Here is a 57,671-nt window from a genome sequence, read left to right as displayed (position 1 = left end):
AATCAACTTTTCGTAGATATCTGGACCAATCAACTTGATAGCTTGTTCTTCCAAGTTTTTAGGCTCAACATCTTTCATATCAGCCGTTTGCTCAGCTATCTTGTCCTTAACTTCTTGCGGAGTCTTAGTGCCCCACATAGCATAAAATGTATTCATGTTAAATGGAAGGTTGTAAAGACTACCCTTGTAGTTAGCAATTGGTGAGTTGATATAGTTATTAAACTCAGCAAATTGGTTGACATAATCCCAAACTTTTTTATTTGAGGTATGGAAAATGTGAGCACCATACTTGTGAACGTTGATACCTTCAACATCTTCACAGTAAATATTGCCACCGATGTGATCACGCTTGTCAATCACTTTTACTTTTTTGCCACGTTTTGTAGCTTCATGTGCGAAGATTGCTCCAGACAAACCAGCACCAACGATAAGATAATCGTACATTATAAACTCCTTTTTATAATTTAACTATTCGATTGATATAAGGGATTTTCATTAATATCATACTTATTAGAAAACTAATCACTAATGTGAAAACAGGGAAAAATAAGTGTGCACCTTCTATGTTAAACCCTATCAACTTTTGCCATATTTGCATAACATAGGTATGTATAATAAATACCCCCATCGTTTGGACTGATAACAAGTAGATCATTCTATGTTTAGAAGCATCAATGGTTAGCGTCAATAAGGTAAGAAATAGTCCTAAACTAATTACTTTTACCAAAAGATTGTCATAAAAATATTCAGCAAAAAGATTATGATAAGTAGTTTTTGCTATGAAAAATAATATTATCGGTGAAATCAATAACAAAAGTATGCTAACTATTTTCATCCATACCTTAAAGATTGATTTTAAATTATCTATATTGAATTGTGCTACAAAACCACCTAAAATGTAGTAAAAGAACCAAGTCCATAATCTAAACGTCTGTATAACATAAATTTGCACTGGCATTTGAAACAAAAAATTTATCAATTCAAAAATCAAACCAATAATTGTTAATACAGATAGAAAGTATAAATAACTTCTTTTTGAATGTAAATACTTCTTCAATATCGGCAAGCATAAATAAATAAGTATTAGTGAGCCAAAAAACCAAAATTGGAAGAAATAACCCTTTTGTATCAAAGAAGCCAAAATTTTTTTAATTGGATTAATTGTGAAGTCTCTTTTAAGAAACCAAATGATAACGGTCCATGAAGACACTGTTATTAGAACCCATTTTATTTTATGTAGTATATAGGGATATGTTATCTTGCTCTTACCCAATAATAAATAACCATTTACCATAAAAAACAAGGGAATTGAATAAGTACCTAGATAATATAAATAAGATGAGTAATTCCATCGCCCTGTTTCCTTAAACCCTGGCATCGTAGTATGAAGCAAAACAACTCCTATACAAGCAATTACTTTTATCAAGTCTAAGTTTATATTCCGTGTTTTCTTCATTTCTAATTTTTCCCTATTATTTGTTTTAATTCTTTAACATCTACCACTTTCAAAACTAGAATAGCAAGAAGGTAAATGAGGCCACCAAGCACTGCATACACAAGAACATTTAAAGTAGGTGGAAAATGCAAGAATGGTTTTGCACTTAGCAACAAGCCATACATCATAGCAGATGCGCATACAATTTTTGCCATAGACTCAAGAATCGGTACTTCTTTGAGGTAAGGAAGGCTGAAGTACAATTGAATGAACCATACCAAAGCCTCTGTTAAAACTGATACAATTGAGGCACCAACAAAGCCAAATGGAGGAATTAACAAGAGATTAAGTCCAACACTGACAACAGCCGGAATAGTCGTAGAGAGCATAAACTCACGATGTTTATTGTGTGGAATCAAAATCTGGATTCCCATAATATTTGTCCAACCAATAAAGAACATCCTAAAGACCATGATGGCAATGGCAATATTAGCTGCTTGGAAGTCCTTTCCTAGGAAAAAACTAACAAAGTCTTTATTGACAACCAAGAGACCAGCAATAATTGGGAAAATGACGAGATTATAAATCAAGAAAGAGAATTCATGCATCTTGTTAACAGCCTTATAGTCTCCACTAGACAAAAGACCAGATACCCTTGGAAGCATTACACTTCCCAATGAAGTCACCAACGTCAACAAAATATTAATTATTTTCAAAGCCTGATCATAAATCCCTACATCATTTGTCGATGACAAGGCACCCAACATGGTACGATCCAAAGTCACGTATAGTGAAATGGCAACCTGAGGGAGAAACAGCAAAATAACAGGTTTAAGATGTTTCTTAGCATAGGATAAATCAAATTGTGGTTCTCCAATGTAAGGTCTTGCTGGTAACCACATACTCAATTGCCCAAGCAATTCGAAGAAGGTCAATAGGAAAACATAGAGATATAAATCACCAGGTGTTTTCACAAATAGGAAGATGGAAACAACTCCTAAAACCTTCACCGTTGTATTCCTTGCGGTAATACGACGAAAATCCTCCAAACCCTGGAATAACCAAGAAATGTCCATCCCTTTCGATATCAAGCTTAATCCTAAGATATAAGCCACCATATTTTGCATACCAGGAAAGAACAAACATAATGATGTATACAAGACAAGAGACAAAATAGTCGCAATCAATTGGAGGGTATAAATACCCCAGAAATTTTTGCGAATATCCTTCCGATGCCCTGAAATCTCTTTAGTACCATAATTGGCAACACCTAAAGTCGCCAAAAGAATAAAGTAGGTCACAATAGAGTTAAAGTAACCATAAGTACCTAAATCCTTTGAACTAAAAATCCTAGTAACATAAGGTGTCGTAATGATTGGTAAAACTATGACCAGTAATTGATAGGAAAGATTGTAGGCGTAATTTTTTAAAACTTTCATATGTATATGACTCTGTTTAGACTTTCTAAATGATATACCTCTGTTTCACTTACAAAAAATCTTTATCAGTCTTCATCACAAAGAGTCGACTAATCAATAAGATAAGAGGTGAATAACGAAGAACAAGCATTTGCGGATCAAACATGCCATGAATAATCATAACACCTAAGCAAGCAAGGACAATATCTTTTCGATTAGTCACAAAATAATTCATGACACGTGTTAAAGCAAATAACATAAATGCACTAACAGCCAATCCATCAATTACGAGTAACTGCACAAACGAGCTATCAATAAAGTTATAGTTGCTTGAAAAATTACCGAAGATGTCCATGGTTGTAAATGAAATTGGTCGACCTAATAAGGAAACTCCGAAGTTTCGGAATCCTTGAACACTCAGTCTTAGACGATTATGTGTAAATTGGTCAACAAGATGGAATAAATCACCAGTTGAATAGAAACAGAAATAAAGAGTAATGAGCAATGCAATAATAAAACCATATTTAGAAATATTTGCCGTAATAACATTACTGTCTATAAAATCAAATTTAAAGACCTTAAGACTAAATAACGCATAAGTCAAAATCAAGAGACTAAGATAAAGTGGACTTGAGGTTGAAGTCTGTTGGTACATATAAAATGTAGCAAACAGTAGAGCTAACAACTCTAGATAAGAAACTTTCTTTCCTCTGAACATTAAGTAACTACATAGGGCAAAGAACATACGTTGAGAGGCAAAGGACACATAGTTGAATCCTAAACTATAACGATAACCACTATCTGCACTCATTAACATATTTGAGATAATGCCCATCTTACTAGCTAGAATTGTTACAAACAGCACTAAAAATGTGGCGAAGGAGAAAGTCCCTAATAACTTCTTGAACTCTATATCCCTAGCTGAAAAAACTAACAGCAAAACGTTAATATCAGGAAGACCATCTCGATTTTTTGACACAATTAACATGGTCAAGGTAAATAATAGGAAAATTATTAATTCCTTCAAGTGGTATCTGAAATAATTAATGGTATTAGGAAGATTAATGAGTTCCTTTATCGTAATCATACCTATTGTAAAATAGAGCAAGATACGATAGAGTGACAAAAAACCATCCACCCTTACAAAATAAGTTGTAGTTACCAGAGATACAAATAATACCCAAATAAAAAGAGTAAATAAATAGATTTTCTCTGAGATAAAGCGACTGCTATTCACAAGTACTTTCCATACCTTTCAATTATTCTTATAAATGTTGTAATACCATCTGTATTTTTTTAAGATAAATCAGAACAACATACATTCGACATTTCAACAACAGTTTTATGAGTGGATTCAATGCAGAAGAATCATTCTTTATAAAATCCTCTATCTCTTGTCTTTCACATGTATCTTTAACAAGCTTAACTTTTCTATTTACAGATAAATTCTGTTTCGTTATATTGTAGATGTTACTCATCAGTATTCTTGATTTTACAGTATTAACGAAGTTTGAACTATCCAAATTCCAGTCAGAAAGTAGACTATCAACCATCTTCAATTCTTGAAGCTGATATTGAAGACGTTTAGGGTTATAGCCCGACATGGCGGAACCTTTTCTACCAATGACATAAACGTAGTAGGAATCTTGAGAAAGATAAATCTTGTTGACTTTACGATAAACATCAAGATTAAAGCGAACATCTTCACCTAACTCATACTGCTCAAAAGAAAGGTTATTTTCAAGAAGAAATTCTCTGCGATATATCTTATTCCAAATTGTGTAAAGCATATCCGATAAGAATAAGTCATTAAATATCTTGATAAAACCATCCTTGTCGTAACTCCCTTTAAACGGAAGTGACTTTTCAGTACGCTGCTTCTCAGTTAAATCTTCCTCAAAAGAATTGTAATAACTAAAAACAGCCAAATCCAAATCTGAGACTAGCTTATCTGCAAAATCAGCAAAGAGATTACCAACAAGATAATCGTCACTATCAACGAAGTAGATAAACTCTCCCCTGGCTTTGGACAAGCCAAAATTACGTGCCGCACCAACACCATGGTTTTCAATATGATAGACCGAAATATTTGAGTACTCACTAGCATAAGTATCGCAAATACTACCACTACTATCAGTAGATCCATTGTCTATCACTATAATTTCCAAGTCATCATAATTTTGAGAAATAATACTTTTCAAACAACGATCAATGTATTTCTCAACATTATAAACTGGAATAATAACAGAGTATTTCAAATTTGACTCCTAAAATAATTTCAAAAAACATTTTGTATACTGAAGGCTAGTTTTAACAATTTTAGTCTAAACAGTACATATTTTAACTTATTTGGTTGGTCTTTCATTTGAGAAAGAGAAACACTATTCTTAAGCAATTCTTGTTTCACTTGATTAGTAATGTCTATATATTTTTTATCTAATTTAGATTTATACAAACTTGCTAGTATATGAACCAAGCCGTTTACATAATAAAGTTGCGAAATTTGTAATTCTTCTTTATTTAATTGTGAACGGACAGATTCAGAATAGAAAACTTCTTTGTAGAATCCAAACATATCACTAAATTTCTTCTCGTTCCATGACTGAGTAATAGAATCGGGGTTATCGATTAGATAGTGATAATACTTTTGATTGGTCGCATAGACCTTTTTAGCTGATAGAAAGAGTTTGTAATTGGTACCAAGATCCTCATAGTATTTACCAATAGGAAACTGAATGTCATTATCAGTAAATAAAGACTTTCTATAAATTTTGTCATTAGCAAAACCAGTAATATAACTATGCTTAAGCATCTGTACAAAAGCATCTTTACCCTCAAAAACTTGAGTCACTAATGAATCTGAAACTATAGCATCTTCTTCACCTTTCACAAACTCACGATTAAAAGAGATAATATCAAACTTCTGGGATTCCACCACTTCTGCTAACACCATAAAGGTGTCTGGTTCAATCCAATCATCTGAATCAGGGAAATAGACATATTCTCCCTCAGCATGAGAAATACCAGTGTTACGAGCTGCAGATAGTCCACCATTCTTCTTATGAATAACTGAGATAAAGTCATACGCTTTAGCATAGTCATCACAAATTTGAGGAGAATTATCAGTACTTCCATCATCTACAAGTAAGATGTCATAGTGCTTCCACTCTTGAATAAGGATACTCTCAATACAACGTTTTAAATATTTTTCGACATTATAAACTGGAATGACGACAGTTAAAAGTGGTTTCATAGATTATTTACCTAATTTTTTATGTTAAGTCTTCCCCACCCTTATTCAACCAAGTAACGGCATTAAAATAACGGTGGTAAGTTTTCAAATCGATACCAACATGCCCTTGCTTTTCAGCTGATTTAAAGTGGACCAATGAAGGTAAATCACTATAATTCTTTGAAGAGAAGATGACCTTACTCTTGTACGGAAGCTCTTCAAACTCTTTCATCAACTCATACGTGCAGGCATCATTATCATTGAACTTAAAATACAAATTATCCCAATGCATTCTCTTCAAACGGCGTTCCCATTTTTGAGTAGCTTCTTCTTCATCTGCATAATGCAAAAAATGAAGTTCAATATCATCAAGAAGTGCAAGTGGATAAGCATTATCAAAGTCTTTGATATATTTTGATTCCTTAACGAATTTCAAAGGGATGTTTCCACTCAAATAGTGTTTTAAATTCTTAAGCATCTTGATGTAATCAGGCGAAAAGACAAACATCCCTACAAATGGTGTTTGATAAGGCAAGCCCAACTCCTGATAAACTTTCCCAGCCCAACAATTATCACAAATAATCGTGAAATTTTTATTCTTGAGTCTTCGTCTAGGAATAAAATTAATAATTGGATAAACGATAGGTTTTAATTTATTTTTTAGTGTTTCGCTGTTCATATTAGTACTTCTTAGTACTTCTTAGTACTTCTTAGTACTTCTTAGTACTTCTTAGTACTTCTTAGTACTTCTTAGTACTTCTTTTTATTTCTTATATAGTTCTGAGAAATTACGAATATAACTTTGTAATGAGAAGAGTTCTTTTTGGCGTTTAACAGAGGCCTTGCCAAATTGCTCTCTCTTCTCGGTGTTATCAGCCAATTCTTGAATAACTTTAGACAATTCTGCAGGCTGATTTGGTGTGGCAAGAAGACCGTTTTCACCTTCCTTAACCATTTCACAGACACCACCATGACGGTAGCCGACTACAGGTTTGCCACAAGCCATTGATTCGAGAACTACGGTTGGTAGGGGATCTGGATTGGTACTTGGCAAAACAAAGATATCAAACATATTATAGAGCTCTGTTGTCTTACTATAATAATCGATACGCTTGATTTGTCCAGCTACTGGTGAGTCTGATATTGCCTTTTCCAACTCATCAACACGCCACTCTTCACCTTCAAAAGCACTCCCTGCCAGAAAAGCTACTGCTTTTGGATTAGCCTTTAAGATTGGAGTCACTGCTTCCAAGAAATCGCCTTGACCTTTCCAAGCATTCACTCGACCAACCATTCCAATAACCAAGGCATCCTGTGCGATACCAAACTGGTCACGAACTGCGCTGGCATCCATTTCATGATAGACGGCATTGTCAACACCATTATAGATGACCTGAACTTGGTCATTTTTTACAAAGCGAGACTGCTTCACGTGGTTGGCCACAGCATTTGAAACTGTCACAATCGTATCAGCATAACGCCCCATCAAAAAGTTGATGAAATCAGAGATTGCTTTTGGTTTGACGATAATCTCGTGAACATGCCAAATCAAAGGAAGTTTCAACTTACGTTTGAGATAAATTCCCTCAAGTACCGCAGTCGTATTATTGTGAATAAGAGTAATGCCATTTTCCTTAGCATATTTAGCAATTTGCTTTGAAAAACGATTATAAGAGCCAAAATACTCAAGAATCCCCTTAGGATTAAAATACTTCCTGCGCAAGATTGGATAATCGATAACTTTTACCTTAGCACCAACCTTTTCCAATGCCCCCACTAAGACGCCATCGTTGGGCAAGATGACATGAGCCTCAAAGGCTTCTTTATCCAAACCTTTAATAAGTTCCAACAAAACCTTATCAGCACCATACATTTCGGCACCAGCGTGAAGATATAAAATTTTCTGCATTTCTATCCTTTAAATACTTTCTCGTAGTCTGTAACAATTTTTTCCCAAGTAAAGGCTTCTTCGATACGTTTACTTGATTTTTGATTGAGGTCTGCGATAGCTTGTTCATCCAATTGTTCAGCTTGATTAATCACACTTGCCAATTGGTCTTTTTTCCAATAGAGAGCACCATCTTCACCGACTTCACGGTTAAAGCCAACATCCAACAAGAGATTGAGCTTAGTTGACTCAAGTGCCTCAAGAAGTGATGGATTGGTTCCACCTACCTCATGACCATGGAAATAAGCAAAGGCATTCTCACGAATGTACTTGAGCAATTCTTGGTCATAAACAGTTCCGACAAACTTCACACGAGGATCCTTGTCAAAACCAGTTTCCTGGCGCAACTTGTCGTAAAATTTGTTTTCTTCAACATTGGTAATGAGAACAAAGTCCTTGTCAGAGTTAGACGCCATAAAACCACGAATCATAGCTTCATAGTTATTTTCAGGCACAAAACGTCCTACAACAAGATAATAATTGTTTTCAATAACACCCTTTTCGAAGTACCATGTGCGTACCTTATCATCAACCTTAGTCAATCGAGATTTAGTTGTATCAGTTCCATAGGCAATATAGGTTGTTTGAGGACGATACTTCGCATAATCATTTTGAATATAAGATTCAATGTTTATACTATCACAAATCAAGAGATCTGCATGTTTAACCATAAGTTTCTCTGAAATTTTCCAATACTTACGAACCGGAAGACTCCACTTTGCACGAAGCCATTCATGACCATCCGGGTTAACCATAAGGGTACCACCGATAGCCTTGATTTTCTTTTTAATACCTGAGATAAATGGACCAATTCGGCAGGCCAAAACATAGAAGATTGGTGCTTGATCATTATTTTCCTTAGCAATCTCAATGGCCTTATTAAGAGCTGCGATGTCATAAGCGATGGCACGTGCAGGCCCGATATTTGGGACATCAATATTGTAGCATTTAGCACCGTTATGTTCGAAAGTATCTGCTGTAATTCCTGATTTAGCAGAATTTTCACGCATACAAGCTACATAATATTGGATATCTTTGTCTTGTTGGAACTCTGTCAACTTCTCAACAAAGGTCTCAAATCCACCATATTTTGCTGGAATTCCCTTAGAACCAACGATATAAACTGTTTTTGTCATTTAATCACCATTAAAAGAAATGGAGAAAGCCATCACTTTGCTCCATCCTTCATTACTACTACTTTAATTGTTTTCAATAAGATTTTGATATCGCGCCAGATTGTCCATCCGTCCATATAAGCAACGTCTAGTTTTACAACTTCATCAAAATCGGTAATTTCACTTCGACCGCTTACTTGCCAAAGACCAGTAATACCTGGTTTAAAGCTGAGGCGACGTTTTTGTTCCGGTGTATAAGATTCGTACTCATCCAATGTTGGTGGACGTGTTCCTACCAAGCTCATATCACCTTTTAGAACATTCCAAAATTGTGGAAGTTCATCAAGACTCGTTTTACGAATGAAATGTCCAATTTTGGTAATACGTGGATCATTGTCCATCTTAAACATACCACCAGACATTTGATTCTGTGCCATCAAATTCTTCTTGATTTCTTCCGCATCAACACGCATAGAACGGAATTTATAAAACTTGAAGATACGTCCATTTTCTCCCACACGATCTTGAGCAAAAATAGCTGGTCCTCCATCTTTACGAATAAGAGGATAAAGGAAGATTCCAACAATACCACAAAGCAGCAAACCAACTAGAGCTCCACAGATATCGAGGAAGCGTTTCGCCAAGATATCTCCATAGCTATAAAAATGAGTAGAAAATGTAACAACTTTGAAAGGACCCAATTGTTGGATACGTTTTTCACCCTGACTCATAAATTCAAGGGCATTCAAATTAATGGATACTGGGATTCCCATAAGTTCAAATGGTGACGCATAATCCCAAATCTTGTACTGCTCACTTGGCAGATTAATCAAAACTTGGTCTACTACTGAATGTGTCGCATATTCAATCAAATTTTCAGGTTTAACACTCTTGATAAATGGATCAGTGAAATAAGGATTATCCAAGATACAAACTGCTGTAATCCTACCATCCATATTGTCCTTCATACGAGATAAAACATTATCAAGACGTGCCTGATCAGAAATCAAGAGAATATTCTTGTTACTTTTACGACGTGTATAAATAGATGAGCGGAAATACTTAAGAACTGTATTTGTAATGTATAAGAGAACACCTGAAATTAGGGTGACATAAAGAAGTCCGCGACGTGAGATTGAAAAACTTCCATCTGCAAAAAACGAGAGGAATGTTGCAATTAGAGCAAATATGAAACAATATTTGACAGTTGCAATGAGTTCATCCAAGTAGCCTCTATACTTAAGATTTTCATAATAACTACTGATATAGTAAGACACTACATGTACGACACCTAAAAGGACAATGCTTCCTTGGGTAATCTCTGTATATGGTATTTTACTAGCTACCATGGCCGCGAAAACAACCACAACCAACTGTATAATACTAATTTCAATGCGACGAATTTCTTGTTTTTCTTTCACTCTAAACCCCTTTTTAATCTGTTAAGGTATAAGGAGCCGCATCATCCCCATTAATGCTATCCTTTTCTACGACGATGTGCTCTTGAATGACCTTCTTTTTGGTCAGATTTTTTTCCATACTCGCCATATGATCCGTAAGAACCATATGAACCATACTTATCAACTGTCATATCAACTTTATTAAGGACGACACCTAAGAACTGAGAACCACTTTGTTCCAATTGTTCGACCGCCTTAGTTACGAAACGACGTTTAATTTTTCCAGCTGCTGTAACCAAAAGACTGGCATCAGCCTGATGGGCAATAATAACAGCATCAATGACCAAACCAATTGGTGGCGTATCAATGATGACATAATCATAACGACTACGAGCAACTTCCATCAAATGTCTAAAATTGTCATTTTGCAAAAGACTTGTTGGATTAGGTGGTACAGGACCAGATGCAATGACATCCAAACCTGAAATATCAGTTTGACAAATCGTTTCATTTAAATCAGCATTACCAGAAAGGAAATTAGAAAGGCCTTTATAAGGCTCATTTGATTTAAATGTACCTGACAAAACAGAGTTACGAGTATCCGCATCAATGAGAAGTGTTCGGAGTCCAACACTAGCAAATGAAATCGCCAAGTTAACAGATGTCGTTGATTTTCCTTCACCAGCTTCAACAGAGCTAACCGCAATCACTTTCATCTGAGCACCAGAAAATTGAATATTTGTGCGAATGGCATTGTAATACTCTTCTGTTTGTTTGGCAAAGTTTTCTTTAGATTTTACTAACTTTAATAGAGGCATTTCTTCTCCTTAAATTTTATCTGTATCAGGGACAATTCCAAGAAGTGTCATTCCAAGGGCATCTTCCACATCTTCTGGACGGCGAATACGATCATCTAGGATTTCACGTACCAACACACCAACCACTGCAAGGAATCCTCCAAGCACTGCTCCAAGAAGCACATTACGTTTGATATTTGGTGAAGATGGTGACTCTGGCAATTTAGCTTCTTCAAGTGTTGTGACATCTTCAACTTTTGTTACGTTCTTGATTTTTTCTGAAGCAACTTCACGAACCTTATTGGCAAGTGTTTGCGCATCTTGACCAGTTTTAGCATTAACAGAAATTGAAATAAGACGAGTATCAGTAGGAATATTAACTGAAATCATTTTAGCAAGTTCTGCTTCTGTCATATTCAATTTTTCATCTTTGATAACTTCTGACAAGACATCGTTTGATGTAATAATTTCTTTGTAGTCTTTTGTCAAAAATGTACCGGCCTGCAAATCTTGAGCAGAAAGGTTTTTGCCATCATTAGCTTGATTAACCACATAAATACGTGTAGACGATGTATATGTTGGCTGAATGAGGAAGTAAGTTCCTAAGAAGGCAAAGACAGCGACATAAAAGGCTGTAAATAAAATAAATACTTTTTTAGTCCAAAGTTTTTGCAATAGTGCAAGTACATCGATTTCAACACGCTTCGTGTTTTCCTGAGTCATAGTTTCTCCTATATATATTGATTTTCAAGTAGTGTTTGTGGATTTTCGATAAAAAGATTACGAGCACGTCTCGTTCCGTAAGTCTTTTCGATAATAGCGTAAGCATCTTTCATAAATGGTGGTCTTGGACCAAGATTATGCATGTCACTAGCAACCATATGAACCAAATTTTTCTCCAAGAAATAACGAACACGTTTTTTTCTTACTTTATCTTTATCTCCAAAGAGCTTTGGTTTTAAAACATGAGAGCTATTAACTTGAGTATAGCACCCCATGTTGATGATTTCTCGAACACGGTCAGCATTTTCTTCGAGGGCATCATAGCGCTCAATATGAGCAACAATAGGCGTTACCCCCGCTCGCAAAACATTACTAAGCCCACTATGAATTTCTTTCCAAGATGTGCGAGCACTAAACTCAATCAAAGCAAATTGAGTGTTGTGCATACGCGGAATAAGATTCTTTTCAAGTTTCTCCACAATGTCTGAGGTGTAATAAAGTTCACCACCATAATAAATAGTTAAGTCTGGATAAAGTGCTTCTGCTTCTGCTTTTACCTTCGAAAAGTTGGCAAAAATTTTATCCTCTGGAGTCTCAAACATCCCCTTACGACGGTGAGATGTTGAAACAATCTTACGTACCCCTTGGGCATAGCTTTCACCAATAAGGTCTAAACTTTCTTCTAAAGTTTTAGGACCATCATCAACATCAAAAACAATATGTGAGTGAACGTCAATCACTTATTTTTCCTCCATCAGATTTTTGATAGCTTGAGAGGCACTTGCCACACTCGAATCATCTAGTTTCATCATATAAAGACTAGAATTTGGCATAGCATAAGAGGTCAATTGACCAGTAGAACCAGTACCAGTTACTGCTTGAGACGTTACTGTAAATTTAGAGCCTGAATCAAGTTGTGTATTAGCCAAAGCATTAATGGTATCCAAAGACATATTTGTCTGAACAGAGTCTTGGAGATTATTAACGATTGAAGTAAAGTTTGATACAGATTTTAGAGAAGCCAACTTGTTTACAATCGCAGAAATAACTTTCTCCTGGTTTTTACCACGGTCATTATCTCCGCCATCTAAACTATAGCGTTCACGAACAAATCCAAGTGCTTGCTCTGAATTCATTTGGATATCACCAACTGGGAAATCAAACTTCCCATGAAGACTTGTGAAAGCTTGATCATTATGGACTGTCACACCACCAAGTTGGTCAATCAACTTAAGGAAAGATGTGAAGTTAATTCGTGCATAGTAATCAATCTTAATACCATAAAGATTTTCCAGAGTTTGTTCAGATGTTTCAACGCCATAAATACCTGCGTGGGTTAATTTATCATACTGGTCTGCCCCACCACCAGGAATCTTAACGTATGCATCACGTGGAGTAGTCGTCAAGAGAATCTTATGTGTATTCATGTTTACTGTCATAATGATATTGACATCTGAACGTGACACTGTTGAAATCGAACCGTAGGTATCAATACCACTAATATAAATATTGAAGACTTTTGAATCTACTTGTTTTGCAGAGTTGCTATTCTTCTTTTTAATTTTATAAGTATAAATTGTTTTTAGATTTGAAGCATAATTACTATCGACAGACTCTAATAGGCTAGCATAAGAGCCACTCAAGACCATAGCTTTAGATTTGCCAGACTTAAGATTATCATAAGCTTCTTGATATGAGGCAACATCTTCAACTTTAACATCAACTTTTTTATCTTTTTTGAGAGCTGACATCAAGGTCTCGATATTGTTCTTATCAACCTTAGTAGGTGCCTGTACGCTAGTAAGCTGGCTCACATCTTTGATGTCACTTTCCTTAGGAACCACGATGCTCATTTCTACTTCAGAAAATGCTGCCGTCTGATTCATACGGTTAGTGATGTCAATCATTTGTTTAAAACCAAAAATACCAACCAGAGAAACTAGTGAGAAGATAACAAGTACAACCGTTGTCACTAGTGGTGATTTCTTAGACTTCTGAAGGAAGATGCTAATAGCAAGAACTACCAACAAACCAATGGTGATAATGATGTTCAAAAACCTAAAGGATAGGAAATTATAATTGAACATGGTGAATAATAAGACCAATGCTAAAATAGCATACAGAATGGTCAACCCAACGTTGACCATCCCCCACGATCTATTACTCGTACGTTTTTGCTTACGATTCGTACGCGAACTCATATAAATTGCTCCTATAAATTAAAATTAGACATTTCCCATTATCATTATAACATTACTATAACTTCATTTCAATTGTCATTCTTTTTAAAAAAGAAGAAACCGTTTTTCATTATGATATCAAGCATTTAATTTCTATCATTTTTCATTGTTTTGTAAGTTGTTTTTCACATTTTTAGCGGTTGTTTTTTAAATTGTCGGATATTTACTTATTCCTTAAAAGCATCTTTCTTACGAATATTTTTATTTTTTTATAGTAGTTTGAAAAATTTTAACCTATTGTCACTCCGAACAGATATTAGCTACAACACAAAAGGACGACCAAATGGCGTCCTTTTACAAACTAGTCTGCAATTAGTGTTTCAAGACCAACTTTCATCATGTCAGTGAAAGTATTTTGACGTTCCTCAGCTGTTGTGTCCTCATCTGGATTAACCAGACTATCAGAAATAGTCATAATGGCAAGAGCATCTACTTGGTGTTGAGCTGCAAGGTAGTAAAGTGCTGCTGCTTCCATTTCTACAGCTTTCACACCCCATTTACCAAGCTCGATGTTCTTTTCACCATAGTTCGAATAGAAGACGTCAGAAGACAAGACATTACCAACATGTGTAGTCATACCAAGCTCTTTAGCAATGTGGTAAGCCTTATCTAAGAGATTGAAACTTGCAATTTGTGGGAAATCGTATTGTGGCCAATCGTTACGAATAATGTTAGAGTTTGTCGCTGCCGCTTGCGCTAGAACTAACTCACGAACGTGAACATCCTCATTCAATGAACCAGCAGTTCCCACACGGATCAATTTTTTAACCCCGTAGTCAACAATAAGCTCACGAGCATAGATAGAGATAGATGGCATCCCCATTCCAGTTCCCATTACTGAGACACGTTCACCTTTGTATGTTCCTGTGTAACCAAACATATTACGAACTTCATTGAAACATACAGCGTCTTCGAGGAAATTCTCGGCAATGAATTTCGCACGTAAAGGATCTCCAGGTAGGAGAATTTTATCAGCAATTTCACCTTGCTTAGCAGCAATATGGATAGACATAATATAAGATACCAAGGGCGTTAAAGAGGCAAAGTAAAAATAGGAAATCCGACAAAGATGCTTCGCATCTAGGAGGATTTATCTTTTTTACACAGCCTCTAGCCCGGGTTCAGTTTCAAACCCGAACTACCCTTCCTTTCATTTTTTATATACAGGATAGGCGACAGAGAACAAAGTAATAATAGGAAACTGACGACGCAATATAAATGCTAGACAGTTTATCTTTTTACTTCGTTCTCCGCCCGTATTCAATTTAGTGAATACAGTTAACCCGTCCTTTCTATTTTTTGATGGTAAAAGAGCAACCTGAACACACTATCTACCATTCTTAAGTTTTATTTTTAAATAATTTTTCTACTATATATATAGTCGTTAAATAATTACTTTTTTAAAAGTGGATTAATCTTGAGTCAATGAATCAAGAAAATCATATAACTTCTTGTTCATTTCTGAATAATCGTTGGTACGCAATTGTTCAGGTGTTTGAACAAAAGGTAACTCCTTATTTTGCTTACGCAAGTGTTCTTCGTCATCCGCAGCTATGAGCAAATCAATGGCTTGGGAATCAAACTCTAGGTGTGCTTGGAAGGCATAGTGTTTAGGACTAAAGCGAATAATTTGACGTGGACAACCTTGACTAGTAGCAAGAACAACAGCATTATCAGTCACTCCAGGCATATCACCATGCCAGTGGCCGGTATTGAGAGTTGTGCCAAAACCTTTGACATGCTCATCAGCTAATCCATCATCCGTAAGTGTTATTGGAAACACACCAATTTCGCGTTCTGGACTATGCTCATACTTACCACCATAGGCTACAGACAGAAGCTGAGCTCCCAAACATACACCAACAATATAGATATCAGCAGTAATTGCTTTTTGCATAAATGCAATCTCAGCGTTTGGGTCATAATAAGGAAAGGTCTGACGATCCTCATCAGGTGACTGAGGACCACCCATCACAATTAGAAAATCAATACCTTCAACGGTTTCAGGAAGGACCTCTTCCTCATATACCTTGGTTGATGTGATATTATGCCCACGGTCTTGAGCCCATTTTAAATAGGCTCCTGGAACTTCAAACGTTTCGTGTAAGATAAAATGAATATTCATTGTTTTTTCTTCCATCTATTATTAATTATCCTTGATAGTAGACCCGCTAAGATTAGAGGAATTGCTACTAGCCCTCCTTGACCGGTAAAACCTAGAACTAAGGCTATTCCCGTCAGAGGAGCATCCAAAGTTGTTACTAAAAATATGGTTGCACCAAGTAACATTCCTAGATTAGGATTTAGGGATAAACCAAAAGTCTCAAGACACCTTGTTAATAAGAAACCAAATCCGACACCTAAAGTAAACGAAGGCGTCAGTGTCCCTCCATAAGTACCTGACCATAGCAACAAGCACACAATAAGCCCTTTGATTACTAGCAAAATCGGAAGGTATTCCGAAGTTCCTCCAGAGAACATCCATTGTGCTAGAACCTGACCATTTCCCATGATTATAGGATAGAAAGCTACAATACCACCTAATATTATAAAAGAGACGGGCATGGTCCAGAGAATATGTTTATCTGTTATACGACTTTTACTCGCCTTTTTAGCTAAAACTTTAAATATAAGAGCAAGCGGAGTTACAAACAGCGCCAAAACAAGAATCTGTATCAAACTAGTAGGATGTAAGCTTACTTTATCAACTAAATATATAGCTTTCCCACCAACAATTGGACGAGCACAATAAGCTGACAAATAGGTTGTCACAAGAATGATACCAATGTTTTTCAGTTTCCAAGCAACTCCCAAAGTTTCCAAAACAAACAGTGTACTGGCAAAGGGAACTTGGTAAACCGCAGCTAAACCTGCTCCTGCACCACATGCAATCATGAGTTGTCTTTCAGGAATTTCTAAACCCAGTTTTTTTGATAAACTGCCAGCACACAAGGCACCTAATTCTCGTGGAGCTGCTTCCTTGCCTACCGAAGCACCTGCTCCAACGATTGCTACCTGCACCAAAGCATGTAGACTTTGGCCAAGAAAATTTGGACTCTTCTTGCCAACGAGTTGCTTAGCCTTTCTAATGGAAAGAAGGGACACTCGACGCTGAAGGAAATACCAAAAGATACTAGCTAAGACACCAGCTACCACTATAACTACGAAGCGTCGATAAGCACTTACAGAATTAAATTGTAACAAGAGATCTGTCGTATCATTGCCAAAAGTAAGAAGCTTTATAAAATCTAAAAGATAGTGGCAAAGAATACCAATCAGACCAGAAGCTATTCCGGTTGTCAAAACAGCCAAACTTAACCTAATCGACTTGGGGAGCCAAGTCAAACTCTTTTTCTCTTGATTACCCATATATTAGAGTATGGCTAAAATTGCTTTAACCAACTTTTCCTACTGTCTTTAGAGTAGGGTCAATCCCTTCTTTGTTTTTATTTCATAGTAAAGCAATCTCGTGCTGAATTAGAAAAACTAAAACTAGCTTTCATTCTTTGACCTTTTTAACTATATTCTAGTCTTAATGATTTTGTTCTATGTTATAAGTAGTTTATCTCTGAATGACCTAAAGTTGTTCTTAACAAAGCAAGTGGCAAACTGTAAATTGTTTTATTATATTGCGAAACCATTTCATTGTAGTATAATTTTTGATTAGCAACAAGTACTTCTGACTCTTTAATCTCAGCAATCAAATCCTTTATACTTTGATCAGCTGTAATATTTGTATCTCTTTCGATTTCCTCTATAATTTTATTCTTCGTTTCCTCTAGTTTAGTAGAGTATTCATGTTTAGAAAAATTGCCAGACTCACCGTAAGACTTCCGCTTAGATTCTGAATGATTAGCTTTGTTTTCATCGTTAGTCAAATTGTTGACAGACTTTTTTTCCTCTAACAATTCTGAAACATTTTTTCTAACAAACATTTTTAACTCATGGTCTACAATCTTATCAGTCAGTTCTCGCAGTTGTACAATCAATTTTTCCACATACTGCTCTTTAATTTCAATTGCACTGTATGATGATTTAATTGACTCTTTTAAGTTAACAACTTTATGGTATTGAAATAGAAACACTATTATGATATAGCTTAAAACTGCAAATACGATAGATGCTCCTTGAAATGGTTCATAATCTATCTCACTACCACTTGTATCTATAGCAGAAAATATAACCAACCAAACCATGGTTAGGAAAGCAATTATAAAAACTCCACGAATGATACGAAATAATGGATTATTCATTAAGTTTGACATCAATTATTCCTTTTTAAAGTTCAGCCAAAATAGCTTTCAGCAAGCCTTTGAAATCCCCTTTAACACGTTCTGTCACTTCCACAACTTCTTCGTGATTGAGTTCTTCTTGGAAACCAGCCGCAAAGTTGGTAATACATGAAATACCAAGAACTTTCAAACCAGAATGTGCTGCAACAATGACTTCAGGGACAGTTGACATCCCAACAGCATCTGCACCAAGAGTCTTATAAGCACGAATTTCAGCTGGAGTTTCGTAAGTTGGACCAGTCACACCGATATAAACACCATCATCTAATTTAATGCCCAATTTGTCAGCAACTCGATGTGCAGTCTCACGGTATTCTGGAGTATACGATTTAGACATATCAGGGAAACGAGGACCAAAATCATCCAAGTTTTCTCCAATCAATGGGTTTTGACCAGTCATGTTGATGTGGTCAGTGAGGGCCATCAAAGTACCTGGACCAAAGCCGATACCACCTGCTGCATTGGTTACAACAACTCCTTCGCATCCAAGAGCTTTCATAACACGTACAGGGAAAGTAACTACTTCAAGCGGATTTCCTTCATAAAAATGGAAACGTCCTTGAAGAGCTAAAACCTTACGTCCAGACAAAGTTCCATAAACAAGTTTTCCAGCATGACCGACAACCGTTGATTGTCCCCAGTTTGGAATATCCGCATAGTCAATGACAACTGCGTCTTCAACTTCTTCAGCCAACTCACCAAGTCCAGAACCCAAAATTAAACCAAACTCAGGTTTTTCAATTCCTTTACTTTCCAAAAATGCTTGAGTAACTCTAATTTTTTCAAGTAGCGACATGTTAATTCTCCCTTAATTTTATTTCATTCTTAAAAACTGACCAATTTTTGAAAAAGTTCTTGCATTTCGAATGGTTATAGAAGGATAAAAAGATGCTTTCAATAGCTTCTTATGATAAGCCGTTTGGTTATAGCTTGATTTATCAAATTTACCCCAGTAGATGCCAAGTTGACCAAGATGAATAATTTCATCTCCCAACTCTAAAGACTCAATAACATTCCTCATTTCGTTCTTATCAAGTCTTTCAGTATATAAGAGGACATCTTTTCTATAGAAATCATCTTCCCACCACTTAGGTAAAGATGCCACTTCATTTTGGTAATCATCTAGAGTAAAAAGAGAAAACACCTTAATAAATGGATAAGTCTTATTAAGAAATCTCTCTAAAACTAAGAGGAGTTCCACTTTCATCAAGGATGAATCGAAGAAAAAATTTCCACTGTTTATATAGGAAGAAACATTTGACATCCCAAGTTCTTTTAACTCATGACAAAATTCTTCCATGACTACCTTGTGACGACCACCAACGTTTATCCCACGAACCAAAAATGCATAGCGCTTCATTTTAGACAAGTTTATCCAAGAAGCTTTCACCAATCATGGCTTTATCTACACCAAAGTTTTCAGCGACAGTTGCTGAGATGTCAGAGAAATGACCTACTGGAATAAGTCCATTTCCTTTGAATGATGGGCTATAAGCCAAGAAAGGAATATATTCACGAGTATGGTCTGTACCTGCATAAGTTGGATCATTTCCGTGGTCTGCTGTAATCATCAAGAGATCATCTTCACGCATGGCAGCAATGATTTCAGGCAAACGTTGGTCAAATTCGTGCAAACAATCACGATATCCATGTGGATCACGACGGTGTCCATAAAGGGCGTCGAAGTCTACCAAGTTTGTGAATGAGAAGCCATGTTTGAAATCTTCAGAAGTCATAGCTTTAATCAAGTTATCAATACCATGGCTATTTGATTTGTTGTGGCCCATATCGTGGTTAATACCAGCTCCGTTGAAAATATCATTGATTTTACCAACGGCATAAGTATCAATACCAGCTTCATTCAATTTATCCAAAACAGTTGGTGCAAATGGTGAAACAGCCAAATCTCGACGATTAGATGTACGAGTGAAGTTTCCAGGCTCACCAACGTAAGGACGAGCAATGATACGCCCTAGAAGAGCTGGACGCTCAAGGGTAATTGAACGCGCATATTCACAAATACGATACAACTCATCCAATGGAATAATGTCTTCGTGTGCAGCAATTTGAAGAACTGGGTCGGCTGAAGTGTAAATAATCAATTCACCAGTTTCCATTTGACGAGGTCCAAAGTCTTCAATAACAGCTGTACCTGAGTATGGTTTATTAGCTTCACGAATGACTTTACGACCTGAGAATTCCTCAATTTTAGTGAGAATTTCTTCTGGGAATCCGTTCCAGAAGGTATCAAAAGGTTCAGTAATATTGAGACCCATGATTTCCCAGTGACCAGTCATCGTATCCTTACCAAGAGAAACTTCCTGCAATTTTGTTGCATAACCAGTTGGGTTACTTTCTGCTGGTACTGTTTTCAAAGGTGTTTCACGAGGAATATTTCCTAGACCAAGCTTAGCCATATTTGGCACATTCAATCCTACTGATTTAGAGATATGACCAAGGGTATCTGAAGCACCATCTGGCACACCTGCATTGACAAAGTCATTGGCATCTGGAGCAGCACCAATTCCTACTGAATCAAGAACGACTAAATGCATTCGGTTAAATTTGGACATAATAACACCACAAAGAGATAAAATCTTTTCGAAATTACCTCTTGCCTTTCTATATTATTTAATAGTTTGACAAAAATTAATTAGTCTTCCTCATTAAAAGTGAGGGGAAATCAAAATTGGACTAGGCCTTGACTTCAACGACCTTAACACCGTCTTTTCCTGCAACGATGACTTTGTTAACCATACCATTGAACAATCCATGATCGACAACACCTGTCATAGCTTTTAGTTCTTCACCAAGAGCTACTGGATTTTCAATCTTACCTAAATCAAGATCGATGATATAGTTCTTCATATCTGTAACAAAGCGATTACCTTCCTCCGTAAGTCGGAATGATGGCTTATAGCCCTTCGACTCAAAGACACGATAGAGACGATCAGCACCATATTGAACCACTTCAACTGGTAATTTGAAAGCACCTAATTGATTAACCATTTTTGACTCATCCACCACCCAGATATATTCTTTCGTAGGTGTAGCGACGATTTTTTCCATCAGAAGGGCACCACCGCCACCTTTAATCCCATTGAGTTGAGGGTCTACTTCGTCGGCGCCATCAACAGTAACATCAATACTGTCAATATCATCCACTGCCTTCAAAGGAATACCTAAACCTTCAGCTTGTTTAGTGGTTTGACTGGATGTCGTTACTCCAACAACACTAAGGCCTTCTTCCTTAATACGACGGCCAATTTCCTCCACGAAGAAATAAGCTGTTGACCCTGTACCGAGTCCAACAACCATTCCATCTTCAACGTATTTGGCAGCGGTTACGCCAGCGATTTTCTTAAGTTCTTCCATGCTCGTCTCCTTGCATCTTTCTATAATAGTCGTTCAAAATAATTATAACATGTTTCAACAGTAAATAGAAATGATACGAGGGAGTAAAACCTAGCAAAAATAAAAACTAGATTCTAAATAGAATCTAGTTTTGATGGGGAACTAATTTAATAGCACCACTTAATCTTCTTTACGACGTTTGAAGAATCCTACAAAGGCTGCAAAAATCATTGAAAGAAGTCCAATAAATCCAGCATTGCTAGTGTGCTCACCAGTTTGTGGCAACTCAGCTTGAGGCACTACAGGAACTTCAGTATCTGGAGTTGGTGTAGTTGGCGGTGTCACTGGAGTTGGAGGAGTAACAGGTGTTGGTGGTGTTTGTGGAGTCGGTGGTGTTGGTGGTACCACGTGAGACTCTCTCTCAACGACATAGTTCTTGTGCCATACAACACTTGGTTTTTCAGGAGTTTTAGGTTCTACTGGTTTAGCAGGAACTTCAACTACTTTCGGTGTTGGTGGCGTTGGTGCCGTTGGACCTGTTGGTGGTGTTGGTTCAACCGGTTTTTCTGGAACTTCAACCACTTTTGGTGTTGGTGGCGTTGGTGCCGTTGGACCTGTTGGTGGTGTTGGTTCTTGTGGTTTACCAGGTACTTCAACTACCTTTGGAGTTGGTGGCGTTGGTGCCACTGGCTCTTTTGGTGGTGTTGGTGGTGTTGGTTCTTGTGGATTGATACCAACTGTTTTAATAACTGGTTTAACCGGTGCTGTTGGTGGTGTTGGTGCCTTAGGTTCTTCAGGTTTTTCACCTGGATTCTTAGGCAAACCAAGATTAGAGTTGATTGCGAACCAATATACTGTTGGTGCACCATCAGCATTTGCACCTTCAGCAGTAAATACCAAGTGACCATTTGTCATCTTGATACCTGCACCTCCATAATAGAGGTAAGGTGAATCAGCGTTATCCCAACCTGTCAATTCAGACGTTGTCTCACCATTAAAGACTGCACCATGGTCAATGTATTGGTTATCATTGACTGATGTTACTTCTTTAGTAGCAGCATCATAAGTAACTGATGATTTTGGAATAGCGATGAATTGGTTATCACCAATATTTACATATTCTTGGTGACGTGTTGATTGGTATTTTTTCTTAGGTGTGAATGTAATCAAACCAGTTTCAGCAGAAACGCTGTACGAACCAATAACATCATCTTTATCACCAAATGTATAATCTTGGTTACCAAGAGCGTGTCCATTACCACTACCTGAAGCATTAAGAGTTGTTACATCAGATGGAATTTCACGTGAGACAACCCATTCTGAACCATTCCAGTCAGTGATAGGAACAACTACCTTAAGCGGGTTCTCATCAGAAATGTTAACAGTAGCGCCACCGAAATCAGCGTATCCAGATTTAGTAACAACTTCACCGTTTTGGATTGCCAAAGTAGAGCCATCTGCGTAAGGATTATATGTACCGCGGACAGTATTACCATTAACGTCTTTCGCTTCTACTGTAAGTGGACGTGGGCGTTCAGATGTTTCAACATAAGCTGCACCATTCCAGTGGTTTAGTGAGTTAAGTGCTACGATAGCATTACGCTCACTAAGGTTGAACATTTTACCATCTTTATCGTAAAACTCAACATCTACTGCTACTTTAACTGGTTTATCTTGATCAGTTGATGCACCAACTGTCATAGTTACTGTTGGATCCTTACTGATTTTCGCGATACCTTTTCCGTCATTTGATGGAAGGCTAACAATTTCGTAGCGGTAAACAACACGTTTGATTGCTGATGCTTCATTCTCAACAATCATGCTTGATTGGTTCAAACCATCATAAGTAACAACAAATTTGTCACCTTCTTTAACTTGAACCCACTCGTCTTCAGTATTTGTCCAAGGGCTATTTGAAACAATGTCAGATGCTTGTAACTTGTTAGAGTCATATTGGAAAACATTACTTGTGTTAAGACGCTCTTGTGCTTCTTTTGTCAAGTAGTTACTTACACCTTCAACTTTGTGTGTTGCATCGTTTTCACGTTGGAAGGTCAATTCTTGAACAACTTCAGCATCTTTAAGGTTACGATATACAGGATCATTCATGTATTTATCGTAAGCTGTTTTAGCTTCTTGGTATTGTTTAAGCGCTGTTTGGTAGACAGCTAATTTGTTTTGATACTCAAGGTATTCTTGGTCATATTTAGCTTTTTGCTCATTGTAGACAACCAAGGCTGCTTCGTATTTAGCTTTAGCATCTGCATTGTATTTTTCAATAGCTTGTTTTGTTTCAAGATCTGCTTCATAAGCTGTTTTCTTAGCGTTATAAAGTTCAAGATTCTTGTCATATGCTGCTTTTTCTACATCATATTTAGCTTTTGCTTCATTATATGCTGCTAGCTCAGTTTGATATTTAGCTTCAGCTTCAGCCTTACGTTTTTCAATAACAACTTTTTCAGCTACTTTATTATCATAATTAGCTTTTTCAGCATTGTATTTGGCCTTATCACTATTGTACTGTGCAAGAGCTGCTTCATAATCAGCTTTTGCTTGGTTATAAGTTGCCAATTCTGCTTGGTATTTAGCTGCAGACAAGGCATTTTCTTTATCAGCTGCTTCTTTTTCTGCTACCTTAGCATCATAAGTAACTTTCTTAGTCTTGTACTCTGAAAGGGCTGAGTCATAAGCTTGCTTAGCAATTTGGTATTGCTCTGAAGCTTTATCATAAGCTGTTTTTTCAGTATCATATTTAGCCTGAGCCTCAGCATTTGTTTTATCAGCAAGTGCTTTCTCAGCTAATTTGGCATCGTAGTTTGCTTTTGCTTTATCATAGTCAGCTTTATCTGACTTGTATTGTTCTTTAGCCGCTTTATAATCTGAAACGACTGTATTGATTTTCTCTGCTTGTGCTTTATTATCTGCAGCAGCTGCTTCAACAGTTTCTTTGGTTTGAGCAGGTTCTTCCTTAACCTCAACCCCTTCGTTAGTTGCAGCTGTTTTTGCAGCTTCTAAGCTTGTATTTGTTACTTCACTCGTTGTAACAGTTGTGTTGCCTTCTTCAGTAACGTTAACAACCTTCTTCTCAGTTGAATCTGCTACGGCAGAAGTGCTTTCTTCAACAGCATCTGTTGCTTCAACTGCTGGTGTTACTGAATCTGTAGATGTTGCCACTTCATCAGCGCTTGCATTTGAAGCTCCTACTGCAAGAACTGCAGTCCCCAAAAGAACAGAAGCTGCACCAAGGCTAGACTTTCTGAGTGAATAACGTTGTAATTCCTTTTTCCCCATTTAAATTACGTCCTTCTATATTTAGTTATGTTCATATTCTAACAAAAGAAAGAACCTTGTCAATTTGAGATATCTCATAAAAACATCCATTCCTTTAAATTCTATTAGATTCTTAAATTCAAATACTTTTTAATATCAAAGTATTTGATAGATAAAACCCTATAATAAATAGTGTTTTCGTTGTAAATAGAAGGTTTAATTTTATAATATCCAGGATGATTCACTTTAATGTTTTTTTATTGAAAAGATTATGAAAAACAATCAACTATAAGCTTTCATTTTATTTTTCATTGTGATATTTAGCTTTTGGATAGCTCTTTCACATAAATCATGTCCTCTCGTTTCCCCTATTAGTTTTAACATTCAAACTTATTTTAAAAGGCAAACATCTATCAATAAGTAACTAAAAAAGACTAGACTGTCTTGCATAACAAAACAACCTAATCTTTTATTTTATCTTATTAATGTTTACGTTTGCGAGCTGACCATAGACCTGTAAGTGCCATTGAAAGGAAACCTAAACCTGTTACAGATGCTAATTTTTGGTTAGAGTCACCTGTTTCTGGCAATACGGCGCTATTAGTTCTTTCTGTTTCTTGCTTAGCAACTACAGAAGAAGTTGGTGTAACGCTTGGTCCTGTAGGTGTTCCAGGAGTTTTTGGTTTTTGAGGAGTTGGTGGCGTCGTTGGTACTGGACGTGTTACGCGCTCAACAAGATAATTTTTATGCCATTTTACCTTAGGAGCTACAAGTTCTTTAGGTGAAACAGGTTTATTAGGAACATTAACTGTGACCATAGTTGGTGGTGTTGGAGCTGTTGGCTCTGTTGGTGGCGTTGGTTTTGTTGGCTCACCAGGTACCTCTACAACTACTGGTGTAGGTGGAGTCGGAGCCTTAGGTTCTACTGGAGCCGTAATCTTACGTGGCTCTACTGGCACTTCAACTAAAGCTGGAGTTGGTGGCGTTGGAGCTTTTGGCTCAGTTGGAGCCTTAGGTTCCTCAGCATCAACTGTAACCACAGTGTAGTTAGGTCCTGTCGGTGGTGTTGGTGCTTTAGGTTCTTCTGGTTTGCTTGGTTCCGCTGGAACTTCAACAACTGTCGGAGTTGGTGGCGTTGGAGCCTTAGGCTCTGTTGGAGCTGTTGGCTCCTCAGCATCAACTGTAACAACTGTATAGTTAGGTTCTGTTGGTGCCGAAGGGGCTGTTGGCGGAGTAGGTTCTGTTGGTACCGCTGGAAGAACTTCCAATGTAATCGTTGGTGGTGTTGGAGCCTTAGGTTCTTCAGGAGCTGTTGGCTCTTTTGGCGCTTCACCTGGATTTTTTGGAATACCAACATTTGAGTTAATCGCAAACCAATATACTGTTGGTTGACCAGCAGCATTAGCTCCATTGGCCGTAAATACCAAGTGACCATCAGCCATCTTCAAGCCTGCTCCACCATAATAGAGGTATGGAGAAGATGGATTATCCCAACCTTCAAGAGTCGTTGAAGATTCACCATTAAAGATAGACCCATGTTCAATGTATTGGTTATCTTTAAATGATGTTACCTCTTTTGTAGCAGAGTCATAAGAAACACTTGAATTTGGAATTGGAATGTATTTATTGTTTCCAATATTTACAGATTCTTGGTGCTCTACATTTTCAAATTTCTTCTTAGGAGTAAAGATGATACGTCCTGAAGTTGGATCAATTGTATAAGAACCGATAACATCATCTTTACCATCTAAAGTGAACTCATCTGTTCCAATAGAGTGACCGTTCCCAGCACCTGAAGCATTGACTGCAGTTGCATCAATCACAGTTTCTTCACTAACTGTAAATTCACTACCATTCCACGTTGCTTTTTGCGCCACAATCTTGATTGGATTTTCAGCAGAGATAGTGACATCAGCAGTACCAAAGTCAGCTGTTCCATTTTTAACAACAACCGCATTGTTTTCAATGCTCATTGATGAACCATCTGCATACGGATCCCAAGTTCCACGAACAGTCTTACCATCTTTATCCTTGGCTTCTACTGTAAGGGCACGAGGTTTATCCCCACTATCTACATAAGAAGCACCTGTCCAGTGGTTAAGAGAGTTCAAAGCAACAATCGCATTGTGTTGTGTCAAATCAAACTTATTGCCATTACCATCATAGAATTCAACATCTACAGCAACTTTAACGGGTTTATTTTGGTCTGTTGAAGCACCGACTGTTAGTGTTACAGTTGGGTCTGAGCTAACGGCTGCAATTCCTTTACCGTCATTTGATGGAAGACTCAAAATTTCATAGCGATAAATCACGCGCTTGATCGGATGCATATCCGTATTTTCACGCATGCTTGACTGATTCAAGTTATCATAAGTAACAACAAATTTGTCGCCTTCCTTAACTTGAATATACTCAGTTTCATTATTGGCCCAAGGACTAGTTGCTACAATATCTGAGGCTTCCAATTTATTGGAATCATACTGATGGACATTGCTAGTATTCAAACGAGCTTGAGCATCACGAGTGAGATAAGCGCTGATGCCATTGATGGTATGAATGGCTCCACCTTCACGTTGGAAGGTCAAATCTTGAACAGTTTCTACATCTTTTAGATCTTGGAAACCATTATCATTCATGTACTTATCATAGGCTGCTTTAGCATCTTTGTACTGTGCCAAAGCTGTTTGATATTCAGCAAGTTTTGTTTGGTAGGTAGCAAAATCTTTGCCGTATTGCTCTAAATCTACATTGTATTTGGCAAGCTCAACTTCGTACTTAGCTTTAGCAGCATCTTCTTCTGCTTTAATAGCAACAAGTTTATCATAGGCTGCTTTATCTTGGTCGTATTGCGTTTTCTTAGCTTGATATTCTTGTAAATCTTTGTCATATTGCGCTTTAGCTGTATTGTAAACAGCCATTTCCGCATCGTACTTAGCTTTTGCATCTGCATTGACCTTATCAGCAGCTGCTTTTTCTGCTACTTTGGCATCGTAGGCTGCTTTAGCTGTATTATAAGCTGCTAAATCAGTTTGATATTTTTCGTAAGCAGTATTGTAAGTAGCAAGATCTTTTTCATATTGTTTTTGAGCAGCCTTATCTGTAACTTCTGCTTGTGTTTTCTCAGCTACTTTCACATCATAGGCTGCTTTTTTTGTGTTGTATTCAGCTAGAGCTGCATCATACAGAGCCTTATTTGCCTTATATTCAGACAAAGCTGAGTTGTATGTGACCATTTCTGCATCATACTTAGATTTAGCTTTTGCATTAGCTGCATCAGCGGCTACTTTTTCTGCTACTTTAGCATCATAGGCTGCTTTAGCACTCTTGTAGGCAGCCAAATCGGTTTGATATTTTTCGTAAGCGGCATTATAAGTAGCTAAATCTTTCTCATACTGCTCTTGAGCAGCCTTGTTTTCAATTTCTGTACGAACTTTTTCAGCTACTTTAGCATCATAAGCTTCCTTCTCGGCATCATATTTTGCCTTGTCTTTGGTATACTGAGCCATAGCAGCTTCATAGTTCTTTTTAGCAGTTTCATAAACAGCCAACTGTACCTTGTAATCGGCTTCTGACTTAGCATTAGCTGCATCAGCAGCTGCTTTTTCTGCTACTTTAGAATCATAAGTCAATTTTTGAGTATTATACTCATCCAATGCTGCGTCATAGGCTTTTTTATCAGCTTGATATTTAGCTAATCCTTTTTCATAAGCAGCTTGATCAGTATCATACTGTGCTTTAGAAGCAGCGTTTGCTTTATCAGCTGCTGCTTTTTCAGCCACTTTAGCATCGTACTCAGCCTTAGCTTTTTCATACTCAGCTACATCTTTTTTGTGGTCTTCTTTTGCTTTCTGATAATCATAAACAACTGTATTAATCTCTTTTGATTGAGCTTGATTGTTAGCAATAGCCCCCTCTAGGGATGTATGCGTTTGAGGTGCAGTTTCTTCAACTTCTACCCCTTCTTTTACCGCAGAAGCTTTAGCATCCTCAAGACTATCAGTTGTTACAACACTTGTTGTTACAGTGGTATTTCCTTCTTCTTTGACATAAACAACTTGCTTCTCTGAATGGTCAACAGTTGTTGCCGGATCGGCAGTAGAATCTGTTAGCACAGAAGCACTAAGTGGTGTATCAGTAGTAGCTGAAGTTGAAACCTCATCTGCATGTACACCAGTTGCACCCATCGCAAGAATGGTTGTACCCAAAAGAACAGAAGCAGCCCCAAAGCTATACTTTCTGATTGAAAAACGTTGTGAATCTTTTCTTCCCATATCACAAATTTCCTTCTATATTTTCTTAACACCTAAAGTCTAACACTTTTAAATTTTCTGTCAATAGAATTATCTTAATTTTCTCAAAAATTTACACTCATTTTCAAGTTATAAGTATTATTTAATCGATTATTTAATTTAAAAGGATAGATAGCTTAATTTTATATGTTACTTCTTCTGAAAATTAGAATTAAGTGGCCATAGATAAGTCTAATATTGGATTTTTATTAATTATTTTTCCCGAATAATTTATTAAACCATCAAAAAAAGCCCCAAAGGGCTAAAATCTTTACAATATTTGGGTATGTTCTGATAGTTGCTTCATTGATTTGAAACAATACCAAATGACAATCCAAGTACAGATATCAGACATCATCGACTTAAGATTTTTTTGACCAAGGCCTTCAAATCTGGAACTACTTCTTCCATAAACCATGGATTTTTTGCTTGCCAAATATTATTTCGAGGAGAAGGATGAACGAGAGGGAAAAACTCTGGAAGATAATCTTTGTAATGCTTAACTGTATCTGTTAATTTTGCTGACGATTTTTGATGTAAATAGTAATGCTGTGCATAATTACCTACTAAAATCGTCAATTGGATATCAGGAGCTAAAGCAAGAACTTTCTCATGCCACTTATCTGCAAATCCTTTGCGAGGAGGTAAATCACCTGATTTACCATGACCTGGGAAATAAAAATCCACTGGTACAATAGCAAACATACCAGATTCATAGAATTCTTCACGTGAAACTCCCATCCAATCTCTGAGATTATCTCCACTGGGATCATTCCAATAAAGCCCTGACTCTTGGGCACGAATACCAGGAGCTTGTCCCACGATATTAATCCGAGCCGTTTTTGGAATGGAAAACAAGGGTTTTATACCTTGTTCCGTAAAAGTTATATTTTGTTCATCGGACATGATTGCTTGTGTTAATTCATCAAGTGTTTCCATATTTTCCTCCTCAAAAAAGAGACAAAACTGTCTTTCTTTTTTATTTGATTAACTCATAGATAGCTTCTGCATAAATGGCAGCTGCACGGTACAAGTCTTCAACCTCAGTAAACTCATTGGCTTGGTGCATAGTGTTGACATAACCTGGGAACATAGCTCCATAGGCAACTCCACGTTTTAGGAGACGTCCAAATGTCCCACCACCAATAATTTGTTCATGACCTTTAAGTCCTGTTTGTTTCTCATAGACTGAAAGAAGAGTCTCTACCATAGGATCATCAACTGGTACATAGTGTGGCACATGACCATGTTCTGAGAGACTAACTGCCTTAGGACCTTCAAGTTTTTCAAGACCAGCCTTAATAGCGTCCGTATCAACCCCTTGAGGGTAGCGGAAATTCAAAGCAATTGTATTATCTTCAGATTCCTTAGCGAAGTTAAATACACCAGCATTCATGGTCAATTCACCCATCTTAGGATCTGTATAGACAAGACCTGTCTTTTCAGCGAAGAAATCCTTATGAAGTGTTTCAGCAATTAAATCCAAATACGTTTTAGCATTACCTTGGAAATCAAATTGGCTAAGGAAGAGGGCTAAGTAGGTTGCTCCATTAATACCATTTTGAGGCATCATACCATGAGCTGATTTCCCATGAATAGTCACATGAAAAATACCTGCTTCTTCAATCACTTGACCAGTCACCTTTTGGTCAGCAACAAAGTCTTTTAATTTGGCCTCGAGTTCTTTCAAAGTGATAGGTCCAGTGAAATCTGCACTTGCAGATTCAGGAACCATATTTTCACGCAAACCACCATTAAAAGACACAAGGCTAAATTTTCCATCATTTTGACCTTCAAAATGGAGATAAGCTGTAATATTACCCTTTTCACCATTGATAATTGGAAATTCTGCATCAGGTGAAAAACCAAAATCAGGATCTTTCAACCCATTATGAGCGAAGTAATAATCCATATCGCCCCAACCAGATTCTTCATCAGTACCAACAATAAAGCGCACACTCTTAGATACTGGAAGATCGAGTTCTTTAATAATTTTCAAGGCATAGTAACAAGCCATTGTTGGGCCTTTATCATCTGATGACCCACGAGCATAAAGTTTGCCATCTTTGATTACAGGTTCATAAGGATCTGTATCCCAACCACTTCCAGCTGGAACCACATCCAAGTGTGCAAAGATACCCAATACTTCATCACCTTGACCAAATTCAAAGTCACCAGCATAATTATCAATATTACGAGTTTTATAACCATCACGTTCAGCTAAAGCAAGAAAATGTTCCAAAGCTTTTACTGGTCCAGGACCAAATGGGTGCTTATCATCAACCTTACTGTCATCACGTTCTGAGTTAATACGCAAAAGACCAAAAAGGTCCTCCATCAAGGCATCTTTGCGCTTATCAACCTCGGCACGAAAATCAATTGTCATAATTTACTCCTTACTGTCTCTAGTTAGCACTATTTTACCATTTTTAGTAAGAGTTTTCATCCCTTATAAACAAAGCCAATAAAAAATGCAATCCCTTACCGAATGTCAAAAGACTTCATACCATCTTCAATAGAATGTGAAAAATTCCTAAATCAGGAACACTCGAATCTAAAGTAATAGCATTTATATCAGCTAAGAGGTAAAACTCTTGACTATCTAGCTCTTTATACTTTAGGCCCTCCTATTAGGAGTCAGCACATTGTAGCATCTCGATAATATCATTTCAAGAATTTCCATAAACTTTAGAATATTCTCTTCATTAATGCTATAATAGGACTATCAAAACTAAGGAGATGCATTATGCCATTTGTAAAGATTGATCTCTTTGAAGGTCGTACTGAAGAACAAAAAATCGAACTTGCTCGCGAAGTTACCGAGGTTGTATCACGTGTTGCCAAAGCACCTAAAGAAGCCATTCATGTTTTCATTAATGATATGCCAGAGGGAACTTACTACCCACATGGTGAAATGAAGAAGAAAAACTAATCATCATTAAGCAGTCACATCCGTGGCTGCTTTTGATATAAAAAAAGCTGGAAAGAAACTCCAGTTTTTTTATATTATCGTTGGTAATTCATCATCGTCGTCAAAATTCTCAACGACTTCTTCACCAGGCAATGGTTTTTGTAGTTTTCCCAAGATAAAACGTGAGATTGGACCAACCACTAGAAAATTAAGTGGTAAAGCCATGATAACATTTGTCAACCAAGCACGACCATAGGATAATAGCGTCACCGACTGACTGTTGTAAACTAATCCATAGAATGACATAAACGTTACCATAAATAGCGCCATGGTTCCAGAAATCACTAAAATCTTTGCCCATCGTTTATCATGGGCTTTTACTTTATGCAAAATTGCAAATGCTATTGTTTTGGCTAGTGGTCCCACCAAAAGCATATCAAGTAAGAAAGCAACCACAAATCCAGGAAGATAACCTTGGAAAAAGTGACCCCAAGCAAAGGGAACTACTCCAGTCCAATCAAGGATGAGAAGATTCCAGAGACTCATCCCACAGACCATCATTCCACACATCAAAAACGTAAAAAGCAAAGCTTCTTTAAAATTACGAGGCATTAAAATTCTCCATTTCTAAAAGTTCTCTTTCAGCATATCAAAAATTTTTTCTCCTCGTAAGTTAAATTTCTCTCATGAAAACGTATTATTTTAGGATAGTTTCCATTTCTGTATATCTAGGTTTCATACCCAAACGTTCGTAAAAACGTAGAGCACCTGCATTATCATTCCATACGTGAAGTGTCAGATTATAACAACCTAGCTCCTTAGCATAGTCCAAGGCAAATTGGTAAAGCTTTTCTCCTAATTTTTGACCTCGAGCTTCCTTATCAACACATAAATCATCAATAAAAAGAGTCTTAACAGCCTTTTGTGGACCATCATTTTCAGTTTCTTCTTTAATCATTAAGAAAAGATGGCCCAAGATACGCCCTTCGTCATCCTCGTACACAAACACAGGTTTTTTTGAGTCATTAATTACTGCTTCTAACTCTGCATCTGTAAATTTACTGCCTTTTGACTTAAAAACATCAGGGCGCGCTTGATGATGAACAATAAGAATCTGCTCCAATAACTCCTGTAATCTTGGAATATCTTCAGATTTTGCTAAACGAATCATAATTACCTCCACAAAAAAAGATGGGTAAGACCCACCTTAATTCTTATTTACCAAGTTTTGCTTTAGCTGCATCTGCAAGAGCTGTGAAAGCTGCTGCATCGTTAACTGCCAAATCAGCAAGCATTTTACGGTTAACTTCGATTTCAGCCAATTTCAAACCGTGCATCAATTGTGAGTATGACAAACCATTCAAACGAGCTGCCGCATTGATACGTGTGATCCAAAGTTTACGGAAATCACGTTTCTTTTGACGACGGTCACGGTATGCATAGTAGTAAGAGTTCATTACTTGTTCTTTTGCAGTACGGAACAAGATGTGTTTTGCACCATAGTAACCTTTAGCAAGTTTCAATACACGTTTACGACGTTTGCGTGATACAACGCCACCTTTAACACGAGCCATTTATATATTCCTCCGAATTAATTCTAGTTTAGTTAATTTGTAATGCTTGTAGCGAATTAACGCATTTGTGAAAGCATTGATTTGATACGTTTAAAGTCACCTGAATGTACCATTGACGCTTTACGAAGGTGACGACGTTGTTTTTTAGTTTTACCGTGGAAACGGTGAGATGTGAAGGCACGGAAGCGTTTCAATCCACCTGAACCTGTACGTTTGAAACGTTTAGCTGATGCGCGGTGTGTTTTTTGTTTTGGCATTTTAAAATTCTCCTCTTAAAATAGTGTTAGTTTGACAATTATTTTTTGTCAGGAATTGGTGCAAGTTGCATGAACATTTGACGTCCATCCATCTTCGCTCTTTGCTCAATAATCGCAATATCTTGCGTTTTTTCAGCAAATTCCGCCAAGACCTTAGCTCCGATTTCTTTGTGAGTAATCATACGACCTTTAAATCGGATAGAAACTTTAACCTTGTTTCCTTTTTCAAGGAATTTACGGCCATTACGAAGTTTAGTTTCAAAGTCACCTTTATCAATAACTGGACTCAAACGAACTTCTTTAACGGTAACAACGCTTTGTTTCTTACGTTGTTCTTTTTGTTTCTTTTGATACTCAAATTTGAACTTACCGTAGTCCATAATCTTCGCAACAGGTGGCGTAGCTTGTGGTTGGATGAGAACCAAGTCAACATTTGCATCATCTGCAATAGCTTGTGCTTCTGACAATGGTTTAATTCCCAATTGTTCACCATCAAGACCAACAAGACGAACTTCGCGAACGCGAATTTCATCGTTAATGAATAGATCTTTCTTAGCTATGATCTTCACCTCTTTATTTTTTTAGAGAAAAACAAAGCGGACTTGATATACAAGCCCGCACACATAATATCCCTAGAGGGATTTGACATGTTGGGCCAGACAACCTAAGTCGCAAGGCGAGAAGTTCTCACTTCTGCTTTTCTCATTGTTAATAGTATAACAAGTGAGTCATCCTTTGTCAATAATTTTTTTTGCTTTTTCTTGAATAAATTCCACAACACCATCAATAGACACACCTGTAGTATCAAAAGTGATGGCATCTTCCGCTGGTTTAAGAGGTGACACCTTACGATGACTATCTTTATAGTCACGTTCAGCAATTTCTTTTTTTAGAGTCTCAAGGTCAGCAGGGATACCTTTTTCGATATTTTCCTTATAACGACGTTCCGCACGTTCATCAACTGAAGCAATCAAGAAAATCTTGAGTTCTGCATCAGGCAAAACCACGGTCCCGATATCACGACCATCCATGATAATAGCCCCATCTTGAGCGATACGTTGTTGTTGCTCAACGAGTTCTTGACGCACTTCAGGAATAGCTGCGACCCAAGAAACATTATTTGTAACTTGGTTATCACGAATTGGGTGTGTAATATCGACATCACCTACATAAACTTGCTGACTACCATCTGCTGCTTTTCCGAATGAAATCGGATATTGAGATAGTTGCTCCAAAATTTCTGGTACATTTTCCTCAGTTAAACCATTCTGCAAGGCCAAATAAGTTGCAGATCGGTACATGGCACCTGTGTCAAGATAAGTATAGCCAAGATCTTTTGCAATAATCTTGGCTACTGTACTTTTTCCACTTGACGCAGGACCATCAATAGCAATTCTAATATCTTTCATGATGTTCCTTTGCTTTAAAAATTATTGAACGTTAACGACGTCACCTGGGTTAGCATACCAGTAACCATTTGTCATGTGATCAGGGTTAAGACGTTCCAATTCATCTACAGAAATACCTGCACGTGCGGCGATTGAACCAGCACCTTCACCAGATTGAACAACAATTGATGAACCATCTGCTGCTGCCGTAGCGCTTGATGGTGTTGTCTCAGCTGACTCAGTTGCATCTTCTTTTACTACATGTTTAGAAGAGCTTGATGCTTTAGTTGAAGATGATTTCTCTTTTGATGATTTTTCTTTTGAAGATTTTTCTGTATTAGATTTCTCACTTTCCTCATCTTTGTTTGAGTCTTTCTCGCTAGATGAAGATTTAACAACTTTGCTAGTTGATGATGAGTAGAATCCAGATGATTCCTTAGATTCCGCAGTTTTGTTTCCACCGACATTTGAAGTATAGAAAACAAAGAACAAAATACATACAACAATAACAAAGAATAATCCAAGCAAGACTGTCAAGAATGATGAATTAATGAAGCCACCACCTTTTTCGCGTTTTTCATCAGAAGGAGTTACATCCTCTTCTTCTTCATAATCCTCAAACTCATCTTCATCATCTAGAAAATCAGCGTCAACTACTTCTTCCAACTCTTCGTCAGAAACCTTATCTTCCCATGGTTTTTTACTCATGATATTCTCCTTGTAAAAACAATAAATCTATTTTAAAATAATACTATGAAAGTATCATTAATTCCAGAAAAATGTATCGCTTGTGGTTTGTGCCAAACCTACTCTCCCGTCTTCGATTATGATGACGAAGGTATTGTTAGGTTCAGAGATAGCGACCAACTCAATCAAATTATTGAAAACACCCCTGAGACTTTGACTGCTGTCAAGTCTTGTCCCACTAAAGCCCTTATTTGCGAAGTTTAAGCTTGAGGGCTTTTTTTGATTCCTCATAAAAGGCAAAGTAATCAAAGTTAGTCATATGATCCAATAGCTCTACCTCACCTTTGAAATCAGGGTGAAGCGCTAAAGCATCTAAGAAATATTTCTTTGGCCACTTTCTCATATAAAACTGACGTTTTTTACCATTTTTAAAAATAAGGCTCAAGCCAGTTTTAATAACTTCGACTTTTTCAATATCACTAATTTTCACTTTGCGTGGTTTAAAAATATTGAAAGAAACAATACGCAGAATCCCATGATCTTCAATAATAAAGTAACGATGGAAACCTAAACCAAACAAGGCAACGAAAATAGTGAAGAGCATCAAAATATGTGAGGGCACCGAGTACAACTCGAACAGAAGGGCCGCCGCAATAAAGATTGGCGTGATGGCTAAAGACCAGTAGATGATTAGCCAAGATAATTCGGGTTGCCAATGGTAACGATACTTGCCGAAAATTTTAATCATCTCAGCACCTCCATTACTTCTAATTTTACCATAAAATCAGTATTTAGCAAGCTCAATTAAGGTTTACTGACAATTCCAAGAATAACATCTACGGCTTTTTCCATTGTCTGCAAGGAAACAAACTCATATCGACCATGCATATTTTCGCCACCAGCAAAAAGGTTTGGAGTTGGAATACCCATAAATGAAATCTTTGAACCATCTGTTCCACCACGAATGGGTTCAATAACTGGCGTAATATCCAATTCCTCCATAACTCCTTTAGCCAACTCAACAGGCGTCATATCTTTTTCAATAACCTGACGCATATTATAGTATTGATCTTTGAGTACCAAATCAACTCGTGTCTGACCATAAGTTTTATTCATTTCATCGGCAATCTTTTGGAAGGCTGCTTTACGATTTTCAAAAGACTCTGTTTCAAAATCACGGATGATATAAGATGCTTTTGCTTCTTCAACAGTACCTGTCATGATTTGAAGATGGTTGAAACCTTGATAGCCATCTGTCAACTCAGGGCGTTCATCTGCTGGTAATTGATTATGAAAATCAATTGCCAACTGCAAGGCATTAACCATTTGGTCTTTTGCTGTTCCAGGGTGAACATTACGTCCATGGAAGGTAATTTCTGCTCCCGCAGCAGAGAAGGTTTCATACTGTAATTCACCCAATGGGCCACCATCAACTGTGTAGGCAAAATCAACATCAAAATCATCGACATCAAATTTATCTGCGCCAATTCCAATTTCTTCATCAGGACCAAAGCCTACACGAATCTCACAATGTCTGATTTCAGGATGAGCCTTCAAATAAGCTAAGGCTGTCATGATTTCTGCAATGCCAGACTTATCATCAGCTCCAAGAAGAGTGGTGCCATTTGTCGTAATAAGTTTCTGACCGACATAATTCTTGAGATTTGGAAAATCTGCTGGATCTAGGTTATAACCAGAACTTCCAAGGGGTATGATACCTCCATCATAAGAGTCAATGACTTGAGGTGACACACCTTCTGCATTAAAATCAGCAGTATCCATATGTGAGATGAAACCAATCTTACGTGTTAATTGGTCATCGTTAGCCGGAAGGGTTGCCACTAGGTAACCATTACTTTCCAAATAATGGATGTTACTTAAACCTAGTTCTTCTAATTCTGGTTTTAGAACCTTCAAGGCAAAATCTACCTGGCTTTGTGTTGTTGGTGTTCTTGTCGCATTTTCGTCACTACGTGTATTGATTTTAACGTAACGTAAAAAACGCTCTAAGAGTAAATCGTAGCCCATAAGCACTCCTTTAGTTGTATTTAGTATTTACCTCAATTATAGCATAAAAACCCATCATATTGATGGGTTAACCGTATAACTTAAACTTTAGATTCTTTTTCGTAGTAAGACTTAATCCCTGCCACAATTGCGTTAGCTAAAGTCTCTTGATAAGAAGAGGTATTCAAACGGGCTGCTTCTTGAGGATTTGACAAGAAACCTAGTTCTAGAAGGACTGCCGGCGCTGTTGTTTCTCGCAAGACCGCAAAGGTGCGACGCTTAACGCCCTGATTCTGAGCTCCAGTTGCGTTAATAAGGCTAGACTGGATGGCATTGGCCAAAGTGTCACTCATGCTCAATCGCGTCGGATTAGCATGGTAGGTCGCATTAATGCGTGATGGGTATTCTGCATAAGGTTGGTAATAATAAGTTTCGATTCCCTGTGCTGCTGAACTGCCTGAAGCATTGATGTGGATACTTACGAAGATATCTGATTCAGAGGCATTAGCTGCACGAGAGCGATCCGTCAAATCAACATAGGTATCGCTGGTACGTGTGGTCACAACTTGATAACCTTCTGATTCTAGTTTAGCTTTCACACGGCTTTGGATGGCCAAAGTCAAGCTCTTTTCAGAAATACCAAAGTACGAAGCACCTGGATCATAGCCACCATGGCCAGCATCGAGATAGACAACCTTATTTAAAACATCGTAGTTTCCTCTTGATGCCGAACCGATTTTCTTAGGTGCTACCACATCAGCTGAAGTTGCGCCAAAACCAATATTCTTACCTGAAGAATCAACAATATAGCCATGAACAATATACTTGCCTGAATTCCACTTGTGATGACTGGCTGAAATAGTCACCTTGTAGGAACCATCATCCTGTTTTGTGGCATTATGCCAAACAAGATCATCCTGACCATTTTGCTCAGACCAGACTGGGATAAGGACACCTGAAATACCACTTGGATTCGTCAGATTAGTGATAAGAACGTCAAAAGTTCCACGATTTTTATCATTATTGGCAATAGTTAAGGTTCCTTGAGTCTTAGTGATATCAAGTGTCACTTGTTTGCCACCTAGGCCAATGAATTTACCATCATTGTCAACCAAATAGACATGAGAATTATATAGGCCACTATCTCCCTTATGGTTGCTTGAACGAACAGTTACCTTATAGTCTCCATTAGCTTGCTTGGCTGCCTTGTACCAGATGATATCATCTTGACCGTTCTTTTCTGACCAGGTTGGAACTAGAACTTCTTTGAAACCACGTGGCGCAATCAAGTTTGAGATAACAAGATCATAGCTACCAGTAGCATTGTTGAGACCAGTGATAGCAAGGTCAGCTTTGGGATATTGACTCTCTACTCCTTCATTTTCTACGGTAGAAATGGAATTATTACACATTGCATCCCATTCATAAAGTTTATAGGCTTCGATCAAACGGATAAGTTTTCCGGGATAACTTGGATCTGTCGCATATCCTGCATTCTTCAGTTCTTGAGCCGCAATGCGATAATCTGTTTCATTCACAACTTTTCGGTAATTGTCTTTTCGCCACTCGGTACTCGTGAAAAATTTTGCATGGTCTACTACGCTATCATTCCATGAGGCATATTTTCGAAAAGCAGCATTGACTGTGATATAGTCACCATTAAGATATTCCTGTGTAGGTACAGTTACTATTTCTCCATGCCAGTCCTCTGAATCTTTAATGCCAAAAAGATTATTGTTGGGAACCTTAGCAAGTTCAGAGCTTCCCCAACCACTTTCTAGAATAGCTTGCGCTGCCGTGATAGATGGAAGGATTCCTTCCTTGGCTCCATCCATGGCTCCTTGCTTAATGGCACTAAGAAAATGACGTTGATTCTGGTCAATTTCGCTAAGATCATCTGCCTCTTGATAAGAGCTTGTGGTCACAGAACTATTTGTTAAGACAGTTATTTTTGAAGAATCTTCCAGACTTGTTTGCTTCTCCTCTAATACCTCTTCTCTTTGTAGATTCATTTGACTCGTTGAATCATCGTGTACTCCTACTTCAGAGTAGCTTGCCGCATGATTATCCGTACTTTCTTTCAAAGATGAAGAAGTATCAGTTGGAGACAACATTTCATCTGCTTTCGCCGAATGACCAGACATTCCTAAAAATAAGATTGTCAGCATGACACCGCACAATCCATAAGCTTTACTTTTCTTAAATCCAAAATGAAATCCTAATTGCATCTTAATTTCCTTCTCTACTTACAATTTCTGCTAATTCATTTTAAAACGATGAAACTATCAGTATCATAACGTCATAATATGAACCATCACCAATTTATTCGCAAAAAAAGCTAGAAACTTATCAAAAGTTCCTAGCTTTTTTAGTAGTATTGAAATATTAATCGACATCAACGAAACCAAAACGTGATAGAGGATACAATCTGAAAGAGATAACACCTTTAATTTGATCTTTGTCAATGAGACCAAACTTACGACTATCATCTGTATTACGACGATTATCGTTCAGTACAAGGTACTGCCCCTTTTCAATCTTAGTTTGTTTATTATCTGTCAATGTTGCAATGGAAAAATCATCAGTGAAGAAATTCCCAGGTGAAACTGTCGCTAAATAAGCTGATTTACCCTTACTAATATAGGCTTCGTCAACTGACTTATCATTAACATAAAGGAAATCATCCATAGCTGTCACGCTCTTACCCTCATCAGCAATAACACGCCCAATGTATTCTTTACCATTAACTGTATAAAGAATAAAATCTTTTTTCTGAGGCTCAACATTTTTATTGAAAGTAACATAGTCACCAGCATGAATATAGTCATTAGCCTGACCTTCAGTCACACGGTGTGTTGAGAAGACAAAAGCTCTCAACAACAAAATCACTACAATGGCAAGAACTGCTATGATAATATTTCGAATTAAATCTCTCTTAACCATACTCACTCCTTATGGGTTCTAATAAAATCATAACATAAATAGAGAAATAAAAAAAGAGGGAGTGAGCAAGCTCAATGTATCTCTCCCTCTCTTAAAACCAATGATTAAAACGTTTCACAGCTTAATAGTCCTCAAAAAATGTTTGCATATTGACATCATCTGGAACTAAAGCAAGGTATTTTTCAGCCGTTGCACGCGCCTGATCCCTGTAACCAAATTCACGCAAAATATATGCATAATCATGGAGGAATTCAGGATTTTCAGATAAATCTTTAGCCAAATCTTGATAGATTTGAAAAGCTTCTTCTTCATCATCAAGTGCTTGGTAGGCCTTGGCAATGTTCCAACGAGCCAAAACAGAATCAACTTCATAATCGGCTAAAGCCACTAGATCCTCGTAACGTTCTTCTTCCAAATAGAGCGTACTTAAACGTAAGATAATCTCATCTTGGTCCTCAGCCAATGGCAAGGCTTGCTTCAAATAAGATTCAGCAGATTGAGTGTCATGCAACTCGTAGGATAACTGTGACGCTAGCAAAAGTAATTGAACATCAAAGGCATTTTTAGAAATCCCTTGTTGTGCCATTCGTAAAGCTTCTTCGGTTTTATGTTCTGCATGTAACGACAAGGCGTAAATATACTCATAACCTTCGAAGTCAGAAGACATGGTTTCTATCTGCTTAAAGTAAAAATTAGCTTTTTGATACTCTTCTTGATCATAGAGCAAAGTGGCTAACTCAAAAGCAACGGTATCATCATACTCAATTTCAATAGCTTTTTCCAAAAATTCACGAGCAGCTTCAAACTTTCCAAGACTGGCATAAGCCTTACCAATGCGTTCATAAGTAGAAACGCCAGTCATCGCAAGAAGGTCACGATTATCTAATTTAGCATAGTAATGAATTGCTTGTTCAAAATTTCCAAGTTCAAACTCCATCTCAGCCAAACCAAAAATAATCAATGAGTCATCTGATAATTGACTTGCCTCCAACAACTTATCACGTGCCACATCAGTTAAGCCCTCCATTTGGTAGAGGTCAGCCTTTACAATTAAAGCAGACAAATAGTCGTCAGAGTCTTCAGGTATGACATCCAAATAGAGAAAAGCCTCTTCAATATCACCATCTTCGGCAACAATTTGTGCTAGATTGACATTAACCTCTGGAAAATCAAAGCGAACTTTTTCATAAATTTCCTGTGCCTGTGGTAAGAAACCAATAGATTCTAAGTATTGGCCCAACTCAACAAGAACCTCTGCAGGGTCCTCTCGTAAAGCTTTTTTAAAATATTTGTCTGCGTGGTCTAAATCTTGGTTTCCAATAGAGGCAACCATTTTTTCACTATTTAACATCGTCTTTTTGTCCTTCATTTTCTAAATCATCTTGATAAAGATTACTTACAGAACGATACCAATCAAAAATCTCTCTAACAACAACCTTGACAGAGGCATAAATTGGAATCCCCAATAAGACGCCCCAAACACCGTAAAGAGAACCTGCTGTCAAGAGAATGAACATAATGGTAATCGGGTGAATACTTAGTTTATTCCCCAAAACGAGTGGAGAAACAAAACGTCCCTCAATAGTTTGTTCAATGAAGAAAATGATGAGGACCTTGATCAACATAGCGGGTCCTTGCACCAGTCCCATGATTATAACTGGTACCATAGCAAGAAAGCTTCCCAGATAAGGAACCATATTTAGAAAACCTGCCATAATACCGAAAGTCATACCATATCGAAGACCTACAATCTTAAACATAATACAGAACATGATGGCAACAACAATAGCGACTGTAACCTGGCCTTGAACATACCCTTCGAGCTGACTATTAATATCTGAAAGCATACGAACAGTTGTTTCACGAAAGCGAGTTGGTAAGGCTGAGACAAAGCTATGTTTCATCTTTTGGCTATCTCTTAAAAGGTAGAAGAGAATGAAAGGTGCCAAAATGATAGCTACTGTCACCCTTGCTACTGTGCTCGCAAAAGATCCAACCCATGTCAAAGCCGATGAAGAAAAGTTCTCAGCATAATTGACCATTCTCGCTGAGAAATCACTAAGCATGGACTCTAAATCACCATGGAAGTTGGAAAGAATAGGGAGATTAATCCAACGTTCCGTTTCACTATTGGCACGTGCAATATATGATGGTGCATTTCGTATCAAGATCAAAATTTGATTTTGTAAGCTTGGAATAGCTGTTGAAATCCCCCAAACCAAGAGCAAGCCAAGAATAGCGTAGATGACCAAGATAGACATGGTTCGACTCAATCCCGTTCTTTCTACAAGTAGTACCAAAGGTTTTATTAAATAATAAAGGAGCATGGAAATAACCAATGGCAACATAATAATGGTCATAAACTGGATGACGGGTGAAAAAATGGGACTAATCTTGGTAAAAATCAAAACCGTCAAACCAATCAAAAGTAAGATGAAAAAAGCTACGACAGCCTGATTATTCAATATCCACTTAAAAAACCATGTTTCTGAAAAATTTTCTGTTTTTTTACGCTTCATAGTTCCTCCCTATTTATCATAAAATGTTACAGTTTTATCTACCAAGTTCTGGTTACGATCGTAGCTAAATTTTGCAGAGAAGAATGGTCTATCTTCAAGGATCCACTTAAAAATCTCATAGTCACCTTCCCAAGTTGGTTTAGATAAGACCTCATCATATGGTACCCATTCAAGCGTTCCTTCACGAGACTCCTCATCTGAGATGAGTTCTCCTTCAAAACCAGTTACCTTAAAGACATAGGTGTACCAATCATGACCAGGGGTAAATTCTGGAAAGGTAATCATACCTTTAAAATCCATCTCAGTCACTGTAAAATGTGTTTCCTCGAGAATTTCACGACGAGCACATTCATCTGGTGTCTCTCCAGCTTCTAGTTTTCCCCCGACAGAAATCCACTTTCCTTCATGAACATCATTAGGCTTTTTATTACGATGTAGGAGCAAAAGCTCCTTTCCATTGTCAATATAACAAATGGTAGCTAACTTTGTCATAATGCATCTCTTTTCCAATGTTTTTTAAATATTATACCAAATATGGGATTGGATTTGGGCTTTGAGCAGACGATTTTGAGATATAGTTGAAAATCTGCTTTTCTGAATCTCTCGACAAACAAAAAGAGAACCAAAATAGTTCTCCTTTAATCTCTTAGTATTTCAAATAACGGCGCATTGCCATACGTGACCCAATCGAACCGATAATAATACCGACTGCGAAGAGGGTTCCGATAACCGCATAGACAAACCACTCTGGATCATACAACGAAATACCACCTTTGACAAAATCTGGATTCAAAGATGAGTAAACCATGTGATACAAAAGATAAATGAGCCCAGAAGGAATGATAGCACCAAGTGCTCCAATCCAAGCACCTTCCATCAAGTAGGGACGACGAATATATGAATTCTTAGCACCTACCAAACGCATGATTTGAATTTCAGTCGCACGTGACATAATGGTAATACGGATGGTATTTGAAATCAATAGAACAGCCACAATAGTTAAGAGTGCTGTGGCAATGATTCCCCAAAATTGAACACGTTTCATAGTGGACATCAGAATTTCAGTATCTGAGCCACCAAAGTTAGCATTATCAACACCCTGAATGGCTTTTGCTTCCTTGGCAACTCGACTCACATCATCTGGTGATTTCGTTTGGACGATGTAAACATCTGAAAGAGGGTTGGCATCTCCAGTAGCTGTCTCGAAACTTGAACCCATTGTTTCAATCAGTTGTTTCTTTTGTTCTTCTTTACTAGAGAAAGTAACCTTATCTACACCTTTGATGTTAGTCAAAGCATCATAAATCTTATGGTAGTCTTTATTAGCAACAATCTGTCCAGAAAGTTCCTTGACTGTTTTCGAGGCATCTGATGAATCTGGATCCAAGTAGACATTGACCTGAATATTCTTTTCAATATCTGAAGCCAATTTCTGCGTATTTAAAATAACAGAGCCAAAGACACCTAAAAGTGAAAGAACAATCATCACCGAAAATACTGCCGTAAGTGTCGACAATAGATTACGTTTGAGATTCTTAATCGATTCTCCTAAATGGCGGAAAAAGCGTCTAATCATGGTAACCGTACTCTCCTTCCTCTTCATCACGAACAATACGTCCTTCTTCAATCGCTACGACACGATGACGAAGGTTATTAACGATAGTTGAGTTATGGGTTGCCATTATAATGGTAGTCCCTTGCAAGTTAATACGTTCAAGGACTTGCATAATTTCCCATGAAATCTCTGGGTCCAAGTTCCCTGTTGGTTCATCCGCAATCAACACTTTTGGATTATTGACGATAGCACGCGCAATAGCGACACGTTGTTGCTCACCACCAGACAATTGATTTGGGAATGAACGCATCTTGTGTTTAAGACCAACCAACTCGAGAACCTCTGTCACCCGTTTCTTGATATGACGAGGTTTCTCACCAATAACTTCCATGGCATATGCAACGTTTTCAAAAGCCGTTTTCTTTGGAAGGAGTTTATAATCCTGGAAAACAACTCCAATAGAACGTCTCAAGAGTGGAACATCTTTCTTACGAAGTCGGGTTAAATCAAACTCTCCAACCTTCATAGAGCCACTCGTTAATTTTTCTTCTTGGTAGAACAAGCGAATTAAACTTGATTTACCAGCACCAGAAGGGCCGACTAAGTAAACAAACTCCCCAGAGTTAACAGACAAATCAATGTGTCTAAGGGCTGTTGTTGACTTATCATACTTCTTAGTAACATCTTTTAATTCAATAAGAGCCATAATGTCAGTGTTCAACTACTAAAATAGCTGAAGCCTTCCTTTCATTGAGATAGAGTATCTAAATACTTAAAAATAGTATATCATTACTATTCTTCCATACGCCACTTGAGGTATGCATCGATGAAGCCTTCAATATCCCCATCCATTACCTTATCAACCTGGGCAACTTCATAACCTGTACGGTGATCTTTAACCATGGTATATGGCGTGAAAACGTATGAGCGAATTTGACTTCCCCAAGTGATTTCTTTCTTATCACCTTTCAAAGCATTCACTTCTTCTGCTTTCTTCTCTTGCTCCATTTGATAGAGCTTAGCTTGAAGCATCTTCATCGCACGGTCACGGTTCCCGTATTGTGTACGATCAACCGTTGAAGCTACAACAATACCTGTTGGAATGTGGGTCAAACGCACACCTGTAGAAACCTTGTTGACGTTCTGACCACCTGCACCACCTGAGCGGAATGTATCCATCTTGATATCATCGTCACGAATCTCAACTTCAATGGTATCATCCAATTCAGGCATGACTTCCACTGATGTAAATGAGGTATGACGACGTTTGGCAGAGTCAAATGGTGAAATACGAACCAAACGGTGGACACCCATTTCTGACTTGAGGAAACCATAAGCATTAGGTCCTTCAAAAGCAAGGGTTACAGATTTGATTCCAGCTTCATCACCAGCCTGATAATCCAAAGTCTCAACCTTGAAACCTTTGGCATTTCCATAACGTTGGTACATACGGAGCAACATATCAGCCCAGTCCTGAGCTTCTGTACCACCAGAGCCTGGGTGAATTTCCAGAATGGCATTGTTATGGTCATATGGTTCAGACAAGAGAAGTGTCATCTCGTAACTTGTCATAATCTTATCAAGTTTTTCGAGCGTTTCTTCCAGCTCTTCTTGAACACTATCATCTTCTTCCAACATTTCTAAATAAAGCTCTGTCTCGTCAGAGAGTTCTTGCATATTGTTGAAAGTTTCGTATTTCATTTTGAGCTCATTTAACTCTTGTGAAGTCTTTTGAGCTGCAATATTATCATTCCAAAAATCTGGCTCAGTCATTCGGTTTTCAAGGAGCGCAATGTCCTCTTCCAAACGATCTAAGTCAAAGAGACCTCCCGAAGCTCACGAGCTTCTCTTGATTTTCAGAGATTTTTTGGCGAATTTCTGCCACTTCCATGGATAAGTTTCCTCCATTTTATAGTATTATGCTTAATTTTAGCATAAATCACTTAAATTTGCCATTTTGCACACACAAGCTCCCACTCGGCTTGGGATTCTTCATCCTTAGGTGACAGTTCCCTCATATAGTCTAACATAGCCTCATCGGGCTTCTTAACAATCTCACCGAGAGCCCAAATGGCAGTCGCCGTGTGAATGGGATTATTATTCTTATCGATAATCTCCATCAGTTTGACAATAGCATTGCGGTCATGTAAGTTGGCCAAGGCAATAATGGCATTACGTTGAAGAATATTCTTCCCTCGCCATGAACCGGCAATCATCCCAAATTTCTCCTTGAAGGATTTGTTGGTCAGCTCAAGAAATGGAAGCAATTCGGGCATGGCAAGCTCAGGATCTATGTCTGAAGCCAAAGGATTGTCGATACCTCTGTTATATGGACAGGAAATCTGACAAATGTCGCAACCATAGATAACAGTCTTTATCTTCTTTCGAAACTCCATATCCATCATCCCCTTATCTTGGGTTTGGAAGGATAGGCAACGACGGGCATTCATAGTCCCATCGCCAATGAGACAAGATGTCGGACAGGCATCCAGACAACGACGGCAATCCCCACAACCATAGTCTACTTCATGATCAGGTTCTATCTCTAGATTAGTGATAAGCTCACCGAGATACATGTAGGAGCCGTATTCTTTTGAAATCACTAGTCCATTCTTTCCGATAAAGCCTATTCCAGCTCGCTTGGCCACAGCTGTATCGACCAAGGCTCCAGTATCTACCATACCTTTATATTCGAAGTTTTCCGTCAGTTTTTCAATACCTTCTGCCAGACGTTTTAGTTTGTCCTGCAAAACATAGTGATAATCTAGGCCCCATGAATTTGGAGTGATTTTGCCCCGCTTAAATTCTGTTTTTTGGGGCTGTTGCGGCAACTTATGAGGATAAGCAACTGCAATGGAAATGATGGTTTTAGCTGATTCTAAGGTCAACTTAGGATAAATACGCTCTTCAATATTTTTATGTTCAAACCCTGTTGTCCGCCCTTCTTCGACTCCAAGTCGAAGGGATTTCTCCAGATAGGCAAAATCATCAGCGGTTGTAAAACCAATTTTTGAGATGCCAATTTCCTTGGCCATCTTTTGTATTTCTAACTTGATATCCATATTCTTATCATAATGAAAATGTAGTCCAAGGGCAAGTATTTTCCATCATCTTCATTTACAGACAAGCCTCAACCTTTTTGTTACAATGTTCCTATGACAAGACTTGCAGTAATGAGTGATTTACATATTGATTTGAATCACTTTGAAACATATGAAATCGATACTCTAATAAAGTGCCTAAAAGATCAAGAAGTTAGCCATCTCCATATTGCTGGTGATATTTCTAACCATTATTATATCGACACGAAACCTTTCCTACGAAAACTGTCTAAGGCGGTCGAGGTCACCTATAATTTAGGCAATCATGATATGCTTGATTTAGAAGATGAGCTTATTGATAATCTTGATTTTCAGGTAATTGATTTAGGAAGTAAGACATTATTGGCTTTTCATGGGTGGTATGATTATTCCTATTCTGATGAAAAATTGGAAAAGATTCTTAAACGTAAGAAACAACTCTGGTTCGACCGACGACTTAAACGATTGGGTACAGATCCCGAAATCTGTCAAACTAGTCTCCAGAAGCTAGACAATATCTTAAGTGAATTAGACACTCGTAACCTTATAGTTGTCATGCATTTTGTTCCTCATAGTCGTTTCACCATGACGCACGAACGTTTTAAACCTTTTAACGCTTATTTAGGATCTGAAGAATTTCATCAGATTTTCGTCAAACATGGTGTTAAAGATGTTGTTTTTGGTCATGCCCACCGCAGTTATGGGACGGTAACAATTGATGGTGTAAGCTATCACTCGCGTCCTCTTGGATACAGACGAGAATGGGACTTAACCATTGACTTTGTTTCCAATCATCCCGAACTCAATCCTACTGGAACATGGAACCTCTCCAAGCGTTACAACCTAGTCAAGAAACGACAAGAGTTTTTAGAATATGAAAAAAAGGAACTAGCAAATGAGTTCCTTTCCTCTATGACACTATTCGATTTGTAGAACGACTCTTATGGGAGTCGTTTTTTTAGTCGATGAAAAATCCCTGCTTTTGAAGATCCTTCAAGGTATTAGCACGATTGGCAACGGATTTATCCATGGTCTTAGCAATCTGAGTCGTAAATTCATCAACCCTATTATTGAGATCGCGGAGATCATAATACTCATGGACTTCAGCGTCGTAATCTTTTAGCTCCTCCAAGGGATTTTCTAAATCCTGATAATAATTTTCCATATGGATAACGTGACGTGGCAAACGAGGTTTAAGCTGTGGTTCCTGATCTGGCCAACCAACTGCTAGGCCTACTGCTGGATAGACATACTTTGGAAGTTTGAGAAGCTCCGAAAGCTTGGCATTATCATTCAAGATACTACCCAAATAAACTGTTCCCATGCCTAAACTCTCAGCAGCTACTACCACATTTTGAGCAGCAATCATTGCATCTGAAAAGGCCGAGATAAAGCGTTCGGGACTACCTTGCACCAAGGCTTCAGCGCCCTTTGCCTCTGCAATCAAAGTATTACGTCTTTGGTCTACAACAAATACAAAAAGATGCCCAGCATTTGGAATATAAGGCTGATTCGCAATTTCAGCAATTTCTTCCTTCAATTTTTGATCAGTAATACTGATAATCGAATAGGATTGTCTAAAATTACTAGTTGCCGTATGTCTGGCCACATCAACCAGAAGGTCAACTTCTTCCTGTGTCAAAGCTAGAGGTTTAAATTGACGGATGCTGCGGTGATTGAGTTGTGTCTTAATGGTCTCGTTCATGGCCTTCTCCTTATCTTGTGATCATTTCTCTTCAATTATAAACAAGACTCCTCCTGAATTCAAGATGTGATAAGAAAAAGCCAGAGACCATTATCTCTGACTTTATGTTTTAAATAGCGTCTTTATCCTTACCAAGGGCACGTTGAATAGCTTTGACTAATTCAACCAATACCACAATCAAGAAGGAACCTACAATAACCGCAAGCCATTGTGTCAGACTAAGGTGTGACACATGGAAAAGGTTATTAAATCCAGGAACTACGATAGTTGCCATCAAAAGAACGAAGGCTACTGGAATTGCCCAGTTGAAAGTCTTGTTTCTAAAGAGACCAACTTTAAAGACTGATTGATAAACTGATTTAACGTTAAAGGCATGGAGCAACTGGATTAATCCAAGTGTGGCAAAGGCCATTGTAAGGGCATCCGCATGAATTTCTGCTTGCGTATGGTGCTCTGGGAAGGTAAGGCCCCAACCATATACTGCAAGAACAAGGATAGTTTGGAAGACACCTTGATACATAATCGCTCCGAAGACACCACCATCAAAGAAGTTTGATTGGCGACCACGAGGTTTGTGAGTCATAATACCTGGTTCAGCTGGTTCAACACCAAGAGCAATGGCTGGAAGGGTATCAGTGACTAGGTTAATCCAGAGAAGGTGTACTGGTTGAAGCACATCCCAACCAAACAGTGTGGCAAAGAAGATAATGAAAACTTCGGCCATGTTGGCTGACAAGAGGTATTGGATTGATTTTTGAATATTTGAGAAGACCTTACGTCCTTCTTCTACGGCAACGATAATTGTCGCAAAGTTATCATCGGCAAGAACCATATCTGAAGCTCCCTTAGAAACCTCTGTACCTGTAATTCCCATACCGATACCAATATCAGCTGTTTTAAGTGATGGCGCATCATTAACCCCATCACCTGTCATAGCAACAACCTTGCCATCATTTTGCCAAGCCTTGACGATACGAACCTTGTGTTCAGGAGATACACGCGCATAGACAGAGTACTGTTTGAAGACTTTCTGGAATTCTTCATCAGAAAGCTCATTAAGCTCAGCGCCAGTAAAGACATGATCTTCCGTATCATTTGGATCGATGATACCGAGACGCTTGGCAATGGCTTCTGCCGTATCTTGGTGGTCACCTGTAATCATAATTGGACGGATACCCGCTTCTTTAGCGACACGAACAGCTTCTGCCGCCTCAGGACGTTCTGGGTCAATCATTCCGACCAAGCCTGAGAAAATCAAATCAGACTCAACAACCTCAGATTCCAAGGTAGGAATCTCATTCGTTGTCTTATAAGCCATCATCAAGACACGAAGAGCTTGTTTTGCCAAGTCCTTATTAGTCGCAAGGATAGCTTGTTTATCTTCATCCGTGATAGGACGAACCTCACCATTGATTTCAATACGAGTCACACGTTTGAGCAATTGGTCAGGCGCACCCTTGACGGCGATAAAGTATGAACCGTCTGCTTCCTTATGGATGGTAGACATGAGCTTACGGTCTGAGTCAAATGGCAACTCCGCCACACGTGGCTCTGATTTCAAGACTTCACGAACGTCAAAATTGTGGTCCAAACCAAACTGTACCAAAGCAGTCTCTGTTGGATCACCGATTAGTTTACCATCTGGGTCTACCTTAGTATCATTAGCAAAGTTCATAATACGAAGGGTTGTATTGTCAGCACCAAGTTCCGTAGAAGCGTTTTGCAATTGACCGTTTGTATAGACTTTTTCAACAGTCATTTGGTTCATGGTTAAGGTACCAGTCTTATCAGATGCGATAATTTCAGTTGAACCAAGGGTTTCAACAGCCGGCAATTTACGAACAATCGAATTGCGTTTAGCAAGGGTCGTTGTCCCAAGTGACAAGAGGATGGTTACAATAGCAGGCAAACCTTCAGGAATGGCAGCAACGGCTAGAGCAACGGCAACCATCAAGCCTTCAAGGGGCTGTTCGCCACGAATGAAGACACTAACCAAGAATGTCACTAAGGCAATAGCAATAATAAGATAAGTCAAAGTCTTAGACAATTGCTCCAAGCTTTGCTTCAACGGCGTTTGTGATTCATCCGCATTAGCTAGCATATCAGCAATCTTACCAACTTCAGTATACATACCAGTATTGGTAACCACTCCAGTACCACGACCGTAAGTAACGTTTGAGTTTTGGTAACCCATATTCACACGGTCACCAATTCCGGCTTCTGCTTCAACCGTCTCAGTAATATCCTTTTCAACTGGAACAGATTCACCTGTAAGGGCAGCTTCTTCAATCTTAAGTGAGGCAGCTTCGAGCAAACGCATATCAGCTGGAACAACATCACCAGCTTCAAGCAAGACGATATCTCCAGGAACCAACTCGCGTGAATCAATTTCAACAACATTGCCATCACGACGCACACGAGCCAGAGGGCTTGACATGTTTTTAAGAGCTTCAATAGCCGCTTCTGCTTGTCCTTCTTGATAAACACCAAAGGCTGCATTCAAAACAACAACGGCTAAAATAATGCAGGCATCGGTCAGACCATGCATACCTTCTGTAATAACAGAAAGGGCGGCTGCGACAAGCAAGATGATAATCATCAAATCTTTAAACTGATCGATGAATTTTGACAAAAGGCTGCGTTTTTCACCTTCATCCAGCTCGTTATAGCCATAGGCATCCAATCGTTCCTTGGCTTGTGCAGTAGACAAACCATCAATGGAAGTGTCCAAGCTTTTTAGGACTTCTTCCTCTCCTTGTGTATAAAACAAGGCTTTACTTTGTTCTTTCGACAAAATAATCTCCTCCTTCTCTATAGGGAAAAATGGCTAACAAGACTCTTTTTATATAAAAAATTATACAAAAAGAGACTTGTTTAATTAAAAACAAGTCTCGCTGTTTAAGAATATGCCGGAAATATAAAATTTCGTAATGACGACATAATCGCAACTGTTAATCAAATCTCATGATTACAGTCACCTGCTACTCCCTTATTTGTACTAAACATTTTATCATAAATTATTCTTTATTCAAGCAAAATGATTCTATTTTTTCAAAAATTAAAACCAAGAAACCTCTAATTCATAATCAGCAAAAACGTCTTCTGTTTCTGGATGTTTCAATTGATAATGAATATCAACTGTCTGTCCATTCGGGTCATGGGCGAATAGACTCGTATCTGTCAGAAAATGCTGGGTACCAAGGGGCGTCGGAATGTGGACCAAGGCAGGTACCTTAGCCGAAAAACGCATAATGGATTTAGGATTAGAAAAGCGTGTCATCACCAACTCTTCCTGATTCAACTTAATAACCACTTTTTCTTTCTCGGAATTATGGTGAACAAGATAAGTAAAATCTCCTTTTTCCATAACCTCACAAGTGTGGATTTCTTCGATAATCTCCGTTTGATTGCCTACTTTTATTTTGTTTTTAATTTTAATTTCCATTAAGTATTCCTTTCTGTTCTAAAACTATTTTTCTACTTAAGATAATAGCAACTCTATACTAAAAGAGAGTATCAGTATTGCGTCTACCATTTCTATTTCAAGTAAACCACCTGGGTTTGTTTGACAAAGCCGATATTTTCATACAAACGTTTGGCTCCAATATTGCTATCTTCTACTGCAATTTGAAAAGCCTTGTCATTTTGCTCAATGAGTTGATTGACGACTGATTTTGCCAGATAGCTTCCATAGCCCTGTCCACGATAAGCTTCAGCAATCGCAAGTCCATAGAGGTAGTTGCTATTCCCAGATAAATCGACCGTACACACTCCAATGACCTGAGCTTCTTTGAGGAGGATGTAAAGTAGGCCATCGGAATCCTTCAAGGCCTCTGTAATATATCTGCGACTCACATCGAGCGTTTCCTCTGGATCAGAAAAGGCTTGGTGGTGGAGTTGGGCTATTTCTTCTACATAAGCGGGGGCTGCTAAGAGCACCTTGACATCTGAACGAGAATCCAGAGCATATGGTGTCCTATCTCTCCCTAGCCAGGTTTCGGTCTCTTCATCCTCAACCACCCCCCAATGACTTTCCAAATCAGGATGACTATCTAGAAAAACACGCTCTGTCTGAAAGGTCACTGAGCGAAAAGGGTAAGGTGCCGTTTCCTTCTGAAATTTGTCAAACAAACTCCTCGCAATGCCTTTGCGGCGATAATCTGGGGCAACTAAAATCGCTACTTCCACATCATGGTCATCCGCATAAACCGTTAATAAACCAAGCAACTCTCCCTCTTGATAATAGAGGAAAAAGGCCGGCATATTGGGATCAAAATTAAGCATATTGGAGAGATAAGGTTCTCGAAAGGTTTGGTCATAGGCTTGACAGCTAGCAATCAATGCTTTTGCTGCCTTTCGTTCTTTTTCCGTCAATTGGTTGGTTGCTCGAATCACTCTTGTCTCTCCTTTATTAGTCTGACCTTATTTTACCAATTAAAAAGCATTTGGGCAATTTTTACCTAAACGACTTCTTTAAAGAGGCAATAATACTTTTCTCAGGAAGAACTATGACAAAGCGCCTAAATTTTAGTAAAATAGAAGGGAAACTAACTAAACGAAACAGGTAATTATTATGTCTATTAAACTTATTGCAGTTGATATTGATGGAACGCTTTTAAATAGCCAAAGTCAAGTTACACCGGAAGTCTTTCAAGCCATTCAAGATGCCAAGGCTGCTGGTGTAAAGGTTGTTATCGCGACTGGTCGTCCTATTCCTGGGGTGCTTCCTCTTCTTGAAGAACTTAACCTCAACCAAGACGGAGATTATGTTATCACCTTCAATGGTGGGCTTGTCCAAGAAACTTCTACTGGTAATGAATTAATTCGTGAGACACTCTCATACGAAGACTACCTTGACATTGAGGTTTTGGCTAACAAGCTTGGTGTTCATTCTCACGCTATTACTAAAGATGGTATCTACACAAGTAATCGCAACATTGGTCGCTACACGGTTCATGAGTCTACACTTGTTCATATGCCGATTTACTATCGTACACCTGAAGAGGTGGCTGACAAGGAATTCGTTAAGGCCATGTATATCGATGAACCTGAAATTCTTGATGCAGCTATTGCCAAACTTCCACAGGAATTTTATGACCGCTTTACTATTGTAAAATCAACACCATTTTACCTAGAAATTCTCAAGAAAACAGCCAACAAAGGAATTGCTGTAACCCATCTTGCTGAGAAACTCGGTCTTTCTAAAGAAGAAACAATGGCTATCGGTGATGAAGAAAATGACCGTGCTATGCTTGAAGTCGTTGGCTCTCCTGTCGTTATGGAAAATGGTAATCCAGAAATGAAGAAAATTGCGAAACACATCACAAAATCAAATGATGAATCTGGTGTCGCTTATGCTATTAGAAAGTGGGTTCTAGAATAATATGTATACCTATAAAACTGGACTCAGTACTTCTGAGCATGACCGTTTTGTTATAGATAGTCCTCAAACAAACTTATTACAAAGTAGTTCATGGGCTAAAATCAAGGATAGCTGGGGAAATGACCGCCTAGGTTTCTATCAAGATGGTAATCTCGTTGCTGTCGCTAGTGTCCTTATTCAGCCACTCCCTCTTGGATTTTCTATGATTTATATTCCTCGTGGACCTATTATGGATTATCAAGATAAAGATTTGCTCGCCTTTGTTATGGCTTCACTTAAAAAATATGCCAAAACAAAGCGTGCTCTCTTTGTGAAATTTGACCCAAGCCTTTTTGTGACAAAGAACCTGGTTTCACAAGAAGCTGAAATCCGTAAAGAGACTATGGCGATTGCCAAAGACATCCAGGCTCTTGGCGTTGAATGGACAGGCCTCACTGAAGATATGTCTGAAAATATCCAGCCTCGCTTCCAGGCTAACATCCATAAGGAAGATTTCACTGAAGAACAACTCTCTAAGAGCACTAAGCAGGCTGTTCGTACTGCTCGAAACAAGGGGATTTCAGTCCAATTTGGTGGCACTGAGCTTCTTGAACAATTCGCTTCTCTGATGAAGAAGACAGAGGCCCGTAAAAACATCCACCTTCGTGGAATCGATTATTATGAAAAGTTGTTGACTACTTACCCAGAGTCTTCTTACATTACACTCTCAACACTAGATTTACCAGCCCGTCTCAAAGACCTCAATAAGCAACTCGAAAAGAACATTGCTGATGCAGCCAAGTTTACTGAAAAAACTAAACCAGGAAAAATCGAGAACAATAAACAAGAATACAAAAGACTAAAAGAAGAAATTGACTTCCTTCAAGAAAAGGTTGATGCTGGAAATAAGACGGTCCCACTCTCAGGTACACTCGTTCTTGAATTTGGCAAGACATCTGAGAATATCTATGCAGGAATGGATGAAGACTACCGCCGTTATCAACCGGCTATCCTGACATGGTATGAGACAGCTAATCACGCTTTCGAGCGTGGTGCCGAGTGGCAAAACATGGGAGGAATTGAAAATTCGCTTGATGGTGGCTTGTACAATTTCAAGTCAAAATTTAACCCACGCATTGAACAATTTATTGGGGAATTTAACCTTCCAGTTAGCCCTCTTTACGGACTAGCCAATTTTGCCTATAAACTCCGTAAGAAATTACGTAGCAAACATTAATAATATATAAAATGAGACTCCATCTTGGAAGTCTCATTTTTTGATAATATCTTAGTCTTTATCAGGAATAACCTTAAATAAATAATAGGTGATGAAGACTGTCAAGCAAAAAAGTCCGATTTTCACCCAAAGGATAGGTGCAAAAAAGATTGAAATTCCCATCAAAACATAGATTTGGATGATAATCTTTTTCTTTCGTTCTTTGGCAATGGATTTGGTTTCTCTAAAATCGGCTACATAACTTTGATATAGCTTAGTATGATATAACCATTTCTCAAAACGTTTAGAACTTCTAGCAAAGCAAGCAATGGCTAAAAGTAGAAATGGTGTTGTAGGTAAGATTGGAAGCGGAATTCCAAGAATTCCCAAACCTAACGACAACATTCCTAGAGAGAGATAAATTACTTTCATGAATACTTTCCTTTTAAAAAGCTGCACTAAACGCATTAGTGTAGCTCTTTTGCTATGTTTTAAATATCTGTCAGTGGTGTCGCTGTGTCTGGTGAGGTATCATAAACCTTGAAGTCAGTTCCAACACCAAAGTCAGCACGTGCCAGCTGATTTTCCATCGTCATGTGGGCCAACTCCTTGATATTATTTTCTTTAGAAAGGTGACCCAAGTAGATCTTTTTAGTTTTGTTACCTATGGTACGAATCATAGCATCCGCTCCATCTTCATTACACAAGTGACCTTGATCAGAGAGGATACGTTGCTTAGTTGACCAAGGATATGAACCTGCTCTGAGGATTTCAATATCATGATTGGACTCAATCAGATAGCCATCAGCATTCTCAATAATACCTGCCATACGATCAGAAACATAACCCGTATCCGTCAGCATGACAAAACTTTTTCCATCTTTCATAAAGCGATAGAACTGTGGATCAATAGCATCGTGACTAACTCCAAAAGACTCAATATCAATGTCTCCA

At 38.0% G+C, this 57,671-nt stretch carries 55 protein-coding genes and 1 other annotated feature (2 of these 56 running past the window's edge); of the genes, 5 read left to right on the top strand and 50 right to left on the bottom strand.

Going from position 1 to position 57,671, the window contains the following annotated elements:
- The 26 genes from glf to pepV form a co-directional block, all read right to left on the bottom strand.
- On the bottom strand, nucleotides 1-444 hold the 5' portion of the coding sequence (glf, locus tag NYE32_RS04855) for a UDP-galactopyranose mutase (RefSeq protein WP_060972915.1). 657 nt of this gene lie to the left of the window's left edge; the window shows 444 of its 1,101 coding nt (coding positions 1-444); it begins with the start codon at nucleotides 442-444; its stop codon lies beyond the left edge, outside the window.
- 13 nt (nucleotides 445-457) lie between these two features.
- A complete protein-coding gene (locus NYE32_RS04850; protein ID WP_060972916.1) occupies nucleotides 458-1,456 on the bottom strand; it encodes an acyltransferase family protein in 999 nt (332 codons plus the stop codon).
- A gap of 2 nt (nucleotides 1,457-1,458) precedes the next feature.
- Nucleotides 1,459-2,874, bottom strand: a complete 1,416-nt coding sequence (locus tag NYE32_RS04845) for a flippase (protein WP_156685378.1) — start codon at nucleotides 2,872-2,874, stop codon at nucleotides 1,459-1,461.
- 49 nt (nucleotides 2,875-2,923) lie between these two features.
- Nucleotides 2,924-4,090 (bottom strand): polymerase, encoded by a 1,167-nt coding sequence (locus NYE32_RS04840; RefSeq protein WP_156685379.1) that lies wholly within the window; start codon nucleotides 4,088-4,090, stop codon nucleotides 2,924-2,926.
- Between the two features lie 28 nt (nucleotides 4,091-4,118).
- Nucleotides 4,119-5,111 carry a glycosyltransferase gene (locus tag NYE32_RS04835; protein WP_107373031.1) on the bottom strand — a complete coding sequence of 331 codons (993 nt, stop codon included), beginning with the start codon at nucleotides 5,109-5,111 and terminating at the stop codon, nucleotides 4,119-4,121.
- A 20-nt stretch (nucleotides 5,112-5,131) separates the two neighbouring features.
- Nucleotides 5,132-6,106 (bottom strand): glycosyltransferase, encoded by a 975-nt coding sequence (locus NYE32_RS04830; RefSeq protein WP_155198503.1) that lies wholly within the window; start codon nucleotides 6,104-6,106, stop codon nucleotides 5,132-5,134.
- 19 nt (nucleotides 6,107-6,125) lie between these two features.
- Entirely contained in the window at nucleotides 6,126-6,764 is a 639-nt protein-coding gene (locus NYE32_RS04825) for a DUF1919 domain-containing protein (protein ID WP_155198504.1), read from the bottom strand.
- 84 nt (nucleotides 6,765-6,848) lie between these two features.
- Entirely contained in the window at nucleotides 6,849-7,994 is a 1,146-nt protein-coding gene (locus NYE32_RS04820; protein ID WP_155198505.1) for a glycosyltransferase family 4 protein, read from the bottom strand.
- 2 nt (nucleotides 7,995-7,996) lie between these two features.
- On the bottom strand, nucleotides 7,997-9,169 hold the full coding sequence (locus NYE32_RS04815) for a glycosyltransferase family 1 protein (RefSeq protein ID WP_156685380.1): 1,173 nt from the start codon (nucleotides 9,167-9,169) through the stop codon (nucleotides 7,997-7,999).
- A 32-nt stretch (nucleotides 9,170-9,201) separates the two neighbouring features.
- Nucleotides 9,202-10,569 (bottom strand): sugar transferase, encoded by a 1,368-nt coding sequence (locus NYE32_RS04810; RefSeq protein ID WP_156685381.1) that lies wholly within the window; start codon nucleotides 10,567-10,569, stop codon nucleotides 9,202-9,204.
- Nucleotides 10,570-10,625: 56 nt separating this feature from the next.
- Nucleotides 10,626-11,366, bottom strand: coding sequence for a tyrosine-protein kinase (locus tag NYE32_RS04805; protein ID WP_002890888.1), 741 nt, complete (start codon nucleotides 11,364-11,366; stop codon nucleotides 10,626-10,628).
- A gap of 9 nt (nucleotides 11,367-11,375) precedes the next feature.
- Entirely contained in the window at nucleotides 11,376-12,068 is a 693-nt protein-coding gene (locus NYE32_RS04800) for a capsular polysaccharide biosynthesis protein (protein WP_048790943.1), read from the bottom strand.
- Nucleotides 12,069-12,076: 8 nt separating this feature from the next.
- Nucleotides 12,077-12,808 carry a capsular polysaccharide biosynthesis protein Cps4B gene (cps4B, locus tag NYE32_RS04795; RefSeq protein ID WP_048790944.1) on the bottom strand — a complete coding sequence of 244 codons (732 nt, stop codon included), beginning with the start codon at nucleotides 12,806-12,808 and terminating at the stop codon, nucleotides 12,077-12,079.
- Nucleotides 12,809-14,269 (bottom strand): LCP family protein, encoded by a 1,461-nt coding sequence (locus NYE32_RS04790; protein WP_073950429.1) that lies wholly within the window; start codon nucleotides 14,267-14,269, stop codon nucleotides 12,809-12,811.
- A 340-nt stretch (nucleotides 14,270-14,609) separates the two neighbouring features.
- Nucleotides 14,610-15,320, bottom strand: a complete 711-nt coding sequence (gene deoD / locus NYE32_RS04785) for a purine-nucleoside phosphorylase (protein ID WP_014634439.1) — start codon at nucleotides 15,318-15,320, stop codon at nucleotides 14,610-14,612.
- 399 nt (nucleotides 15,321-15,719) lie between these two features.
- Nucleotides 15,720-16,433 carry a type 1 glutamine amidotransferase gene (locus NYE32_RS04780; protein ID WP_156685382.1) on the bottom strand — a complete coding sequence of 238 codons (714 nt, stop codon included), beginning with the start codon at nucleotides 16,431-16,433 and terminating at the stop codon, nucleotides 15,720-15,722.
- A complete protein-coding gene (locus NYE32_RS04775) occupies nucleotides 16,430-17,677 on the bottom strand; it encodes a chloride channel protein (RefSeq protein WP_156685383.1) in 1,248 nt (415 codons plus the stop codon). Before NYE32_RS04775 ends, NYE32_RS04780 begins: the two co-directional genes overlap by 4 nt.
- 182 nt (nucleotides 17,678-17,859) lie before the next feature.
- On the bottom strand, nucleotides 17,860-18,573 hold the full coding sequence (locus NYE32_RS04770) for a LemA family protein (RefSeq protein WP_156685384.1): 714 nt from the start codon (nucleotides 18,571-18,573) through the stop codon (nucleotides 17,860-17,862).
- 13 nt (nucleotides 18,574-18,586) lie between these two features.
- The gene (locus tag NYE32_RS04765; RefSeq protein ID WP_156685385.1) at nucleotides 18,587-19,396 is read right to left on the bottom strand and encodes a purine-nucleoside phosphorylase; all 810 of its coding nucleotides are present in this window, start codon (nucleotides 19,394-19,396) and stop codon (nucleotides 18,587-18,589) included.
- Between the two features lie 18 nt (nucleotides 19,397-19,414).
- A complete protein-coding gene (locus NYE32_RS04760; RefSeq protein ID WP_156685386.1) occupies nucleotides 19,415-19,960 on the bottom strand; it encodes a DUF1697 domain-containing protein in 546 nt (181 codons plus the stop codon).
- A gap of 1 nt (nucleotide 19,961) precedes the next feature.
- The gene (locus tag NYE32_RS04755) at nucleotides 19,962-21,173 is read right to left on the bottom strand and encodes a phosphopentomutase (protein WP_002890878.1); all 1,212 of its coding nucleotides are present in this window, start codon (nucleotides 21,171-21,173) and stop codon (nucleotides 19,962-19,964) included.
- Between the two features lie 121 nt (nucleotides 21,174-21,294).
- On the bottom strand, nucleotides 21,295-21,975 hold the full coding sequence (gene rpiA, locus NYE32_RS04750) for a ribose-5-phosphate isomerase RpiA (protein WP_014634433.1): 681 nt from the start codon (nucleotides 21,973-21,975) through the stop codon (nucleotides 21,295-21,297).
- Between the two features lie 159 nt (nucleotides 21,976-22,134).
- Nucleotides 22,135-25,245, bottom strand: coding sequence for a GbpC/Spa domain-containing protein (locus NYE32_RS04745; protein ID WP_156685387.1), 3,111 nt, complete (start codon nucleotides 25,243-25,245; stop codon nucleotides 22,135-22,137).
- Between the two features lie 461 nt (nucleotides 25,246-25,706).
- Nucleotides 25,707-29,495 carry a GbpC/Spa domain-containing protein gene (locus tag NYE32_RS04740; protein ID WP_156685388.1) on the bottom strand — a complete coding sequence of 1,263 codons (3,789 nt, stop codon included), beginning with the start codon at nucleotides 29,493-29,495 and terminating at the stop codon, nucleotides 25,707-25,709.
- A 372-nt stretch (nucleotides 29,496-29,867) separates the two neighbouring features.
- Nucleotides 29,868-30,452: a uracil-DNA glycosylase family protein gene (locus tag NYE32_RS04735; RefSeq protein WP_129852209.1), complete on the bottom strand. Its 585-nt coding sequence runs from the start codon at nucleotides 30,450-30,452 to the stop codon at nucleotides 29,868-29,870.
- A gap of 40 nt (nucleotides 30,453-30,492) precedes the next feature.
- Nucleotides 30,493-31,899 carry a dipeptidase PepV gene (gene pepV / locus NYE32_RS04730; RefSeq protein ID WP_129852208.1) on the bottom strand — a complete coding sequence of 469 codons (1,407 nt, stop codon included), beginning with the start codon at nucleotides 31,897-31,899 and terminating at the stop codon, nucleotides 30,493-30,495.
- 360 nt (nucleotides 31,900-32,259) lie between these two features.
- Here pepV and NYE32_RS04725 point away from each other — a divergent pair, with 360 nt between their 5' ends.
- On the top strand, nucleotides 32,260-32,445 hold the full coding sequence (locus tag NYE32_RS04725) for a 4-oxalocrotonate tautomerase (RefSeq protein ID WP_002885057.1): 186 nt from the start codon (nucleotides 32,260-32,262) through the stop codon (nucleotides 32,443-32,445).
- A 69-nt stretch (nucleotides 32,446-32,514) separates the two neighbouring features.
- Here NYE32_RS04725 and NYE32_RS04720 read toward each other — a convergent pair whose 3' ends face one another.
- The 7 genes from NYE32_RS04720 to NYE32_RS04690 form a co-directional block, all read right to left on the bottom strand.
- Nucleotides 32,515-33,036 carry a hypothetical protein gene (locus NYE32_RS04720; protein WP_002890867.1) on the bottom strand — a complete coding sequence of 174 codons (522 nt, stop codon included), beginning with the start codon at nucleotides 33,034-33,036 and terminating at the stop codon, nucleotides 32,515-32,517.
- Between the two features lie 85 nt (nucleotides 33,037-33,121).
- The gene (locus NYE32_RS04715; protein WP_156685389.1) at nucleotides 33,122-33,595 is read right to left on the bottom strand and encodes a GNAT family N-acetyltransferase; all 474 of its coding nucleotides are present in this window, start codon (nucleotides 33,593-33,595) and stop codon (nucleotides 33,122-33,124) included.
- A 43-nt stretch (nucleotides 33,596-33,638) separates the two neighbouring features.
- On the bottom strand, nucleotides 33,639-33,998 hold the full coding sequence (gene rplT / locus NYE32_RS04710; protein WP_002885090.1) for a 50S ribosomal protein L20: 360 nt from the start codon (nucleotides 33,996-33,998) through the stop codon (nucleotides 33,639-33,641).
- 56 nt (nucleotides 33,999-34,054) lie between these two features.
- On the bottom strand, nucleotides 34,055-34,255 hold the full coding sequence (rpmI, locus tag NYE32_RS04705; protein ID WP_002885093.1) for a 50S ribosomal protein L35: 201 nt from the start codon (nucleotides 34,253-34,255) through the stop codon (nucleotides 34,055-34,057).
- A gap of 38 nt (nucleotides 34,256-34,293) precedes the next feature.
- Entirely contained in the window at nucleotides 34,294-34,824 is a 531-nt protein-coding gene (infC, locus tag NYE32_RS04700) for a translation initiation factor IF-3 (RefSeq protein WP_002885108.1), read from the bottom strand.
- Between the two features lie 13 nt (nucleotides 34,825-34,837).
- Nucleotides 34,838-34,960: a sequence feature (ribosomal protein L20 leader region), on the bottom strand.
- A 23-nt stretch (nucleotides 34,961-34,983) separates the two neighbouring features.
- The gene (gene cmk / locus NYE32_RS04695) at nucleotides 34,984-35,664 is read right to left on the bottom strand and encodes a (d)CMP kinase (RefSeq protein ID WP_156685390.1); all 681 of its coding nucleotides are present in this window, start codon (nucleotides 35,662-35,664) and stop codon (nucleotides 34,984-34,986) included.
- A 21-nt stretch (nucleotides 35,665-35,685) separates the two neighbouring features.
- On the bottom strand, nucleotides 35,686-36,351 hold the full coding sequence (locus tag NYE32_RS04690) for an SAG1386/EF1546 family surface-associated protein (RefSeq protein WP_060972259.1): 666 nt from the start codon (nucleotides 36,349-36,351) through the stop codon (nucleotides 35,686-35,688).
- Between the two features lie 45 nt (nucleotides 36,352-36,396).
- On the opposite strand from NYE32_RS04690, the gene NYE32_RS04685 reads away from it, so the two are divergent.
- The gene (locus NYE32_RS04685) at nucleotides 36,397-36,594 is read left to right on the top strand and encodes a ferredoxin (RefSeq protein ID WP_002890861.1); all 198 of its coding nucleotides are present in this window, start codon (nucleotides 36,397-36,399) and stop codon (nucleotides 36,592-36,594) included.
- Here NYE32_RS04685 and NYE32_RS04680 read toward each other — a convergent pair.
- The 11 genes from NYE32_RS04680 to queG all read right to left on the bottom strand — a co-directional run bounded on the left by NYE32_RS04680 (nucleotide 36,578) and on the right by queG (nucleotide 48,416).
- Entirely contained in the window at nucleotides 36,578-37,078 is a 501-nt protein-coding gene (locus NYE32_RS04680; RefSeq protein WP_002890860.1) for an EbsA family protein, read from the bottom strand. The genes NYE32_RS04685 and NYE32_RS04680 overlap by 17 nt on opposite strands.
- 56 nt (nucleotides 37,079-37,134) lie before the next feature.
- On the bottom strand, nucleotides 37,135-38,358 hold the full coding sequence (pepT, locus tag NYE32_RS04675) for a peptidase T (protein WP_155198514.1): 1,224 nt from the start codon (nucleotides 38,356-38,358) through the stop codon (nucleotides 37,135-37,137).
- A gap of 80 nt (nucleotides 38,359-38,438) precedes the next feature.
- Complete coding sequence (locus NYE32_RS04670) at nucleotides 38,439-40,565, bottom strand: GBS Bsp-like repeat-containing protein (RefSeq protein ID WP_156685391.1); 2,127 nt, start codon at nucleotides 40,563-40,565, stop codon at nucleotides 38,439-38,441.
- Between the two features lie 157 nt (nucleotides 40,566-40,722).
- Complete coding sequence (gene lepB, locus NYE32_RS04665) at nucleotides 40,723-41,280, bottom strand: signal peptidase I (RefSeq protein ID WP_037597744.1); 558 nt, start codon at nucleotides 41,278-41,280, stop codon at nucleotides 40,723-40,725.
- A 121-nt stretch (nucleotides 41,281-41,401) separates the two neighbouring features.
- Nucleotides 41,402-42,631, bottom strand: a complete 1,230-nt coding sequence (locus NYE32_RS04660) for a tetratricopeptide repeat protein (RefSeq protein ID WP_073686304.1) — start codon at nucleotides 42,629-42,631, stop codon at nucleotides 41,402-41,404.
- Nucleotides 42,621-43,799 (bottom strand): AI-2E family transporter, encoded by a 1,179-nt coding sequence (locus NYE32_RS04655; RefSeq protein WP_073686303.1) that lies wholly within the window; start codon nucleotides 43,797-43,799, stop codon nucleotides 42,621-42,623. The genes NYE32_RS04660 and NYE32_RS04655 overlap by 11 nt, the downstream gene beginning before the upstream one ends.
- 9 nt (nucleotides 43,800-43,808) lie before the next feature.
- Nucleotides 43,809-44,291: an 8-oxo-dGTP diphosphatase gene (locus NYE32_RS04650; protein ID WP_037597740.1), complete on the bottom strand. Its 483-nt coding sequence runs from the start codon at nucleotides 44,289-44,291 to the stop codon at nucleotides 43,809-43,811.
- 154 nt (nucleotides 44,292-44,445) lie between these two features.
- Nucleotides 44,446-45,375, bottom strand: a complete 930-nt coding sequence (gene ftsX / locus NYE32_RS04645; protein ID WP_156685392.1) for a permease-like cell division protein FtsX — start codon at nucleotides 45,373-45,375, stop codon at nucleotides 44,446-44,448.
- Nucleotides 45,368-46,060, bottom strand: a complete 693-nt coding sequence (ftsE, locus tag NYE32_RS04640) for a cell division ATP-binding protein FtsE (protein WP_013990672.1) — start codon at nucleotides 46,058-46,060, stop codon at nucleotides 45,368-45,370. The genes ftsX and ftsE overlap by 8 nt, the downstream gene beginning before the upstream one ends.
- Nucleotides 46,061-46,146: 86 nt before the next feature.
- Nucleotides 46,147-47,245, bottom strand: a protein-coding gene (gene prfB / locus NYE32_RS04635; RefSeq protein WP_096833329.1) for a peptide chain release factor 2 whose coding sequence is annotated in 2 segments (ribosomal slippage) — nucleotides 46,147-47,172 and nucleotides 47,174-47,245 — 1,098 coding nt in all. Because the reading frame shifts where the segments join, the coding sequence is not laid out codon by codon here.
- Nucleotides 47,246-47,297: 52 nt separating this feature from the next.
- Nucleotides 47,298-48,416, bottom strand: coding sequence for a tRNA epoxyqueuosine(34) reductase QueG (gene queG, locus NYE32_RS04630; protein WP_014633196.1), 1,119 nt, complete (start codon nucleotides 48,414-48,416; stop codon nucleotides 47,298-47,300).
- Between the two features lie 93 nt (nucleotides 48,417-48,509).
- On the opposite strand from queG, the gene NYE32_RS04625 reads away from it, so the two are divergent.
- The gene (locus NYE32_RS04625) at nucleotides 48,510-49,367 is read left to right on the top strand and encodes a metallophosphoesterase (RefSeq protein WP_339157110.1); all 858 of its coding nucleotides are present in this window, start codon (nucleotides 48,510-48,512) and stop codon (nucleotides 49,365-49,367) included.
- 25 nt (nucleotides 49,368-49,392) lie between these two features.
- Here NYE32_RS04625 and NYE32_RS04620 read toward each other — a convergent pair whose 3' ends face one another.
- The 4 genes from NYE32_RS04620 to NYE32_RS04605 all read right to left on the bottom strand — a co-directional run bounded on the left by NYE32_RS04620 (nucleotide 49,393) and on the right by NYE32_RS04605 (nucleotide 54,534).
- Complete coding sequence (locus NYE32_RS04620) at nucleotides 49,393-50,139, bottom strand: NADPH-dependent oxidoreductase (protein WP_048675063.1); 747 nt, start codon at nucleotides 50,137-50,139, stop codon at nucleotides 49,393-49,395.
- 109 nt (nucleotides 50,140-50,248) lie between these two features.
- Nucleotides 50,249-52,933 (bottom strand): cation-translocating P-type ATPase, encoded by a 2,685-nt coding sequence (locus NYE32_RS04615; RefSeq protein WP_339157109.1) that lies wholly within the window; start codon nucleotides 52,931-52,933, stop codon nucleotides 50,249-50,251.
- Nucleotides 52,934-53,197: 264 nt separating this feature from the next.
- Nucleotides 53,198-53,584: a DUF1934 domain-containing protein gene (locus tag NYE32_RS04610; protein ID WP_073686299.1), complete on the bottom strand. Its 387-nt coding sequence runs from the start codon at nucleotides 53,582-53,584 to the stop codon at nucleotides 53,198-53,200.
- Nucleotides 53,585-53,676: 92 nt separating this feature from the next.
- Nucleotides 53,677-54,534: a GNAT family N-acetyltransferase gene (locus NYE32_RS04605; RefSeq protein WP_339157108.1), complete on the bottom strand. Its 858-nt coding sequence runs from the start codon at nucleotides 54,532-54,534 to the stop codon at nucleotides 53,677-53,679.
- Between the two features lie 178 nt (nucleotides 54,535-54,712).
- Here NYE32_RS04605 and yidA point away from each other — a divergent pair, with 178 nt between their 5' ends.
- Together yidA and NYE32_RS04595 are read left to right on the top strand one after the other, a co-directional pair.
- Nucleotides 54,713-55,522, top strand: coding sequence for a sugar-phosphatase (gene yidA / locus NYE32_RS04600; protein ID WP_339157107.1), 810 nt, complete (start codon nucleotides 54,713-54,715; stop codon nucleotides 55,520-55,522).
- A gap of 1 nt (nucleotide 55,523) precedes the next feature.
- Complete coding sequence (locus NYE32_RS04595) at nucleotides 55,524-56,738, top strand: aminoacyltransferase (protein WP_339157106.1); 1,215 nt, start codon at nucleotides 55,524-55,526, stop codon at nucleotides 56,736-56,738.
- Between the two features lie 51 nt (nucleotides 56,739-56,789).
- On the opposite strand, the gene NYE32_RS04590 is transcribed toward NYE32_RS04595, so the two are convergent.
- Together NYE32_RS04590 and NYE32_RS04585 are read right to left on the bottom strand one after the other, a co-directional pair.
- Nucleotides 56,790-57,149 carry a YbaN family protein gene (locus NYE32_RS04590; protein ID WP_037597735.1) on the bottom strand — a complete coding sequence of 120 codons (360 nt, stop codon included), beginning with the start codon at nucleotides 57,147-57,149 and terminating at the stop codon, nucleotides 56,790-56,792.
- A 59-nt stretch (nucleotides 57,150-57,208) separates the two neighbouring features.
- On the bottom strand, nucleotides 57,209-57,671 hold the 3' portion of the coding sequence (locus NYE32_RS04585) for an MBL fold metallo-hydrolase (protein WP_339157105.1). The gene runs 350 nt beyond the window's last position; 463 of the gene's 813 nt are visible here — the last part of the coding sequence; its start codon lies off the right edge, out of view; it ends in the stop codon at nucleotides 57,209-57,211.

Source organism: Streptococcus sp. FSL R7-0248 (assembly GCF_037967965.1).
Classification (GTDB): domain Bacteria; phylum Bacillota; class Bacilli; order Lactobacillales; family Streptococcaceae; genus Streptococcus.
This window is presented reverse-complemented; position numbering and strand designations above follow the sequence as displayed.

What these genes read in the sequence shown, in the direction of transcription:
- NYE32_RS04660 (WP_073686304.1), bottom strand. Translation starts at nt 42,631, where the DNA reads ATGTTAAATAGTGAAAAAATGGTTGCCTCTATTGGAAACCAAGATTTA.
- lepB (WP_037597744.1), bottom strand. Translation starts at nt 41,280, where the DNA reads ATGGTTAAGAGAGATTTAATTCGAAATATTATCATAGCAGTTCTTGCC.
- NYE32_RS04680 (WP_002890860.1), bottom strand. Translation starts at nt 37,078, where the DNA reads ATGATTAAAATTTTCGGCAAGTATCGTTACCATTGGCAACCCGAATTA.
- NYE32_RS04775 (WP_156685383.1), bottom strand. Translation starts at nt 17,677, where the DNA reads ATGGGTAATCAAGAGAAAAAGAGTTTGACTTGGCTCCCCAAGTCGATT.
- NYE32_RS04720 (WP_002890867.1), bottom strand. Translation starts at nt 33,036, where the DNA reads ATGCCTCGTAATTTTAAAGAAGCTTTGCTTTTTACGTTTTTGATGTGT.
- NYE32_RS04745 (WP_156685387.1), bottom strand. Translation starts at nt 25,245, where the DNA reads ATGGGGAAAAAGGAATTACAACGTTATTCACTCAGAAAGTCTAGCCTT.
- NYE32_RS04765 (WP_156685385.1), bottom strand. Translation starts at nt 19,396, where the DNA reads ATGTCGCTACTTGAAAAAATTAGAGTTACTCAAGCATTTTTGGAAAGT.
- NYE32_RS04780 (WP_156685382.1), bottom strand. Translation starts at nt 16,433, where the DNA reads ATGAATATTCATTTTATCTTACACGAAACGTTTGAAGTTCCAGGAGCC.
- NYE32_RS04650 (WP_037597740.1), bottom strand. Translation starts at nt 44,291, where the DNA reads ATGACAAAGTTAGCTACCATTTGTTATATTGACAATGGAAAGGAGCTT.
- NYE32_RS04725 (WP_002885057.1), top strand. Translation starts at nt 32,260, where the DNA reads ATGCCATTTGTAAAGATTGATCTCTTTGAAGGTCGTACTGAAGAACAA.
- NYE32_RS04610 (WP_073686299.1), bottom strand. Translation starts at nt 53,584, where the DNA reads ATGGAAATTAAAATTAAAAACAAAATAAAAGTAGGCAATCAAACGGAG.
- cmk (WP_156685390.1), bottom strand. Translation starts at nt 35,664, where the DNA reads ATGAAAGATATTAGAATTGCTATTGATGGTCCTGCGTCAAGTGGAAAA.
- NYE32_RS04690 (WP_060972259.1), bottom strand. Translation starts at nt 36,351, where the DNA reads ATGAGTAAAAAACCATGGGAAGATAAGGTTTCTGACGAAGAGTTGGAA.
- NYE32_RS04815 (WP_156685380.1), bottom strand. Translation starts at nt 9,169, where the DNA reads ATGACAAAAACAGTTTATATCGTTGGTTCTAAGGGAATTCCAGCAAAA.
- NYE32_RS04655 (WP_073686303.1), bottom strand. Translation starts at nt 43,799, where the DNA reads ATGAAGCGTAAAAAAACAGAAAATTTTTCAGAAACATGGTTTTTTAAG.
- ftsE (WP_013990672.1), bottom strand. Translation starts at nt 46,060, where the DNA reads ATGGCTCTTATTGAATTAAAAGATGTTACTAAGAAGTATGATAAGTCA.
- NYE32_RS04735 (WP_129852209.1), bottom strand. Translation starts at nt 30,452, where the DNA reads ATGGAAACACTTGATGAATTAACACAAGCAATCATGTCCGATGAACAA.
- NYE32_RS04845 (WP_156685378.1), bottom strand. Translation starts at nt 2,874, where the DNA reads ATGAAAGTTTTAAAAAATTACGCCTACAATCTTTCCTATCAATTACTG.
- deoD (WP_014634439.1), bottom strand. Translation starts at nt 15,320, where the DNA reads ATGTCTATCCATATTGCTGCTAAGCAAGGTGAAATTGCTGATAAAATT.
- NYE32_RS04850 (WP_060972916.1), bottom strand. Translation starts at nt 1,456, where the DNA reads ATGAAGAAAACACGGAATATAAACTTAGACTTGATAAAAGTAATTGCT.
- rplT (WP_002885090.1), bottom strand. Translation starts at nt 33,998, where the DNA reads ATGGCTCGTGTTAAAGGTGGCGTTGTATCACGCAAACGTCGTAAACGT.
- NYE32_RS04830 (WP_155198503.1), bottom strand. Translation starts at nt 6,106, where the DNA reads ATGAAACCACTTTTAACTGTCGTCATTCCAGTTTATAATGTCGAAAAA.
- yidA (WP_339157107.1), top strand. Translation starts at nt 54,713, where the DNA reads ATGTCTATTAAACTTATTGCAGTTGATATTGATGGAACGCTTTTAAAT.
- NYE32_RS04790 (WP_073950429.1), bottom strand. Translation starts at nt 14,269, where the DNA reads ATGAGTTCGCGTACGAATCGTAAGCAAAAACGTACGAGTAATAGATCG.
- NYE32_RS04805 (WP_002890888.1), bottom strand. Translation starts at nt 11,366, where the DNA reads ATGCCTCTATTAAAGTTAGTAAAATCTAAAGAAAACTTTGCCAAACAA.
- NYE32_RS04670 (WP_156685391.1), bottom strand. Translation starts at nt 40,565, where the DNA reads ATGCAATTAGGATTTCATTTTGGATTTAAGAAAAGTAAAGCTTATGGA.
- NYE32_RS04715 (WP_156685389.1), bottom strand. Translation starts at nt 33,595, where the DNA reads ATGATTCGTTTAGCAAAATCTGAAGATATTCCAAGATTACAGGAGTTA.
- queG (WP_014633196.1), bottom strand. Translation starts at nt 48,416, where the DNA reads ATGGATATCAAGTTAGAAATACAAAAGATGGCCAAGGAAATTGGCATC.
- rpiA (WP_014634433.1), bottom strand. Translation starts at nt 21,975, where the DNA reads ATGGAAGAACTTAAGAAAATCGCTGGCGTAACCGCTGCCAAATACGTT.
- NYE32_RS04825 (WP_155198504.1), bottom strand. Translation starts at nt 6,764, where the DNA reads ATGAACAGCGAAACACTAAAAAATAAATTAAAACCTATCGTTTATCCA.
- rpmI (WP_002885093.1), bottom strand. Translation starts at nt 34,255, where the DNA reads ATGCCAAAACAAAAAACACACCGCGCATCAGCTAAACGTTTCAAACGT.
- NYE32_RS04590 (WP_037597735.1), bottom strand. Translation starts at nt 57,149, where the DNA reads ATGAAAGTAATTTATCTCTCTCTAGGAATGTTGTCGTTAGGTTTGGGA.
- NYE32_RS04625 (WP_339157110.1), top strand. Translation starts at nt 48,510, where the DNA reads ATGACAAGACTTGCAGTAATGAGTGATTTACATATTGATTTGAATCAC.
- NYE32_RS04685 (WP_002890861.1), top strand. Translation starts at nt 36,397, where the DNA reads ATGAAAGTATCATTAATTCCAGAAAAATGTATCGCTTGTGGTTTGTGC.
- NYE32_RS04755 (WP_002890878.1), bottom strand. Translation starts at nt 21,173, where the DNA reads ATGTCCAAATTTAACCGAATGCATTTAGTCGTTCTTGATTCAGTAGGA.
- pepT (WP_155198514.1), bottom strand. Translation starts at nt 38,358, where the DNA reads ATGGGCTACGATTTACTCTTAGAGCGTTTTTTACGTTACGTTAAAATC.
- NYE32_RS04740 (WP_156685388.1), bottom strand. Translation starts at nt 29,495, where the DNA reads ATGGGAAGAAAAGATTCACAACGTTTTTCAATCAGAAAGTATAGCTTT.
- NYE32_RS04770 (WP_156685384.1), bottom strand. Translation starts at nt 18,573, where the DNA reads ATGTCAAACTTAATGAATAATCCATTATTTCGTATCATTCGTGGAGTT.
- NYE32_RS04595 (WP_339157106.1), top strand. Translation starts at nt 55,524, where the DNA reads ATGTATACCTATAAAACTGGACTCAGTACTTCTGAGCATGACCGTTTT.
- NYE32_RS04620 (WP_048675063.1), bottom strand. Translation starts at nt 50,139, where the DNA reads ATGAACGAGACCATTAAGACACAACTCAATCACCGCAGCATCCGTCAA.
- pepV (WP_129852208.1), bottom strand. Translation starts at nt 31,899, where the DNA reads ATGACAATTGATTTTCGTGCCGAGGTTGATAAGCGCAAAGATGCCTTG.
- ftsX (WP_156685392.1), bottom strand. Translation starts at nt 45,375, where the DNA reads ATGATTAGACGCTTTTTCCGCCATTTAGGAGAATCGATTAAGAATCTC.
- NYE32_RS04820 (WP_155198505.1), bottom strand. Translation starts at nt 7,994, where the DNA reads ATGCAGAAAATTTTATATCTTCACGCTGGTGCCGAAATGTATGGTGCT.
- NYE32_RS04800 (WP_048790943.1), bottom strand. Translation starts at nt 12,068, where the DNA reads ATGACTCAGGAAAACACGAAGCGTGTTGAAATCGATGTACTTGCACTA.
- NYE32_RS04760 (WP_156685386.1), bottom strand. Translation starts at nt 19,960, where the DNA reads ATGAAGCGCTATGCATTTTTGGTTCGTGGGATAAACGTTGGTGGTCGT.